Below are 57671 nucleotides of genomic sequence, written 5' to 3' on the forward strand. Positions count from 1 at the left end.
AAGGGCGCCAAGGCGAGCTTCGAGGACCTCGAAAGCCTGCCGACAGATCCCGAGGCGTTGAAGGCGTGGATCGCCGAGCGCAAGGGGCGCGAGAGCGACATGTCCCTCTCCGAACAGCGCGACGAACCGGTCTATCCCCTCATCGCGCTGATCACAGAGCTCCCGGTGCCGTCGAAGGTCCGTTCCGCGGCGTTCCAGGCGCTCGCCGCGCTGCCGGGAGTCCAGAACGCAGGCGCCGTCGAAGGCGGGCAGGAACTGCGGATCTCTGATCCTGACGGTCATCGGGAGATCAAGCTGGTCATCGATCCCGAGACCTCTCGTGTGACTCGCACCAACCTCCTCCTTGGCGACGACGGAAGCCTAGGGATGAGCAAGGGACTCATCTCAGTGACCACCGACTGGACGGACCAGGTTCCCCAGTAGCGTCCATCTCCGCACAGACGAGGTAGATCATGACTTTAGGCAAGTCGTTCCTCGCCGCTCTCCTGGCGGGGACGGTCGGCGTGACGCCGGCACCGGCACCACAGGCCCCAGCTCAGCACCTCAACGGCGTGACCCTGATCACCGGTGACCGGGTCGTGGTCATGGGCCGGGGGCACCGCGTCGAGCCCGGGCCGGGCAGGGAGGTGGAGTTCTCGAGCCAGGTGCGCGGAGGCCACCTGTACGTGATCCCTTCCGACGCCATGCCGCTGATCGCCCAGGGCGTGCTGGACCAGCGGTTGTTCGACGTCACCCAGCTGCTGGCCTGGCACTACGACGACGCCGACACTCCGGACATCCCCGTCATCTCGCAGGGGACCACCGGTCCGCAGGGCTACCGGCGGGTCCGGCAGCTGTCCAGCCTCGGGATGAACGCGGCACGCGTGCCCAAGGCCAGCGCCGCCCAGACATGGCGGGAGCTCACCGGGGCCCGCACGCTGGCGGCGGGCCGTACCAAGCTCTGGCTGGACGGCCGCAGGTCCTTCTCGCTGGACGAGAGCGTCAAGCAGATCGGCGCCCCGCAGGCGTGGCAGCAGGGCTTAACGGGCAAGGGCGTCACCGTCGCGGTCCTCGACTCCGGCTACGACCCCGACCACCCGGACCTCAAGGACGCGGTCGCGCAGGAGCGTAACTTCAGCGACGAACCCGATATCCGCGACGGCCTCGGCCACGGCACCCACGTCGCCTCGATCGTGGCGGGCCGGGGTGCGAAGTACCGAGGAGTGGCGCCGGAGGCGCGGCTGGCCATCGGCAAGGTGGGCGGTCCGCTGGGCCCGACGGACTCGGCCATCCTCGCCGGCATGGAATGGGCGGCCGTCGAGGTCAAGGCCAAGGTCGTCAACATGAGCTTCGGCGACACGGACAGCCCGGACCTGGACCCGCTGGAGCAGGCGGTCAACAAACTGTCCGAGCAGACCGGCACGCTGTTCGTCGCCGCGGCGGGCAACCAAGGCGGCGACCGTACGGTGGTCAGCCCCGGCAGCGCCGAGGCGGCGCTGACCGTCGGCGCGGTGGACAAGCAGGGCCGCATGGCGTACTTCTCCAGCCGAGGGCCACGCGTGAGCGATCACGCCATCAAACCGGATGTGACCGCGCCGGGCGTGAACATCGTGGCCGCCGCGGCGGCGGGCACCGCCGACGGTCTCTACCAGACGATGAGCGGCACCTCGATGGCCTCCCCGCACGTTGCGGGAGCGGCGGCGATCCTGGCTCAGCGCCGTCCCGACTGGACGGGCGCGCAGCTGAAGGCCGCGCTGATCGGCAGCGCCGCGTCGGCCCAGGACGTGCCGCTCTACCAGCAGGGGGCCGGGCTGATCGACTTGAAGCGCGTGCTCGCGCAGCCCATCACCGCCGATCAGGGCAACCTGTGGGCCGCCTTCCCCTGGAACGGCTCCGGCGAGCGGGTGGCGACCAAGACGATCACCTACTCCAACGACGGTGACGCTCCGGTCAGCCTCGATCTGACGGCCGACGGCGGGGTGCTGAAGCTGTCGGCCGCTCGGCTGGAGGTCCCGGCCAAGGGCAAGGCGTCGGTCACGCTCACCATCGACGCGGCCGGTAAGGCTCCGGGCGACTACCCGGGAACGGTCACGGCCAGGTCGGGCGAGACGGTGGTGCGCACGCTGGCCGGCGCCTACGTCGAGCCGGAGTCGTACGACGTCACCATCACCGCCCTGGGCAAGCAGGGCCAGCCGGTCAACCCCTGGGACAGCCAGATCTACGACGCCAAGACCGGGACCGTCCATGTCCCCGCCTTCCGCGACGGCGTGGCCAAGGTCCGGCTGCCCGAGGGTGACTGGAATGTCTACACCGAGATCATGGAGAAGGTCGACAGCACGTACGTCCGGACCCTCGCCGACTCCCCGCTGCTGGTCGACGGCGCCGACCAGCGGCTGACGGTGGACGCCCGTCAAGGCAGACAGGCCAAGGTCACCCTCGACGACCCGACCGCCACGCCCAGGCGCGGCTACGACTACAGACTGGCCCATGGCGCGTGGAACCGCTGGGTGCTCACCGGTGGCGACGTCAACTCCGGGCTCTTCGTCGTCCCCGTCCGCCGGGCCGGCCTGACCTGGACGCTGATGACCACGTGGCTCAGCAAGGACGTCACCCCCAGCCCGTACGTCTACAGCCTCGTCGACCAGCGCACCGACGGCCTCCCCGAAGACCCTGTCCACAGCGTGAGGCAGCGGGACCTGGCCAAGATCACCGCGACCTACCGGGCCTCCGGAGTGGCTGCCACGGGCTCCCCGCAGGCCGGGCCGGACTTCGCCGGCGAGTCCCCGGGCTTCGTCCTCGGACCGCTGGTCGACGACATTCCCCTGCCGGGCACGCTCATCCACTACCGGACCCCGGGATTGACCTACCAGAGCGGGCTCCAGGTCGGCACCTCGCTGATCTTCGACGGAGGCAGGCGCGCCGAGCGCGGCGAGACCAAGGAGGTCTGGAACGCGGCGGTCACCGGGCCGTCGTTCCTGCTGCCGGGCGGTAGCCGCACCGGGAACAAGCTGACCTTCTCCGCGGTGGGGCTGTTCTCCGACGGCGCTCCGGGGAGGTCGGGCTCGGACCTCGCCGCCAGCGGCGCCGCCACCCTGGCGAAGAACGGGCAGGTGCTGGCCACGGCCCAGCTCGCCGACTGCGACGTCTACCAGACGGAAGGGTGCGAGCTCCGCGCCGACCTGCCCGCCGGGGCCGGCGCGTACACGCTGACCGCGTCGATGCGCAGGCAGGTCCCGTACTCGGCGCTGTCCACCCGGGTGGAGTCGGTGTGGACGTTCCGCTCCGCGGCCACGGCCAAGGAGCAGCCGCTGCCGCTGATGGCGGTCCGCTACAGCCCCTCGGGCCTGGACGCGTCGAACCGCGCCGCACCGGGCAGCTTGACCCGCCTGCCCCTACGGGTCGAACGCAACCCCGGCTCCGCGCAGGTGGAGGTCACGGCGGTACGGCTGGAGATGTCCGTCGACGACGGCGCGAACTGGCGCGCGGTCGCGGTCGCCCGCACCGGCTCGGGCTGGACGGCGGTGCTGCCGAACCCGCGTACGGCCGGCTTCGTCTCCCTCCGTGCCGCGGTGGCCGACTCGGCGGGCGCCCGGCTGACCCAGACGATCGTCCGCGCGTACGCCGTTGGCGGACCTTGATGATCGTCGCCCATGGCTACCACGTCACCGGCAACCGGCGCACGCCGTAAATGGTCATGTCCGTGCGCATCGGCACCGTTCCCGACGGGGTGGCCAGCCGCAGGTCCGGGAACCGGTCGAACAGCGCCCGGTACGCCACGCGCAGCTCGATCCGGGCCAGCTGATGCCCCAGGCACTGGTGGATGCCGTGGCCGAAGGCGAGGTGCCCCGTGGGGGCGGGTCTGGTGACGTCGAGGGTCTCCGGGTCGGGGAAGCGTTCGGGGTCCCGGTTGGCAGCGGGGATCGACAGCGTGACCACGTCCCCCTTCCTGATGGTCCGCCCCTCGATCTCGACGTCCTCCAGCGCCGCCCGGAGCGGTCCGAGGTGGGCGACGGAGAGGTGGCGCAGGAGCTCTTCCACGGCGCCGTCCCACCGCGAGGGGTGCTCGCGGAGCGCGGCGAGCTGGCCCGGGTTCTCCAGCAGCACGTACGTGCCGAGGCCGAGCATGCTCGACGTGGTCTCGTGCCCGGCGACCAGGAGCAGCAGCCCGGCGCCCGCCACCTCCTCCAGGGTCAGGCCGCCGTCGGCGATCAGGCCGCTGAGCAGGTCGTCCGCCGGCTGTGCCTGCTTCCTTCCGGCCAGGTCGTACAGGTAGCCGAACAGGGAGGCCGTGGCCGTGGCAACCTCCTCCTGGGTCGATCCGATGCGCAGCGCCGTGGCGGAGTCGTGCTGGAAGCGTTCGCGCTCCGCGTACGGGACGCCCAGCAGCTCGCAGATCACGAGTGACGGCACGGGGAGGGCGAACTCGCGCACCAGGTCAGCGGGCGCGCCGCCGCGCTCCATGGCGTCCAGGACCTCCTCGGTGATCCGTTCGATCTCGGGCTCGAGCGCGTTCAGCCTGCGCACGGTGAACTGGGCGGCCAGCCGGCGGCGGAAGCGGGTGTGGTCGGGCGGATCCATCTGCAGGAAGAAGCCGGGCGGCTGGACGAAGCTCTCCGGGTTCAGCCCTTCCCAGGCGATCGGCCAGCGCAGCCGCCGGAGCTCGCTGCTGAACCGCGGGTCGGCCAGCACGGCCCGCACCGCCCGATAACCGGTCACGAGCCAGCCCCGATGGCCGCCCGGATAGCTCATGGGCCGGACGGGCGCCTCCTCGCGCCAGCGGCGCAGCGCCTCGGGCGGGTCGAACGGCGACGGGCGCTCCGTCGGAAAGGTCACCTCGGTCATGGATTTCTCCTCTACAGGCGTAGATGGCTCTACGTATGTAGAGTACCCGCGGCAAGCGCCGGTGCCGTCGGCGGGACGTGGGCAGGATCAGGCGAGGCCGGCGGCGGCCAGCAGGGTGCGGATCCGGGGCAGCAGGTCAGGGCCCTCGGCGGGCCGGTCGCCCTGGCGGAGGAGGTGATCGAGGACCAGGCCGTCGGCGTACGCGATGAGATCACCCGCCAGCCGCTCGGCATCGGCCACGCCCGAGTCGTCCAGCACGCGGATCACCATGTCACGCAGCCGGGCGCGCCCGGCCAGCAGCGCGTCCCGCAGCTCCGGGCGGCGCGTGGCCTCCAGGGACAGCTCGTAGCGGGCGAGCTGGCGTTCGCGGCCGGCGGTGAGCCACTGCCCGACCAGCTCGGCCGCGGCTTCCACCAGATCGTCCCGATCGGTCAGGGACGACTCCATCGCGGTGAGCTCGGCGGCGGTGTGGTCGGCCAGCCGTTCGACGGTCGCGAGCAGGAGCGCCTGGCGGGTCCTGAAGTAGTACGAGGTGGAGCCTTCCGGCAGGCCGGCCGCCCGGTCCACGGCGCGGTGGGTCAGGCCGCGCATGCCCTGCGCCGCGAGCAGCCCGATCGCCACGTCGGCGATCTCCTGTCTTCTGGACATCCGCCGAGTCTAGAGCCTGCCGGCGCGGGCGCTCGGGTGTGCCGCGACCAAGTCGCCGCCACCGTCGCGACCGTCACGGTGCTTCCATTGCACGAAGGCATTTATTTCCCGATGCCCTGTCCGCTAAATGTCCGGTCGCTGCCCTGGCCCCGCACCATCGGATGCCGGAACATTATGAGCAGCGGTGATCGGGGTCATCGCAAATCATTGCAATCCCAACCGGGTATCGCGCGGAGGTTTTATGAGAACGAGGTCGAATTCCCGCCGCTCCGTTCGCCGGAGCATCATCGGCGCAGCGCTTGGCGTGCTGTTCGCCGGCACTGTAGCCACCGTCGGCGCGCCGCCCGCATCGGCCGAAAGCGATGGCTGGATGTGGATCGGCGTAAGTGCGGATAATCGAGTCGACGTCCAGCAGAACGCCGGGGTCAACGGAACCTATCACATAGACATCTGGTACGCCGCAACCGGTGCGCGGTACGGCGGAACCGGTGACTACTATTACTCGGGCGGCACCAGGGGACAGAAGTTCGGCTCGCATGCGTCGGTCGCCGGGAAACGGCTCTGCGCCAAGCTCTGGTATTACAATCCTAATACCAGGGACTGGGAATCTCACGGCCTTCCCTGCCACACCTACTGATACCGGTGGCTGCACAGCACATGGGCTGATCCAGCATCGCGAAACGGCCTGCCCGCTTTCTGGGCGAGCACCGGCGGCTCGAGGTCGACGGCCACCGCGGCCCCGGGAGCATCCGCGTTACGCTCGCCGGGGCGACAATCCGGCCGCGCGATAGATGGCGTCGATGACCGACATGTTCGCGACGGAGTCGGCGGGCGGGGTGAGGTTGCCTGTTCCAGTGCGCACCGCCGACTCGAAGGCACGCAACTGGCAGGTGTAGGTGGCGTCGCCGGCGACCTTCTCGCGCCGGCTGACGCCGTCCACCGTGTACGCCACCCGGTGGAAGAACTGCGGCGCGACGAAGTTGCTCACCCGCATCTCTCCGCGCGTGCCGCGCACCCGTACACCGATCTTGAGCAGCATTCCCGACCACATCGACGAGTGCACCCGCCCGGAGGCTCCCGAGGGGAAGCGCAGGGCGGCGCTCATGGCGCGGTCGACGCCCGGCGAGCGCTCCAGCGCCCGCGCCTCGACGACCGCCGGCTCTCCACCGCCCAGCAGTCTGGCCACATGCACGGCGTACGACCCGGCGTCCATCATCGACCCGCCCGCCAGCTCCAGCGAGTAGCGAATGTCGGAGAAGCGCGGCAGCGGGAAGCACATCCACGCCTCCACCAGGCGCAGCTCGCCCAGCTCCGCCACGATCTCCCGCATGCGCTCGGCCAGCGGGTGGTAGCGGTAGTGGAACGCCTCCATCACCACCGTGCCGCTCTTCTCCGCGGCCTCGGCCACCTCGCGCGCCTCGGCCTCGTTCGAGGTGAACGGCTTCTCGCACAGGACGTGCTTGCCCGCCTCCAGCGCCCGGAGCGTCCAGGGGGCGTGCAGGGCGTTGGGCAGCGGGTTGTAGATCGCGTCGAGCGACTGGTCGGCGATCAGTTCGTCGTATGAGGCGTGGACCCTGGGGATGCCGTGCTTGGCGGCGAACGCCTCGGCCCTTGACCGGTCGCGGGCGGCGACGGCGGCGACCTCGACTCCCGGTACGAGGCGGCCGGGATTGACCAGGGCGGCCGGCGCGATCCGCGCGGCACCCAGAACTCCGATGCGCAGCATAGGCCGATCGTAAGTCGTCATCCGCCATCGTGATCGTGCTGCCCGGCCCTGGACAGGCGGGGGAATGCGACCCTGTTGTTCCTGTTTCAGGACAAATGACCAGAATGAGTGGATAGTTTTCCTTCCCGTCTTTCTCCCCATGCACTCCGTTCACTCGTGCGCTCCAAAGTGTCCGCCCGAGAGCACGCCGCCTTATCGGCTGCTTATGCACGACATGGAAGGGACTGCACCTGATGCAGCCAATGGCAGCACGAAACCTCTTGGGCGGCTTACGGAGCCGAGGACGTCTCGCCGCGGTCGTCGCGGCCGCGGCGCTGCTCGCCGGCAGCCTCGTGACCGCGGCGTACGCCGACCCGGGACAGGGCGAGCAGGACCGGGGACGGCCCACCCCGACGCCGACCGCCTCCCAGAGCCCTCCGACGCTCACCCCGGCCGGCGGCTCGTACCTCGAGGGCACGGTGAAGGTCGCGGCCGTCCCGACGGCGGCCGGTGACAGCGTCGCGAAACTCGCCGTCGACGACACCGCGCTCGACGCCACCCGGACGGTGGGCGTCTCCAAGCTCGGCTTCGACGTCGGCACGAACTCGACGGAGGCCCAGTACCACAGCTACGTGCTGGTCAACGGGGCGTACCGCAGCGACATCGGCGACCACGTGAACGAGCGGGTGACGATGGACATCCCGAACGAGCACCTCGTCAAGGGAGAGAACACCGTCGAGATCGTCGTCGGGACGATCCAGTCGTCGTGCGGCACCAACTACGACGACTTCGTGCTGTCCGACGTGGGCCTCGAGCTGCTCGGCGAGGTCGCGGACGGCGAGGACAACCCGTACACCTTCTCCTTCGGCGACGGCAGCTGCGGCACGAACACCACGCTGCTGAAGCGCGCCACGCTCAAGTTCTTCGTCCAGGGCGACCCGCAGGGCACCACCGGTCTCACCGCGGACGTGGACACCGCCAAGCTGGCCAACGGCGAGCACGCCATCACCGCCACGACCGCGGCCGGCGTGACCGTCAAGAACACCGTGACCGTGAACAACGCCGCGGCCGGGGCGCCGCGGCTGCTGCCCACGGACGGCACGCTCGTGGCAGGCACCAAGGCGGTCTTCGCCACGCTCCCGGCCGGCGGCGAGGGCGCCGTCAAGTCCCTCACCGTCGACGGCGCCGAACCCGCCACGAAGCCCACGCTCGGCAACGGCGCCGCCAAGCTCGCCTTCGACGTGGGCGCGGACCCGATCGAGGACAAGTTCGACAACTTCCTGCTGGTCAACGGCAAGCGCATCGACCTGGGCGGCTCCTGGGCGAACCAGCGGGTGACCGTCGCCGTCCCGGCCCGCTTCCTGGTGCCGGGCGACAACACGATCAAGGTCGTCACCGGGGACTACAAGGAGTCCTGCGGCAACAACCGCGACGACTTCACGATCGCCGGCCTCGGCCTCACCCTGGACGGCGCCACCGTGACCGGCCAGGACATCAAGCCGTCGTACGAGATGGGCGACGGCACCTGCGGCAGCGGCCAGACCCTCCTCCGCGAGGCCGAGCTGCGCTACACGATCGACGCCCCGGCGGCGCACGTCGTCGAGACGCTCGGCTCGGGCGACGCCACCCTCAGCTTCAACGTGGGCAGCAACTCGATCGAGGCGCGCTACCAGAACTTCGTGCTCGTCAACGGCCAGAAGGTCGTCCTCGACGGCGACTTCGTGAGCAGGCGCGTCGATCTCACGATCCCGGACGAGTTCCTGGTGCCCGGCTGGAACACGATCGACTTCGTGGCCGGCACGTTCCCGACGTCGTGCGGAAAGAACCGGGACGACTTCACGATCTCGAACATCGCCCTCACCCCGGCGAAGGGCACGGCGACCGGCCAGATGCTCAAGTCCTCGTACGGCATGGGCGACGGCAACTGCGGCGACAACGTGAACCCGCTCACCGAGATCGACCTCGAGTTCCTCGTGGACGCGCCGGCCCGCGGCCTGCGCGCCGACCTCGACACCACGGCCATCAAGGACGGCAAGCACACCCTGGCCGCCGCCGCGGCCACGGGCGAGGTCGCCACCCGCGTCCTGATCAGCGACAACTCGGCGCCGAAGGTCGCGAGGAGCGTCCCCGCCGCGGATGCGAAGATCACCGCCTCGGTCGTCCTGGACGTCAAGCTCGAGGACGCCTCGGGCGTCGTGTCCGGGCCGGACATCAAGCTCGACGGCCGGCCGATCCAGCTGGGCGCCCAGGTGGGTCCGGGGCTGCGCGCCGGCAAGCACACCCTGGCCGTGACCGGCGCCGACGGGCTCGGCAACACCGCGATCCGTGAGATCGTGTTCGAGTCCGCCGGCATCCCCGACGTCCCCGCCGAGCTGACCCCGGCGCTGGGGGCCGTCGACGTGTCGGACCCCGTCAAGCTCTCGGCGAAGGTGGCCGAGCCCGACGGCGGAGCGGTGACGGCGACGTTCTCGCAGGCCGAGATCCTCACCCCGAACGAGGTGTTCCAGGGCACGGCCGCATCCGTCCCGACGACCCTGCGGGTCCCGGGCGAGCAGCGCGTCAAGGCGGGCGCGCTCGAGCCCGCCGACGGCAAGACGCTCGACGCGCCCGCCGGCCAGGACCTCGTCTACCAGCGGTACGACGTCCGGGTCGAAGGGCACGTGGACTCCCCGGTCCTGCGCTGGGAGGGCGTCATCGACCCCGAGCGCCTGGCGTCGCTGCGCGTGTGGAACACCAGGACCAAGGCATGGGACCTCCTGACGAGCGCCCGCGGCGCCGCCCAGGGCAGGACCGTCCTCACGGCCGTCGTCGACCGGGGGTACGTCGACAAGCAGCAGGTCCACGTGATGGTGACGGGCGAGGACCCGTTCGCCGACGACATCGAGCCCGGCGACCCGAACGGCTTCGCCGACCCCGCGAGCTACGACTTCTCGATCGTCCACTACACCGACACGCAGTACCTCTCCGAGGGCGCGGTGGAGCAGGAGACCCCCGAGGAGCGCGGTGTGTGGGAGTCCGGCTACTCCAAGGTCATGGAGTGGATCAAGGAGAACAAGGACCAGCGCAAGATCTCGTACGTCGCCCACACCGGCGACATCATCGAGAACAACATCCGCAAGCCCGCCGACGAGGCCACGCAGAAGCAGGTCGCCGGCGAGTTCGAGCTCTCCTCGAAGCTGCAGAAGGTGCTGGACGACGCGGGCATCCCCAACGGCGTCATCGCCGGCAACCACGACAACCAGTCCGGCACCGAGGTCGGCCCCGGCGCGATCTACAACAAGTACTACGGCCCCAGCCGGTACCAGGACTCCTCCCAGGGCTGGCAGCACGCCAAGTACGGCGGGCCGTGGAAGGAGGGCGACAACCAGAACCACTACGATCTGTTCTCCGCGGGCGGCCTGGACTTCGTCGTGGTCGGCCTGTCGTACGGCGTGACGAGGGACGAGGCCGAATGGGCCGACTCCGTCTTCAAGAAGTACGCCAACCGCAACGGCATCCTGCTCTCCCACGACTACCTGGTGCCGAGCACCAACCCCGACGGGCGCGGCACCGGATTCTCCGCCCCCGACGGCTCGATGCTGTACAAGACGGTGGTCGAGAAGAACCCGAACGTCTTCCTCATCCTCGCCGGGCACGAGCACGGCGTGGGCACCAACGTGAAGCCGAAGGTCGGCCAGGTCGGCAACGGCGTGGTCGAGCTCCTGGCCGACTACCAGTTCTACACGGTGTCGGCCGACCGCCTGGGGCTCACCCAGATCGGCGGGTACAACCCGGAGGACCAGCTCCAGTTCGGCGCGAGCTTCTTCCGGCTGCTCCAGTTCGACGTCAAGCGGGCGGAGCTGAGCGTGGACACGTACTCGCCGCTGCTCGGCGACTTCGGCGCCACCGAGTTCGACCCGCTGCGCCGCTACGACGGGCGCGAGGACAACATGGTGCTGCCGGTCGATCTCACCTCCCGTACGACGACGTTCCAGAGTGACTCGCTGGCGCTCTACAAGCCCACGCGGACCATCGGCAGGAGCACGGTCGCCTCCGGCCAGGTCGCCTCGGTGACCTGGGACCGGCTGAAGGACGACACGGCCTACGCCTGGTTCGTCACGGCGAGGTCCGAGGGCGGCGGCGTGACCGCCTCCGAGCCGAGCGTCTTCGTCACCAAGGACGAGCACGGCAGGCCGGGCACGTGGGGGCCTGACTCACCCATGTACCACTGGTTCAACCGCTAGCCCGGCACCGCCGCCCCGGACCGGGTCCGGGGCGGCGTTCCCCCCTCTGATCTGGAGAAACAGACATGCCTCGCAGGCAGTGGCTGTTCGCCGTCGTCCTCGCCATCGTCGTGGGCGGCGTGCTGGCCGACCTCGTCCACCCCGCCCCGGCGGCGGCGCACGACGCGACCACGACCGCGCACGCCGAGGTGACCGGCTCGGGCGCGAACGTCAGGGTCGTGCTCGACCTCGAGTACGACCTGCTCATGAAGTCGGCCTGGCTCTACGCGGAGGCCTATGAGGCGAAGGAGCGGGCCGAGCAGCTCCGCCAGCTCAAGCTCAACCGGGACGCCGTCATCGACTATGTGACGCGCCGCTTCGACGTGGCGTACGACGACAAGTCGTGCGCCCCCACGACGGTGGGCGACGCGGACGTGCGCCCGCGCGGCAGGACCACCTTCGCGGTGCTGACCCTCGCCTACGCCTGCCAGGGCGAGGCGGGGGGAGTGCACGCGATCTCGAGCGCGCTCTTCCCCGACAACGAGAGCTTCGTCCACAGCACCAAGACCATGGTCCGGTACGACCTCGACGGCGAGACGAGCTCCGCGGTCCTCGACGCCGGGAACCCGACCGTGCGCGTCGGCGAGCGCCCGGCGTCGCACCAGGCCGGGGAGTTCTTCCTGCTCGGCGCCGAGCACCTGCTGTCCGGCCTCGACCACATCCTCTTCCTGGTCGCCCTGCTCATCGGCGCGCGGCGCCTGCGCGACGTCGTCGTCACGGCCTCCGCCTTCACGGTCGCCCACAGCATCACGTTCCTGCTGGCGGCGATGGGCGTCGTGGACGTACCGGGAGCGATCGTCGAGCCGGTCATCGCGGCGTCGATCATCGTCGTCGCGGTCGCCAACCTCCTGGGCCGCCAGGAGGACAAACTGGGCAGATGGCGGCTGCCGATCGTGTTCGCCTTCGGCCTGATCCACGGGCTGGGCTTCGCGGGCGCGCTGGACATCAAGGAGAGCGGGTCGTGGCAGCTGCTCCTGTCGCTCCTGAGCTTCAACGTCGGCATCGAGGTGACCCAGCTCGCCATCATCGCGCTGCTCTTCCCCCTACTGGTGCTGCTCCGCCGCACCTCCGCGGCCCGGTGGGCGGTGGCCGCGCTGTCGCTCCCCATCGTGGCGGTCAGCCTGTACTGGTTCTTCGACCGCATCCCGCTGCCACTCTGACGGCCCGGGGCGGGGCGGTGAGCCGGCGGTGAGCGGGCGGTGAGCGGGTGACGCCATCGTCATCCCATCGCCGGATCCGCCGAGGACCCGGCCGTCGAACGAGGAGTGGCAATGAACGTTCTGACCGGCAAGACCGCGCTGGTGACGGGTGGTTCCCGGGGCATCGGCCGGGCGGTCGCGCTGCGGCTGGCCGCCGACGGCGCCGAGGTCGCGGTCCACTACGGCGGCAACGAGGAGGCCGCCAAGGAGACCGTGGCGCGGATCGAGGAGGCGGGCGGCCGGGCGTTCGCCGTACGGGCGCGGTTCGGCGAGGTCGGTGCGATGGACGAGCTGTTCGAGGGCCTGACCGCCGGGCTGGCGGGACGCGGGCTGGACATCCTGGTCAACAACGCGGGCATCGCCTCGGTCAACCCGATCTCGCAGGTCACCCCCGAGGAGCTGGACCGCCTCCTGGCGGTCAACGTCACCACGCCGTTCTTCGTCATCCAGCGGGCCCTGTCGCTGCTGAACGACGGCGGCCGCATCATCAACATGGGCTCGACGGCCAGCAGGTTCGCCGTCACCATGCAGATCGGCTACACCATCACCAAGGCGGCCCTGGAGTCGATGGCCCCGACGCTGGCCAACGAGCTCGGCGGGCGCGGCATCACGGTGAACACCGTCGCGCCCGGCGCGGTGCGGACCGACATGACCGCCGGCTACAACTCCATCCCCGAGGTGGTGGCCGAACTGGAGGCGATCACCGCGCTCGGCCGGCTCGGCGAGCCGGAGGACGTGGCCGACGTCGTCGGCTTCCTGGCCGGCCCGCAGGGCCGGTGGGTGACCGGCCAGACCGTCGACGTGTCCGGCGGGACCTACCTGGGCCCGATCGCGAGGGCATGATCCTGGCCGGTGGATAATCACCGGCATGCGGTTCGCAATCCTGGGCGAGACTCGGGCGTGGCGCGACGACGGGACGGAAGTGCCGCTGGGCGGCCCGGCCCGCCGCGCGCTGCTGGCCCTGCTGCTGCTTCGGCCCCGCGAGGTCGTGTCGGCCGACCGGCTGGCCGACGAGATCGACCCGAACGGCGCGCTGTCGGCGCACGCGCTGCAGTCCCAGGTGTCCCGGCTGCGGACGGCGCTGGGCTCGGCGCCCCTGATCGAGCGGGCCGGGGCGGGCTACCGGATCGCGGTCGACGACGATGACGTGGACGCCTGCCGGTTCGAGCGGCTGGCGCAGGAGGGCCGGGCCGCGCTGGGCGACGGCGACGCCGCACGGGCGGTCACGCTGCTGCGCGAGGCGCTGGAGCTGTGGCAGGGGCCGGCGCTGGCCGGCCTGGCCGAGAGCCGTACCGCCCAGGCCGCCGCCGTACGGCTGGAGGAGCGCCGGCTCGGAGCGCTCGAGGACCGGATCGAGGGCGAGCTGCGGCTCGGCGAGCACCGCGCGGCCGTGGCGGAGCTCCGCGAGCTGGTCGGCCGGCATCCGCTCAGGGAACGGCTGGCGGGGCTGCTGATGCGGGCGCTGTTCGCCGAGGGCGGGCAGGCCGCGGCGCTGGTGGTGTTCGAGGAGACCAGGCGGCACCTGGCCGACGAGCTGGGCGCCGACCCTTCGGCCGAGCTGGTCGCGCTCCACCGGGAGCTGCTGAGCGCCGGCCCCTCCCCGTCGCCCGCAGCGCCGCCCGCCCAGCTGACGTCCTTCGTCGGCCGCGCCGGGGAGGTGGCCGAGGTCGCCGGGCTGCTGCGCGTGGCCCGGCTGGTCACGCTGGCCGGTCCCGGCGGGGTCGGCAAGACCCGGCTGTCGGTCGAGGTGGCCGCCGCCGCGGCGGACGACGTGTGCTTCGTGGAGCTGGCGCCGCTCCGTGACGGCGGCGCGCTGGCGCAGGTGCTGCTGGGCGCGCTGGGCCTGCGTGAGAACGGGCTCCACCTGGGCGACGGCGGGCAGCACCCGGTCGACCGCCTGATCGGGGCGCTGTCGGACCGGCTGCTCCTGCTCGTCCTGGACAACTGCGAGCACCTGGTCGAAGAGGCCGCCACGCTGGTGGCGCGGCTGCTGGCGGCCTGCCCCCGGCTGCGGGTCCTGGCGACGAGCAGGGAGCCGCTCGGCATCATCGGCGAGCACCTCTGGCAGGTGCGGCCGCTCGACGACGAGGCGGCCGCGCGGCTGTTCACCGATCGGGCCCAAGCCGTGCGGCGCGGCTTCGCGGGCGACCCCCGGACGGTACGGCGGATCTGCGCCGCCCTCGACAACCTGCCGCTGGCCATCGAGCTGGCGGCGGCGCGCCTGCGTTCGCTGCACATCGACGACCTCGCGGGACGGCTCGACGACCGGCTCGCCGTCGCGGCCCGCGGCAGCCGCACGGCCGACGAGCGGCATCGGACGCTGCGCTCGGTGGTCGCCTGGAGCTGGGAGCTGCTGTCCGAGCCCGAGCAGCGGGCCGCGCGGTGGTTCACGGTCTTCGCCGGGGGAGCGACGGCCGAGTCCGCGCGGCGGGTGTGCGGCACCGACGGCGAGACGCTGGAGTCGCTGGCCGACAAGTCGCTGCTGGAGGTCTCGGGCGGCCGCTACCGCATGCTGGAGACGATCCGCGCGTACGGCGCCGAACGGCTCGACGCGGCCGGCGAGCGCGAGCCGGCCCGCCGTGCCCACGCCCGGTACGTCCTGGAGCTGGTGCGGAGCGCGGACCCGCAGCTGCGGCAGGCCGGACAGCTGGAGTGGCTGGCGGTCCTGGCGGCCGAGCACGCCGACCTGCTGGCGGCCGTGCGTTGGGCGGTCGAGGCACGGGAGGTGGAGACGGCCCTGCGGCTGCTCGCGTCGGCCTCGACGTACCTGTGGATCCGCGGCGCGGCCGCCTCGGTGGCGCCACAGGCGATCGCGCTGCTGGACCACCTGGGCGCCGCGGATTCCGTGGGCACTGCGGGTTCCTTGGGCACTGCGGGTTCCGTGGGCACTGCGGATTCCGCAAGCGCCGCGCTCCCGGACGGGCTCGGCGAGGAGTACGTGGCGTGCGTCCTGCTCGCGGCGTCCGGCGAGGCCGGGCGGCCGGTGTGGCGGCGGCACCACGCGCAGGCCGAGAAGGCGCTGGCCGCCGCGTGGTCGGGTGCCGGGCCGGGCCGCTATCCGGCCGTCCTGCTGTCGTGGATGATGCGGGACGCGAGCGAGGCCGACCGGCACGGCGCGTTCGCGCTCGTCTCGTCGCAGCGCGACCGCCCAGAGCCGTGGGTACGTGCGGTCGCCGAGTACGTACGGGGATACGGGCTTCTCGGTGAGGGCGACGTCGTGGCGGCGGAGCGCGGCTTCGGCGCGGCCGCCGAGGGTTTCCGCTCGCTCGGAGACCGGTGGGGCACCGCGCTCGCGCTGGACACGCTGGCGAGTCTGGCGGGCGCGCGTGGTGATCGCGCGACGGCCATCGGGCTCACCGACGAGGCGCTCACTCTCACCGACCAGCTCGGCGCCCTCGAGGACAGCGCCGACCTGCTGGTCAACCGGGGCGATCACCGCGCCGGCGACGACGCGGCGGCGGCCCGCGCCGACTATGCGAAGGCCGCCGAGCTCGCCCGCCGCGCCGGCAGCGCCGCCGGCCTGGCGGCCGCGCTCCGCGGGCTCGGCGACATCGCCCTGCTGGAGCAGGACCTGGCCCAGGCGGAGCGGCTGTACGCGGAGGCCCTCGAACGGATGGACCCGTACTGGATCAGAAGCCTCGGCAACCGGGTGCGCGCGCTCGCCGGGCTCGGTCGCGTCGCCGAGGCGCGTGGCGACCGCGCGGCGGCCCGGTCGCGATACCAGGAGATCGCCGAGTCGGCGGCCATGATCGGAGCCGCCACCCCGGACGCGCTGCGTCTGATGGGCCTGCCGGAAAGCCTCGTCGAGGCGGTCATTCTGCTGCGGTGAGCTCCGCCGGGGCGGCGATCGTCTAGGTTTTGGTCATGAGCCAGCACGAGGAAGATCCGCACCCCGCCGGCTACACCCCCATGGTCGCTCCGGAGCAGGCCGAGCTCATCCGCCGCTGGCACGAGCGGGCCTACGAGGCCGCCAGGGCCGAGGCCGCCGGCGACCAGACGTTCGCCTATCTCGGCAGGACCGTGGTCGTCCCGCCGCAGGTGCAGCCGATCACGGGGATGTCGCACCTGCTGGGCGAGGCTGTCCTGGCCGAGGTACGGGCGGGGGACCGCGTCCTGGACATGGGCACCGGCAGCGGCGTCAACGCCGTACTGGCCGCCTCGACCGCCGAACAGGTGCTGGCGGTCGACATCAACCCCGTGGCCGTCGAGGCCGCACGTGCCAACGCCGAGCGCAACGGCGTCGCCGACCGGGTCGAGGTCCGGCTCAGCGACGTGTTCTCCGACGTCGACGGGCGGTTCGATCTGATCGTCTTCGATCCGCCGTTCCGCTGGTTCGCCCCGCGCGACCTGCTCGAGGCCGCCACGACCGACGAGAACTACCGGGCCATGACCACCTTCTTCCGTCAGGCCAGAGACCATCTCACCCCGACAGGCCGAATGCTGATCTCCTTCGGCAGCTCCGGAGACCTTCCGTACCTCAGGCATCTGATGGACGAGCAGGGCTTCGACGTGGAGATCGTCGCTCGGCAGGAGCTGACCAAGGACGGCCGGTCGGTCAGCTACTACACCTTCCGCGTGGCCTGAGCCATGACCATCAGTCCCCTCCCGAGATGGAAGCCCGCATGACCGTCACTCCCGCGCAATTGCGTGCCTTCGCGAGCCGCGCCGAGGCGCTCACCGCCGAGATCAGGGAACTCTGCGGCAGCGCCCCGGCCGAACCGGCCGAGCGCGAACACCTCCGGACCGCCCTGCACGCGGCGGACTGGCTGGCCAGAGGCGCCGAGGACCTGCAGCACGCGGCCGAGGACCTGGCCAGGCTCAGGTCCCAGCCGTTGTGCGGCTTCGGATGGGGCGTCTGCCCGGAGCACGGCAACACCCTCTCCTCCCGCGCCGGCGTCGCCACGTGCCGGGTGTGCCGCCGTACGTGGAACTACGACCGGCTCGGCCAGCCGTGCCGCGAGCCGGTGACGTGGAAGGTGACCGACCCGGCCGGGACGGAGACGAGGATGTGCGACGGGCACGTCCTCGGCGCCCGCGCGGCCATGGGGAACGCCACCTTCATACGTCTCGACGCGGGGGCCTTCGACGAGCAGATGTAGCCTCGTGCGGCGTAGTGCCCCCGCGACGGCCAGGCCGTCCGCGATCAGAACGTCGGTCGGAGGTCAGCCCTCCATGGCGATCGCGGCGGCCGGGCAGACGTCGGCCCTTGTGCACGGTCCGCAGCTCGGTGCGGGCCGGCGACCGGCCGAGGCAGGCATGCGGCCCCGAAGATCAGGTGCGGGTTGGAGGAGCGGGTCAGGTCCATCTCGGCGGCTTCTCGAACGCGTCCTCGTCCCGGTCGGCCGCCGGCAGGCTGCAGACGACGATGGTGCAGCCCCGACCCCTCGGCAGCGTGGTGTCGGCGACCGCGGCGGACGGCCCGCTACGGCAGGGACTGCGGTGCGGAGCTGGAAGCCGCCGGCGGGTATGGCGCGGTCCTCCCGTTCCATCTCCCGCCCGCCGCTTATCCCACCGCCGCGTGCGCTGCCCGGTCCGCTGCGGGCAACTGCCAGTCGGCCGTCCACAGCCGTGTGCCCGAGCGGCGGTCGAGGCGGCGCAGGAACGACAGGACGCCCGCGGTGCCGGTGCTCCAGGTGTAGGCCGCCTTGTCGAGGTCGTTACCGGGGAAGACCGGCTGCGCCGGCTCGCCGCCGGCCCGTACCAGCATCCGCTCGGCGATGTCCTCGGCGTGGCGCCAGTAGCCGTCATCGCCTGTGACCATCGCCAGATCGATCAGAGCTTCGCCGATGCCCGCCAGGCCGCAGCACTGAGAGACCACCCAGGCCTGCGGGGCGACGACCAGGCATGCCCGCGCGCCCCGCTCGGCCAGCTCCAGGTAGCGGTCAACGCCGAACGCGCGGGCCGCCCGGGCCAGCGTGCCGGTGATGCCCGACATGCCCTGGCACCAGGAGGCCCCCATGGCCCGGGCATCAGGGCCGTGCAACTCGCCGATCAGTGCCTCGGCCTGGTCGGCCAGCGCCGCCAGCCGCTCCTGAGCCGCCTCGCCGGCCGCTCGGTTGCCGGTTGCCTGGTGGTAGGAGAGCAGGAAGTCCGCGCAGCCCGCGTCGCCGTGGGCGTACGCCGTATCGACCGACACGCCGGAGCCGGGCTGGGCGGGTGCCACGGCGTCCTGCGACCGCGTGACCTCACCAGCGATCAGCAGCCGGGCGCACTCGGCGGCGATCCGTAGATGCCGGGCATCGCTGGGGTCGAGGGCGGCCAGGGCCAAATGGCCCGAGCCGATGCCTGCCACGCCGTGTGCCTGGTCGGCCCGCTGCGGACCGTCGAGGGTGACTGGTGCCGGCGCCGCCAGTTCCGGTGCGGCGCTCAGACGGGCCGCGGTCAGGAACAGCGCGGTGCCGGTACGGCCGAAGTACAGCGAGGGCGGGAGCTTGGCGGGCGGCATCACGCGGGCCGTCCACCGGGCCAGGTCGGCGGCCACGGCCTTGGTCTCCGGGTGGTGCAGCAGTTCCATGCCGACTCCGGCACTGCCGCCGTAGACGTTGGTCACAGGCGGGCTCTCCCTACGGGCGTCCTCGGGCGCGGTCATCAACTGCTCGGCGAAGGCCGCGCACTCGCGCACGGTGTGGTCGAGCGCCTTGGACAGCAGTTCGCCGGTGAGGCTGGGCGGGGAGGGCAGCTTCCACCGTCTCGCCTGCCGATGTTCGGTGGCGGGCCGCCCGTCGCCGAGGCCGGTCACGGCGGGCAGGGGGCGCGGCGGGTCGGCAGGAACCGGTCCGTGCGCGGATCTGAGCTCGGCGGCGGCGGCAGTGCGGTCGGTGGGGTCGAGGCTCAGCAGGCCGGGCAGCAGACCGAGGACGCCCGTCGTGACGTCCGGGAACATCCCCGCCAGGCACATGAGCGTGCGCTCGACGTTGCGGACCGGGTCCGGGCCGATCATGATCGGGTTCATCCCGGTGGCCGCGAAGAACAGGGTGGCGCCCAGCGAGAAGTAGTCGTCGGCGGGCACGGATTCACGGTCGGTGTGCTGGTCGGGAACGCTGTAGCCGCGGCTCCAGCCGGGCAGCTGCAGCCCGTCGTACCTGCTGTTGCCGAAGTCGATCAGGGTGCAGCGGCCGTCCTCGCCGAGCACGACGTTCTTGGGCGACAGGTCGCGAATGACGACGCCGTGCGCGTGCACCGCGTCGATCACCTCCAGCAGTCGGACGGCGAGTGTGCCGAGGTCGCGCTCGCCGGTGGCGGACTCCCTGGTGAACAGGCCGTTCTCCGCGACGAATCGGTTGAGGTCGCGGCTGCCCGCGTCGGTCATGACGAGGAACTCGTCCTCGCCGTGGCGGAAGTGGTCGATCGGCTGCGGTACGCCTGCCACGCCCCTGAGCGCCTGCAGGACGCGCAGCTCGTTGCGGAGGTACATCCGCAGGTCCCAGCCCTCGATGTTCTCCCCGACGTACGCGCGGGCCTCCTTGACCACGACCCGCCTTCCGGCGGCGTCGGTGGCGCGGTAGACGTTTCCGCGCGGGCCACGCACGACGCCGGACGTCACGCGGTACCGGCCGCCGATGAGCCGCCCGCTGCCGCCGTCGGCGGACTGCCCGGTGGTCTGCCCGGTGGTCTGCCCGGTGGTCTGCGCGGTGGTCTGCCCGGTGGTCTGCGCGGTGGTCTGCGCGGGCGGCAGTGTTCCCAGCGACGGCCGTTCTTCCGGCTCCGACGGGCCGGCCCCGGCAGGCTCCGTGGGGCGGAACGGGTCGGTGGCCCAGGGCGGACAGGTGAACTCGGGACCGGCCGCGCCCGGCAGTTGCTCGCCATCCGGCCCGATCACGATCAGCTCGAAGTCGCCGTTCTCGTCCACGCGGTACTGCGGGGCGAACGGGGCATACCTGTAGTACACCGGAGCATCGGGGCGGACCCGCCGATCGCTGACTATGCGCGGGGCCGACAGCCCGGACAGGGCGTCGGCGAGGGCGTGGCCCAGCTCTACCACCGCGTCCTGCTCTGGATAGATCGTCATGGCCTTGCCCACGGCTCCCGGGTCCACGTCGCCGGAGTTGAGCTCCATGAGCCTGTGGGTGGAGCGGGCGACCTTGAAGGCGCAGCCGGTGCCGGCCAAGATCGGCAACGCGCGGTCGAGGGTGTCGTTGAGGGTGCCGGGACGTGCGGAAATATGAATTTTCCAACCCTGCAACGGAATGTCGTGGCGAGGATCGTGAACACTGATCCAGGTGTCGTCCTCGTATATTTCCCTACCATTCGAATCTGCAAATTGGGTAAGGCGGTCGAGCACATTGAAGTCCACGGTCATCCCTCGTAACGGAGCGCATTTGCCTAATATGAGGAAAAGGCCATCAGAGCATCGTCGACGGCCTTTCCCAAGCACATCTCGTCACCACGCGTCACCGCGTGGGATCAGGCGCTTCACACAATGGACGGGCAGCAGGGGAAGCTGCTGCAGACCGTACGCTTGCAGGTGTTGACACAGGCCTGAGGGCCGTGGAGCAGCTTGTCCAGCTCGCCTTCGAAGTCGACGGCGAGGTCTTCGTACTCCAGGACTCCGGCGTCGCGGGGCTCCAGTGCGAGGACCGACATAAGGGCTCCTTCCTTGGCCGCCTTTGGGCGGCCGACGTTGGGATCCGAGCGTCGGGATGGCGCCGGTAGACGCCTTTCCCGTGCCCTGCCCGTGACGAGGAACCCGCTAGATGTCCCCCGACGCGAGCAAACGGAGGCATTATGTGCATATATCCGGAAGCCTGTCTAGAGGTAGCCGTAACGGCCGAAAATGTATTTACATGCACCTTTACACCGGGAGTTCGATCTTCTAGATTGACGTGCGTGATGGGGGGATCTTCGGCGTGCCGGTCTCGGAACAGCGCCCTCGCGTGAGGCTCTGGCGGCGCGGACGCAGGACGAGCGTCCCGGACGATCGGTCGGGGCTCGTGGCCCAGTACTGGGAGAGCCACGACGAACACCTGCTGACCGCCACCCTCGCTACGATCGCCCGCAGACTGCCGTCCTTGGTGGCCGCCGCGCTGCGGATGGCGTGGCAGGCCAGTCCTCGCGACACGGCCGTGGCCCTGGTGGGCAACCTCGCGGCCGGCGTCTTCACGGTCTTCGGCTTGGTGGCCACCTCCGACGTGCTGGCCTCGCTTCTGGCCGCCGGTCCCACACTCGATCGGGTATGGACCGCGCTGCCCTCGCTGCTGCTCGTGGCCGGTGCCACCGGGTTGCGCGGAGCGCTGCTGGCCGGTGCCGGATGGGCGCAGGCCCGGCTCAAGCCGCTGGTCGAACGGCTGGCTGAGACCCGCCTGTTCGAGCTGACCACCCGGGTGGAGCTGGCCGCGTTCGACGACCACGACTTCCACAACGCGATGCGGCGGGCCCGCGACAGCGGCGTCCCCGACACCGCCACCGTGGTGGAGACGACGATCGCCGTGGTCACCGGCGCGGTGGGCGTGCTGGCCTCGGCCGTGGCGCTCGGCCTGATGCACCCGATCCTCATGCCGTTGCTGCTGGTCGCCGCCGTGCCGGCGGGATGGGCCGCAGTACGCATGGCGCGGCTGGGCTATCAGGCGTTCTACCGGCTGTCCGCCGCGCGGCGGCGCAAGTTCATGCTCTCGGACCTGATGGCCGAGCGGCAGCCCGCCGCCGAAGTGCGGACGTTCACGCTCCGGGACTTCCTGCTTGGCCAGTACGCCAAGGTGGCCGACCTCGAGCAGGACGTTCAGCTCGACGTGGCACGGCGCCGGGCCGCGACCAAGGCGGGCGGCGACCTGCTGACCGGCGTGGCCACGGCGGGCGTGTACGTGGTGCTCGGCGTGCTGCTGGCCGTCGGCGTCATCCCCCTGTCAGTGGCCGGCGCGGCCGTGCTGGCGATCAGGACCGGACAGGTCTCGCTCACCGCCCTGATCCAGACCATGAACCGGCTCTATGAGGCAGGCCTCTACTTCGGCGACTACCTGGCCTTCTGCGAGTCCGCCCGGGAGCGCGTCCCCCCGCCGCCGGCAACCCCTGCCGAGTCGGCGCCGTTCCGCCTGCTGACGGCCGAGAACGTCACGTTCACCTACCCCGGCGCCGACCGGCCCGCACTGTCGGGCGTCAGCGTGACGGTCGGCCAGGGCGAGGTCATCGCCCTGGTCGGCGAGAACGGCTCGGGCAAGACGACTCTGGCCAAGCTGCTGGCCGGACTGTACCAACCGCAGGAGGGCACGATCCGCTGGGACGGCGTGGACCTCGACGCGTTCGACGGTGACGCGTTGCGGCAGCGGATCTCCGTGATCGCTCAGGATCACACGCGCTGGCCGCTCACCGTCCGCGAGAACATCGTCATGGGGCGCCCCCTGGAGGAGGACCGGCTTGCCGCCGCCTCCGCCGCGGCGGGCGCCGACGAGGTGGTGGCGCGGCTGCCCGACGGCTACGACGCGCTGCTCGACCGCCGCTTCCGAGGCGGCCACGACCTGTCGGGCGGCCAGTGGCAGCGCATCGCCGCGGCACGCGGTTTCTACCGCGACGATGCCGCGCTGGTCATCTTCGACGAGCCGACTTCGGCCCTGGACGCCCGTGCCGAGCACGTGCTGTTCGAGCGGATCCGCGGCCACGCCCCCGGCCGCACCATCGTGCTCATCACCCACCGGCTGGCCAGCGTCCGCTACGCCGACCGCATCTACGTGCTGGACGGCGGCGCGATCGCTGAACAGGGCACGCACGCAGAACTGATGGAACGTGGCGGCCTGTACGCCGGCCTGTACGAGCTGCAGGCCTCGGCCTACCACCAGACGGTGCCATGATCGTCGCGGAGTCGGCGTACCTCGCCGTGACCGCGGCGCTGCTGGTCGCGGCGCTGGGCAAGCTGCGGGACGTGTCCGGCTTCGCCCGGTCGGTGGCGGGCTATCAGGTGCTGCCGGGCACCCTGGTCAGGCCGGCCGCGGTGGGCGTGCTCGTGGCCGAGCTGGCCGCCGGCGGGCTGCTGCTCGCTACGGGCGGCCGGCGGTGGGGCGCCGTGGTGGCGGCGGTCCTGTTCGCCGCGTTCCTGGCGGCCATGGCCTCTGTGATGTGGCGCCGGATGGCCGTGGACTGCGGGTGCTTCGGCGGCAGCGACCTCGTCGGGACCGGCACGCTGCTGCGTACCGGCCTGCTGCTGGTCCTCGCGGTAACGGCGGCTCTGACCGGGCCTGTCGCGTTCGCGCCCGTCCAGCTTCCGGTGGCGGCGGTCCTGTTCGGGCTGGCCTACCTGCCCGCGCGGCTGCTACGCGCGGAGAGAGCCTCGTACGGACCGCGTCCCGGCACGCGCTTCGCTCTCAACGGCAAGCCGGAGCCGGCCGGCGACCGGACGATGTACGCGTTGGTCTCGCCGGCGTGCGGACTGTGCAAGGCGATGCTGCCGGAGTTCGTCGCGACAGCTGACCGTCTGGATGTCCTGCTGGTCAGCGCGGTCGAGGGATACGGTGGTGCCGGGCTGCCCGTGGTCGTGGACCCGGATGTCTTCGACCGCAACGACATCCCGTGGCCGCCGTACGTGGTGGTGGCCGACCGCGCCGGCACCGTCCTGTCGGCGGGCGGCGCGGCCGATCCGGCACAACTGGAGCAGGTTCTGTCTCGCGCCGAAGCGGTCGCTCCTCGAGACGGGCGTTGACGCGAGGGGACGCCTGTCGTGCTTGGGAGGTGTGCAGCGGATCTGCCACCGCGCAGGTCGTCGGGCGTGAAACCTTCACCGGAGCTCGCGGAGGGTTATTTCACGGGGGCGGTTGAAGGGAGCCTGTGACAACGCGGTTCCCGCTATCCGCAGTGGGTCCGCAGCGCCGAGAAGGTGCTGTGGGTGGCGTAGAAGGTCGCGATGCCGGATAGGTCGCGACATATGGCCCTATGGGAGGTGTTCGGGTGGAGGGGGTCAGACGGGAGCCGAGGTCAGGACGGTGGCTGGTGTCCGGGCGTGCCCGCGAGGCGTGATCGGGTGCGGGCGGGGGTCGACGGCGGCAGGGAGTCGAGGATGTCGGCGAGCGAGACGCCCGCCAGGCTGCTCCGCCACGCGTCGTGCGCCTCGGCCATCTTCTCGGCGAGGACGCAGGTGTTCCGGCAGTCCTCGGGTGGCAGGGCGCCGCGTCCCCGCCGGCGGATCTCGCGGCACTCGTACGGTGACGACGTGCCGTCGACGGCCTCGACGATCTGCAGGAGCGTGATCTCGGAGGCGGGCCGCGCGAGCCGGAACCCGCCTCGCGGGCCGGTCGTCGCGGCCAGCGCGCCGGCCTTGACCAGCGCCTGCAACTGCTTGGCGAGGTAGGGCGCCGGAAGGTCGTAGTACTGCGCGAGCTGTGCCGTCGACGCGGTGGCTCCCGGCTCGAGCTGCGCCAGCGTCGTGGCGCAGTGCAACACCCATTCGGTGCTCACAGGCAGCTTCACGAACCCGAGCTTATCGCAGATATTGTGGACCTATATAGTCCTTGATGCGTCCGTCCGTCACCGAGACGGCGCCAACGAGAATGGGGAGATCATCATGCGGATCGCAGTCGCCGGCGCCACCGGGAACATCGGGGCTCTCACTGTCGCCGCGCTCGAACGGGGCGGGCACGACGTCGTGCGCGTCAGCCGTTCGCTTGGCGTGGACCTGGTGACCGGTGACGGGCTCGACAGCGCCCTCACCGGCGTCGAGGCGGTCATCGACGTCACCAACGGGCCGGCCACCGATCCGGCGGAGGTGGTGGCGTACTTCGGCGCGGCCACGCGGAACCTGCTCGCCGCCGAGGAGCGGGCCGGGGTCCGTCACCACGTGCTGCTGTCGATCGTCGGGATCGATCGGGTCGAGGGCAACGCGCACTACGCCGGCAAGCGGGAGCAGGAGCGCCTGGTGGCCGCCGGTCCGGTGCCGTGGACGATCGTCCCGGCCACCCAGTTCCACGACTTCGCCGCGATGGTCGCGAGCTGGACCGAGCAGGACGGCGTGGCCACGATCGCGCCGCTGCTCGTGCAGCCGATCGCGCCCGCGGACGTGGCCGACGTCCTCGCCGAGGTCGCCGCAGGCGACCCGAAGGGGCGCTACGCCGACGTGGCCGGGCCCGAGCCGCAGGACCTGGTCGACATGGCGCGGCGCACCAACCAGGCGCTCGGCCGTGAGGTGAAGCTCGTGCCGACGTGGTCGGGGTTGTTCGGCCCGTCGATGGCCGGGAACGTGCTGCTGCCCGGCGAGGGCGCCCGCATCACGCCGACCACGTTCGACGAGTGGCTCGCCGCTCAGCAGCGATAGGTGGCCGCGGCCGCCGTGGGTGCGCGCCGCGACCGCCGCATTGCTTCAGGAGCTCGGTCCGGCCGAGCTGGCGACCGTCCCCAAGGTCGCCGACGATCTGGCCAGGGCCATCAGGGCCATCAGGGCCATTGCGCCGCGCGAGGTCCAGTGGCCGTCCTGATCGCGTGGCGCCTCTTCAGGGCCGTTGGGACGCGCCACATCTCATGGCCGTCCCAACCGCACGGCCACGTCATCGGAACCATCGCGACACCGTGACACCCAGTCGCCGCCCTGACCGGGCTGCGCGCCGTCATGAGTCGCGGGTCACGGGCGCCAGCCACAGCCCCACCAGCGCGTCGATCAGGCCGGTTGCCGCGTCGTGCCAGCTGGCCCGCGGCGTGGGGGTGCCTTCGGCGAGAGCGCGTTCGCGTTCGGCGCACATGTGCGTGATCAGCTGGCGGGCCATGTCGCCGCGCTCGGCACGCACTTCGGCGGGCAGCTCGGGCAGGCACCGGTGAAACCCCTCGAGAGTGCGCCGCAGCGAGGGGGAGGAGCGGGTCTCCTCGGCGACGACCGCGCGTAGCGAGGGGTCGGTGACCACCTGCGCGATGAAGCGGGCGTGCCAGGTGGGGGAGTCCAGGGCGGCCAGATGCTCGGTGACCGGGCGGACGAGGCAGGCGGCCCAGCCGCGCACGTCCGCGGAGTCGCCCATGTCGGCCAGCATCCGCTCGCGTATCGCCTCGACCGGCTCGGCGTGTTTGCGGATGATCGCACGTACCAGGTGGGTCTTCGTCCCGAAGTGGTAGCCGACCGCGGCGTTGTTGCCCTGCCCGGCGGCCTCGCTGACCTGACGGTTGGACACGGCGAACACGCCGTGCTCGGCGAACAGCCGCTCCGCCGCCGTCAGGATCCGCTCGCGGGTCACGCTGACCCGATCGGCCCGCTCGGTCTTGCCTGTCATCGTCACCACCGTACCGGAATCTGCCGCGTCCTCCGGCGATCCTGGTTCACGAGGAACCCCCTCCTTCGGATCTGACCGCTGAATCCGTGCTGTTAGGCTTAAGTCAAGCGACTGATTTACCGTATACTTCATCACTCGCCTCCCCAGCCCCCGTAACGGAGTCCCCGCATGGCCAACAGCTCCGCCCGCGCCGCACACGCGGCCGGGCCTCCGCGATCGAGCACCTTCGTGGTGGTGCTCGCCTTCGCCGGCATCGTGGTGTCGTTGATGCAGACCCTGGTGATCCCGCTGATCCCCGAACTTCCCAAGCTTCTGCGGGCCTCGGCGTCCGACGCCACCTGGGCGGTCACCGCGACGCTGCTCGCGAGCGCGGTCGCCACGCCGGTGTGGGGACGGCTGGGGGACATGTACGGCAAACGGCGCATGCTCCTGGTCAACCTGGTCCTGCTGGTCATCGGATCGGCCGTGTGCGCCTTCAGCGACACCCTGACGCCCCTGATCGTCGGGCGGGGCCTGCAGGGCCTGGCGTCCGGCGTCATCCCGCTCGGCATCAGCATCATGCGCGACGAACTGCCCGCCGAGCGGCTCGGCTCCGCCACCGCGCTCATGAGCGCCTCGCTCGGCGTGGGCGGCGCCCTGGGCCTGCCGGCCGCCGCCCTCATCGCCGAGAACGCCGACTGGCACGTGCTGTTCTGGACGGCGGCCGGTCTCGGCGCGGTGGCCCTCATCTTCGTGATCACGCTCGTGCCCGAATCGCCGGTCCGCAGCGGCGGGCGGTTCGACGTGGTCGGAGCCGCCGGGCTGTCGGCCGCGCTGGTGTGCCTGCTGCTGGCCATCTCCAAGGGCGCCGACTGGGGCTGGGGCGACCCTCTCACGATCGGCCTGTTCGTCGCGGCGGTCGTGGTGCTGCTGCTGTGGGGCTGGTGGGAGCTGAGCACCCAGGAGCCGATGGTGGACCTGCGTACCACCGCGCGGCGTCAGGTGCTGTTCACCAACCTCGCCTCCACCATGATGGGCTTCTCGATGTTCGCGATGTCCCTGGTGCTGCCGCAGGTGCTGCAGCTGCCCGCGGCCACCGGTTACGGGCTGGGACAGTCGATGCTGGCCGCGGGCCTGGTGATGGCACCGTCCGGCCTGGTGATGATGGTCATGGCGCCCCTGTCCGCACGGGTCTCCGCGACCATGGGGCCCAAGGTGACCTTGATGATCGGCGCCGTGATCGTCGCCACCGGTTACGGCCTCAACGTCGGGCTGATGTCCGAGATCTGGCATCTCGTCCTCGTCTCCTGCGTCATCGGGGCCGGCATCGGATTCGCGTACGCCTCCATGCCCGCGCTCGTCATGGGGGCCGTGCCGGTGACCGAGACGGCCGCCGCCAACAGCCTCAACACCCTCATGCGCGCCGTCGGCACCTCGGTCTCCAGCGCCGTGGCGGGTGTCGTCCTGGCCCAGCTGACCTTCCGGTTCGGCCCCGTCGACCTGCCCTCCCAGGACGGGTTCCGCGTCGTCATGGGCATCGGCGCGGGCGCGGCCCTGCTCGCCTTCGTGCTCGCCTCCTTCCTCCCGCGCCGAAGCGCCGCCGCAACAGCGAGCCCGCACGGCGCCGCGGCCGGTCCCCACTACGCCGCGGCCGGTGCGAACGCCGCCGCGAGCCCGCACGCCGCCTTTCCCGCCGCGGCGACCGCCGCCACCAGCTTCGAGGCCGAGTCCGCGTACGCGCCGGCGGGCGGCGTGCGGACGGACGGGCTGAACGACGGCGTCGAGATCCGCGGCCTCGTCCGGGGCGATGACGGCCACGCGGTCGGTCACGCCACGCTGACGCTGGTCGACGTGCGTGGTCACCAGCTCGGCCGCTCCGTGGCCGGGGCCGACGGCGGCTACCGCATCTGGACGCCCGGCATGGGGACCTATGTCCTGATCGCGTCGGCCGCCGACCGCGACCCCCAGGTGGCCACTCTCGTGGTGGGGGACCAGCCGGTCGACTACAACCTGGTGCTCACCGGCTCCAGCAAGCTGACCGGTGTCGTACGCGACCTCGAGGGCAAGCCGGTCCCCGGGGCGGTGGCCGTGCTGACCGACGTCCGCGGCGAGGTCGTCACCACGGGCACGACCGACGCGGAGGGCTCCTACGCCTTCTCCGGGGTGCTCCCCGGCGGCTACACGCTCGCGGTCAGCGCGGACTCCTACCGCCCGGCCGCCGTTCCCGCCGAGGTCGTCGGCACCGGCCAGACCAGGCAGGACGTCGAGCTGCGGCCCGGCGCCCGGCTACGGGGCACCGTACGGGTGCGCCACGGCGGCCCGCTGACCGACGCGCGGGTGACGCTGCTGGACGCGGCCGGGAACGTGGTCGGCACGACGACCACCGGCGAGGACGGCGCGTACGCCTTCGCCGACCTGACCGGCGGCCAGTACACCCTCATCGCCACCGGATACCCGCCCGTGGCCGACACCGTAACCGTCAACGGCCGGGACGAGGACGACCGGGACCTGTGGCTGGCCCACACCGAGTGACGCCGCGGCACCACCGCGAGGAAGCGACGAGCAGAGCAGGAGCACCATGTACACCAGCCACGAGGCCGCCCACACCAGCCGGCCGGCCGAGCCGGGCGGCCCGGCCGGTCGCCGGGGGCTGCGCGCCCTGATCCGGACGAAGGACGGATGGCCCGTGCGCCAGGCCGTCGTCACGGTGACCGACCTGACCGGGCAGCAGGTCGTACGGGCCGAGGCGGACGCCGACGGCGTCGGGTCGACCGGCCCGCTGGCGCCCGGCACGTACACGGTCGTGGTCACCGCGGCCGGGTACGCCCCCGCCGCCATGACGGCCATCGCCACCGCAAGCGGCGCCGCCGAGCTGGGCACGGTGGTGCTGGCCCGGCAGGGCGGCACCGACCTCCCCCCTCCCGGCGTCTGGACGCTCGACCCCGCCCACTGCACGATCGCGGCGACCGCCCAGCACCTGGGGCTCAGCACGGTCCGTGGGCGCTTCACCGAGTTCGGCGGGCGGATCGAGATCGGCCCGAGCCCGGAGACCTCCGCGGTGGCCGCCGACATCGTGGCCGCGTCCATCGACACGGGGAACGGCATGCGGGACGACCACCTGCGCTCGCCCGACTTCCTGAACGCCGCCGCGTACCGGATGATCTCCTACCGCAGCACCGGGCTCACCCCCGCGGGCACCGACCGGTGGATCGTGCACGGGACGCTGACGCTCGCCGGGGTGGCGCGGCCGGTCGATCTCGACCTGGCGTACCTGGGGACCGGGCCGGACCCGTGGGGCGGCCTGCGGGCGGCGTTCCGGGCCGAGACGGAGCTGCGTCGCGAGGACTTCGCGATGACGTACAACCAGGTCGTGCGGGCCGGGGTCAATCTGATCGGCGCGACGCTCAAGGTGCAGCTGGACATCCAGGCCGTACAGGGTGTGTCGCTGCCCTAGCGGCACATAGTCGGTGGCCGACTACCGATTGCTACGCTTTGCCCGTGACCATCGGCAGTACCCGGGGGCTGCGCGCCGACGCGGCCCGCAACTCCGAAAGGATCCTGCGCGCCGCCCGGCAGGTCTGGGCCGAGCACGGCCCCGACGCGCACCTCGAAGAGATCGCCCGCCGCGCCGGCGTGGGCATCGCCACGCTCTACCGCCGCTTCCCGGACAAGGCGGAGCTGGTACGCGCCGCCCTCGACCAGAGCATCTCCGAGGACATCGCTCCCGCCATCGATCAGGCGCTGGACGACGACGACCCGCGACGTGGCCTGGTCACCGTGCTGGAGGCGGCCCTGTCCATGGCGGCCCGCGAACACAACACCCTGGCCGCCGCCCGCAACTCCGGCGCCATGACCGCGCAGGCCGGCACCCCGTTCTTCGACTCGCTGACCCTGCTCGCCCGCCGGGCGCAGGAGGCCGGACTCATCCGCGCCGACCTCGTCCCCGACGACATGCCCAGGATCATGGTCATGCTCGTGGGCGTGCTGTGGACCATGGACCCCAGCAGCGACGGCTGGCGGCGCTACCTCACGTTCGTCCTCGACGCGCTCTCTCCCGAAGCGGCCACTCCGCTGCCGCCCGTGGTGCCGCTCCGGCAGCCGGGCGACTGTCCCGTGCGGCGATGAAGGGGCGCCCGTCCGGGGACGGGCGCCCCTTGCCGGTTACGGCTGTACGGCGGGTAGCTTCCCGAAGCCGACCTGGTCGGCCTCCTGGGCGCCGCTGCGGTCGTCCAGGGTGACGACCAGCCAGCCCTTCGCCGGCGTGGTGGCCAGCCTCGCCCGGTCGACGGTGAGCCGGACGGTGGCGGACGCGCCCGGCTCGAGCTGGGCGTACGCCCCCGTGGAGATCGCCGGGGCGAAGGCGTCGAACGCCGCCGCCTCGGTCTCGTCCACGAGCCCGTCGGGCACCTTCGAGAAACCGGTCGCCGAGTACGTGAAGCGCGACGCGCCCTCGGCCAGCCCCACCTCAGAGGCGAGCACCGGCATCAGCAGCGTGCCGCCGTTCATGGGAGCCGTGGCGACCCACGCGTCCACCAGGGACCCGTCGGCCTTGAAGACGAACGTGGCGAACCGCCCGTCGAGGTCGCCCGTGGTGACCAGACCGTAGTCCGCGCCGACCAGGAAGTAGTCGGGCGTTCCGTCGTTGGTGGTGTCGATCGACACGTCGAACTCGTTGGCCGCGGCGTTGGACCACCGGCCGGAGGTGTTGACCGCGAAGACCAGCGCCCGGTCGGTGTCGGCGCCGCCGAGCGCCGAGCCCGGGAGCGTCTGCACCCCGACCGTGCGGATGTCCATCGAGTCCTCGGCGCCCTTGACGTCGTCGGCGTCCGTGATGCCCCAGGCGTAGACGTCCGCGGCGCCGGGGTGCGCGCCGTCGTTGCGGACGTCGACGGAGGTCACGAGCCCGCCGTCGCCGGGCGTGTACGTACCCGTCCTGGACGGGCGCACCCGGGACTCGGCGTCGGGCACGAGCAGGAACGCGGAGCGCAGCGGGTAGACGCCCTCGGCGGCCTTCCGCGGCGTGGCGGTCACCGCGCCCTGGATGTGCACGACCGTGCCGAAGTTGGACGTCTCGGCGGCGGGCAGCGCGGCCACGGCCTGGGCGCTGAGCGACAGCGTGACCTGGACGGTACGGCTGCTCTCCCGGCCCACGGTCACGGTCGCGGGCGAGACCGTGACCTTCGCGCCGTAGGACTGACCGGTGAAGGCGGCGGCCAGGTCGTAGGTGACCGGGGTCTTGCCCTTGTTGTGGAGGGTGAGGCTCTCGCTCTGCCGGTAGGGGCCGTTCAGCGCCTTCAGGCCGAACGACAGGTTGGGCGAGCCGTCCTTCGCCTCGCTGATCACCGAGGCGCCGACCGCCTGCCGCGCGGCCACCACGCCGGAGCCGGCGACCCTGGCGGTGTAGCCCTTGATCTTGGACGTGGCGTCGGCGGTGCTGACGATCGCGGCCTTGATCTGGCCGGGGCGCCAGCGCGGATGCGCCTGCTTCACCAGCGCCGCCACGCCGGCGACCATCGGCGAGGCCATCGACGTGCCCGAGATCGTCGCGGGGCCGGAGCCGGTGCCCACCCCGGTCGAGACGACGGCGACGCCGGGCGCGGTGACGTCCGGCTTCAGGAAGCTGCTGACGTTCGCCGGGCCGCCGGAGGAGAACGAGGCGAGCGCGGCGTAGCTGGGGTTGGGCACGGTCAGCGCCGCCAGCGTGGTGGTCTTGCCGTCCAGCGCCGCGGCCGCGGCGCCGTCGGTGCTCTTGATCCCGAGGAACGGGATGGTCACCGTGTACGGCGCACCGGTGTCCGGGTCGGACGTGATCGGTCCTTCCAGGGGCGGGAACGCGGCATCGGTGTTGATCATCGCGACCGCGGCGGCACCGGCCTGCTGGCCCAGGATGGCCCGCTTCACCCGCGCGCAGGAACCGCGCAGGGTGATCACGAGCTTGCCGGTCACGCCGCCCGGATAGGCCGCGTAGTCGGCGGGGTCGCAGCCCAGCGAGAGTGCCCCGGACGGGTAACTCGTGCGGAGCACCGCGATCGGCAGGGCGGCCGAGGGCAGGGCCGCCTCGTTGGAGTTCTGCGCGATGATCTCGGTGCCGTTCGCCGAGATCTTCGCCGCGGGCAGCTGCGCGCGTGCCGCGTCGAGGGCGGCGACGGCGATGGCCGTGGGGGCGACGGCGGGCGCCCCGACCAGGTACGCGTTCTGCCCCGAGTTGCCGGCGGAGGTGACCACGGTCACGCCCGCGCGGGTCAGCGTCCGGACGGCCTGCGCCGAGGGCTCCTCGATGCGGCCGTAGGGCGAGCCGAGCGACATGTTGACGACGTCGGCGCCGTCCTTCAGTGCCCGTTCCATGGCCGAGACGATGACGTCCTCGCTGGCCGAGCCCTCACAGCCGAAGACGCGGTAGGCCAGCAGCGAGGCGGCCGGCGCCACACCCGGTCCGACCTTGAAGGCCCTGGTGTGCGTGGTGCTGTCGTACGGGCCGGTGTAGGTCTTGCCGTCCGCGGTCACCCCGAGGCCGGCCGAGCTGCCCGCCACGTGGGAGCCGTGGCCGTTGCAGTCAAGCGGGTCGGGGTCGGGCTTGGGCGTCGAGGCGGGGTCGTTGGCGTCGTAGTCGTCGCCCACGAAGTCGTAACCGCCGATCACCTTGGCGGTCGGGAACGTGCCCGGCTCGATCACGGCGCCGTTGTTGCTCTTGAAGTCGGCCGGGTCGCCGGAGCCGCCGAAGTTGGCGTGCGTGTAGTCGATCCCGGTGTCGATGACCGCCACCTTCACGCCGGCGCCGGTCTTCCCCAGCTCCTGCCAGGTCTGCGGGGCCCCGATGTAGGGAATGGCCGCGGTGTTGTCCGGCCTGAACGTACGCACCGGGTGCACGGAGAGCACTCCGGGGGCCTCCTGGATCGCCGGCAGGCTGCGGCGCGGGATCGAGGCGGCGATGCCGTTGAAGGTGTCGGTATAGGTGGTGAGGACCTTTCCGCCCTCGGCCTTCACCTTCTCCTCGACGCTCTGCTGTTTGTCGTGGAGCGCGGCACGTAAGGTCGGCCGGTCGACCGTCTTGCCGGCCTCGGCGGCGTCGGCGGCGGCGTCGCCGACCGGCGTGCCGTCGACCTGGATGAGGACCTTGACCTGACGGGCCTGGTCGAGCGCGGCCGGCTTGAAACCGGCGTAGCCGAACGCGCCGTCCAGATGCTGGAAGCGGTCAGGACGGGCGGGTTCGGCGTTCGCCGTTGACGGCATCACGGTCAGCGGAAGCGCAATGCCCGTGGACGCGAGGACTGCGAGCAGCAGACGCCTCTTCAATGATCACCTCGGGGGTGCATGGGGACAGGGCTGATCAAAGAGTGAACCCGGCACAAACGCTTCAGATCGCACTTAGGTAACAAAAGGAACACAGGATCTACGAAGCGATCAGCAGCTCAGATTCGGGCAGCTCAGCGCCAGCACCAGGCGGTCGCTCCCGTACGCGCCGGCATAGTCCCCGCGGAACTCGTTGACCAGCCACACCTCGCCGCTCGCCGGCCAGTACGAGACGTTCTGGGCGTTGGCGGGAACGGTCGTCATGTAGTGGACGTCGAGGGTGCGGCGGTCGGCGGAGATCGTGACGCGGTGCAGGCAGGACTTGCGGTAGTCGCCCGAGATGTTCGCCGTCCCGCCCGGCATGTAGCTCACCGCGGGCGCGCCGTCGGGGCACAGTCCCACGAGGATGCCGTTGGCGCCGGTGAACACGCCGCCCTGGAGTTCCCAGACCGGGCTGGTCCAGCCCTCGGTGGGGTGCACGAGCCCGTCGGAGCCGGTCTTGAGCAGAGCGGTGAGCGAGTCCAGGGGCCAGCGAAGGATCTTCCCGCCGGAGGCGCCCCTCTTGTACTCGACGGTGGTGAGGTGGTCGGCGCCGCTCCGGTCGAGCGAGACGCCGTTGAAGCAGGGCCTCGCCAGGTCGAGGCTGACGCACACCGACGGCGGGTCGAGCCGGTAGTAGCCGATCTGCGGCAGGGCGAAGCCCGAGTACGCCGCCGAGCAGACGCCGCCGACGCAGCCGACGTTCCCCGACGTGGTGGAGTTCATCCTCCAGAAATGGGTGAGGTCGAAGACCCGTATCAGCCGGTCGCCGCCGGACACGTCCGGGTCGCCGCCGGTGACGACGAAGAGCTTGTTGCCGTACCACGAGATGCCGTCGGCGTGGGTGGCGATCTCGTGGAAGCCCTCGGCACCGCCGTCGGGCTCGACCAGCACGACATGCCGGTACGGCGCCCCCGCCGTTCCGTCGGTGACGTCGACGAAGGTGACCCTGGCCAGGCGGTTGGCCCCGTACTCGTGGGAGGCGCCGCTGCGCCAGCTCACCGCCACGACTTTCCGGCCCGCGCAGCCGTCGCAGGGCGGGTAGAGCGCCGAGCCGTTCATGCCGTCGCCGCTGCCCGTGATGCCTTGCGGGAACCAGTTCGCGGTCGTGTCGTCCGTACTGTTCCAGCAGAATCCGCTGACCTGGACCGAGACATGGAGGTCGGTGGGGTGGCAGATCGCGCGGGTGGCGTACCCGCCGGCCAGGACGGCGTCCATTCGCACCTTGGTCACCGGCAGGGTGGCGGCCGTCGCGTCCCGCTCCGGCATGGTCGAGGTGAAGGCCAGCGGCCGGACCTGGGCCAGTTGCGAGGCCGTCAACGCCTGGCCGGTGGCGGCGGCTGCGGGAAGAGGGACGGTCAGTGAGGCGGCGAGGAGCAGGACCAGGGAGGCTAAGCGCAGGATCAAGTGGTTCTCCCGGCGTCATTATGAAGGTCTCCTTCATTAGTTATCTCAGGCGAGCCGAGAGATCAACTGGTTCATTCCATGTGCTTGCAGTCCTAGGACAGAGCTTGTCCTAGGCCTTTCATAGGGTGGCTGTTCGTGAGCGAAGCGATGATCGGATTTCCAATCCATGTTCCCAGGACCGCCTTGACGCCCCTGCGCCACCGGACGGGTGCGTCGCCTGGCGCGGTGGCGGAGCTGTCCTGGCCCGACATATGGGGCCGGCGGCTCGAACGGCACGGGCTGTCCGCCCCGATCCACGACGGCCGGCCGGCCGATGCCGTTGCCGCCATGTGCGGGGCGCACGCCCAGGTGCTCTCCGCCGCCGAGCTCTCCATCGGGCTGCGCGTCGCCGGCGCCACCCGCAACGACGTCCGGCACGCGCTGTGGGAGGAACGTAGCCTGGTCAAGACGTTCGGCCCGCGCGGCACCGTCCACCTGCTACCGGCGCACGAGCTGCCCCTGTGGACCGGCGCGCTCGGCGCGTTGCCGGCGCCTCCGAACAGCCTGCCCGCCGACGCGCGGCTGACCCCGGACCAGACTCACGAGGTCGTCACGGCCATCGCAGAAGCACTGACCGGCACGGAACTGACCGCCGACGAACTCAACGCGGCGGTGGCCACCCGCACCGGCCCCTGGGCCACCGACCCGGTGGTGCCGGGGTTCGGGAGCATGCGGCCACGCTGGCAACAGGCGATCCATCTCGCCGCACACCGCGGTGTCCTGTGCTTCGGCCCGAACCGCGGGCGAAAGGTCACCTACACCAGCCCGCAGCGATGGCTCCCAGGATTCCGGCCCGCCCCGGCGCCCGGCGCCCTCGCCGGGCTGGTCCGGCGCTACCTGCACGCGTACGGCCCGGCCAAGCCGCAGCAGTTCGCGCAGTGGCTGTCCGCCCCCCGCCGCTGGGCGTCCGAACTGTTCGGCTCCCTCGCCGATCAACTGCACCAGGTCGACGTCGCCGGCACTGCTGCCTGGGTCCTGGCCGGTGACACCGCGCCGGCGCCCGTGCCCCCACACGGGGTGAGGCTCCTGCCGTACTTCGACGCCTACACCGTTGGCTGCCACCCACGTGACCGGCTCTTCCCCGCGACTGCCGCACAGCGCGCGCTCTCCGGCGGCCAAGCCGGCAACTTTCCCGTACTGCTCGTCGACGGCACGGTCGCCGGGATCTGGCACCACCGTCGCTCCGGCCGCAAACTGGACATCACGGTCGAACTGTTGACCACACTCACCACCGACGGGCACCGCGAACTCGCCGCCCAGGTGACGCGCATCGGGGAGATCCTGGAGAGCGAACCACGGCTGACCATGGGCAAGGTCGCCGTACGCGGCCACCTGTAGGCCGCCGCGCCTCGACGAGCCGCAGGTCAGGCTCCTTCGCGCGCGAACGGGAGGTCTGTCCATGAAAGGACCGGCAGGACGGCGGGCAACGGTTGAGAGTTCCTCGTTGCGCGCTGTCGCAAGCGCTGACGTCGTGGGCGCCGGCGGCGCGGACCGCCCCGGGTGTGGTCAGTGGTGTGGTCCGTGGCGTTGGCGTAGTTCTTCGTTGATGCGCAGCGCCTCGGCGAGCTGGTCTTCCAAGATGATGATGCGGCAGGCCGCCTCCAGTGCGGTGCCGGCGTCGACGAGTTCGCGGGCGCGGGCGGCCAGGCGCAACTGGTAACGGGAGAAGCGGCGATGGCCGCCCTCCGAGCGCAGCGGCTCGATCAGCTTGGCGGCGCCGAGACTGCGCAGGAACGCCGGGGTGACACCGAGAATCTCAGCGGCCCGACCCATACTGTAGGCGGGGTAGTCCTCATCATCGAGCCGGAGCTCGGGACTGTCACCCGAGGCGCCGACCGGCTCCTGGCTCTGGCGGGACCGGTCGCGCCTGGAGCTGGTGGCCGATGCCTGGTGTGTTTGATCCATTCAACCTTCCTGAATGCGGACAGGGGCCCCGGCGCCATGATGCGCCGGGGCCCGAATGAGGTTTAACACCATCGACCGGCCCTGAGGCCGGTTCACCTGTTCCGCACCAGCCGCCCGATGCGGCGGGGGTGCGGGGATCGCGTAAGCGTGACCGTAGACCACCGTCCTGTTCGTGGAGCTGCGGTACCCGTGCGGCGCCTTGGGGCCGGCGACGGGCGATCCTGATGGCGTTCAACACTCCTTTCCGGTTTATCCGTACCTCGACACGTCTACCGCTGTGTCGACTTCCTGTGACGGCAGCGCGTCCACCGCCCCGGCCCTTCTTTCGACTGCACTGGCCGCGGCGATCCGACCTTCTGCCTTCTCTTCGTTGCGAACTTGCTGTCCACGTCGTCCGGGCAGTTCATCGTGGTGCGTCCTGCGCTGCCCTCGTGGATTCATCCCTTGCGATGTCAGAAACTCTACCTCCATCTGGCGCAAATGTCTATCGTGACGGATGCAGATTTTCTTGCTCGCGAACGGCAGGAAACAGCCTCCTGCGCCACATGATCGACGGGAGAGCTCGGGCTGCCTCCCGCTTCGCCCACCGCTACGACAGCCGGGCGGCGGTGGCCCTTCACCCCCGTTCGGACAGCCGACGTTCATCGGCGGCGTGCCGCGACGACGACCGTCGGCACGATGGCCAGTGCCAGGAGGCCGCCGCCGACGGCCAGGAGGGGATAGCCGGCAGCGGCGACGACCACGCCCGAGGCCATGCCGCCGGCGGCGCCTGCGATGGCGATGGAGACGTCGACCATGCCCTGGGTTCTGGCGCGGGTGGCCGGCGGGACGGCGTCGGTGATGATCGCGGTGCCGGCGACAAGGCCCAGGTTCCAGCCCATGCCGAGCAGCGTGAGAGCGACCGCGAACGGGGCGACGGAGTCGCCAGGGGCATGGGCGGCAACCGTTCCGGCGGCCAGCAGAGCCAACGCGGAGGCGGCGGCGATCGTGAGGGGGCCGAAGCGATCGACGAGCCAGCCAGTCAGCGGCGAAGGCAGGTACATCGCGCCGATGTGTATGGCGATGACGAGGCCGGAGACGGCGGTGCCGTGGCCGTGGTCGTGCATGTGGACGGGCGTCATGGTCATGATCGCGACCATGACCGCCTGGGTGAACACCATGACCAGCGCGCCGACCAGTACGCCGGAGGGGCGCCGTTCGGCTCCCGGGCCCGGCCGGCCGCCGGCATCGCCCGGCTGCGCGTGCGCCGCGGCGGTGCGTTCGGCCTCCAGCGTGCGGGCGAGGAGCAGCGGGTCGGGGCGCAGCCAGATGGTCAGGATCAAGGCGGCCATCGCGTAGGCCGCGCCGGCGAAGAGGAACGGCCCGGCCAGGTGGGGGATGCCGAGGGCGTGAGCGAGGTCGCCGGTGGGCGCCGCGAGGTTGGGGCCGACCACGCCGCCCAGAGTGGTGGCGACCAACACCGTGGACACGGCGCGGGCGCGGCGCGCAGGGGCTGCCAGGTCGGCTCCGGCGTAGCGGGCCTGCAGGTTGGTGGCTGTGCCGGCTCCGTAGACGAACATCGCGACGAACAGCAGGACGGCGTTGTCGGCGACGGCGGCGGCTATGACGCCCGCGCTGCCGACGGCGCCGGCCAGGTACCCGGTGGCGAGGCCGGGGCGGCGGCCGCGCGCTTGAGAGAGGCGCCCGACGGCGACGGCCGCCAGCGCGGAACCGATGGTGGACAGGGCACTGAGCAGACCGGCCAGGCTGGTGGAGCCGAGCATGTCCTGCGCGAGCAGGGCACCCACGGTCACGCCGGCCGCCAGTCCGGTGCCGCTGAGGACCTGAGCGGCGACCAGGACGATCACGGTACGGCGCTGCGCCCGAAAGCGCGGGAGGGCTTCGATCCGGGCAGGCACGGTGGTTCTCACAAGAGAGTTCTTTCGATAGGCGGGACCCGGCTGGAAGGCGCGACCAGCGCGGTCCGAAGGGTGGGGCCGACGAGAGGTGACGGGCGGCCCGGGGGAGAAGCGCCCCACGGGCCGGCGACAGCGCGGCGCCGTCAGCGCGCGGTCAGTGTCAGGTCCATGGCGGACGAACGCCGGAGAAGGCGTGCGGGTGCCGCTGTGGCGGGCTGAGCCGCCGGGCGGGGCAGACCTGGTGCCGGTCAGCCCAGATGGCCGAGGTCCAGGCGGTCGACCAGCCCGGCGGCGGTGAAAGCGGCTATCAGTTCGGCACGGCCCTCGGTGAAGTGCGCCCAGCCGTCGTAGTGGATGGGGACCACCTGACGCGCGCCGAGGATCGCGGCGGCCTCGGCGGCCTGCGCGCTGTCGAGAACGATCAGTGCGCCGTCGAAGAGGACGGCGAAACGGGGAGCCCCGGCGAAGAGGATGGCGGTGTCCACCGGGCCGAAGCGTTCGGCGATCTCCTTGACCGCCTGGAGCGAGGCGTTGTCGCCGCTGACGTAGACCGTGGGCAGGCCCTCCCCGGTCAGGACGAATCCGACGACGTGCCCGGTGATCGGTTCGACCTCCTCGCGTGCGCCGGGCCCGTGGATGGCGGGCACGCCCGTGACGGTGATCACGCCGCCGCCGGGGCGGTCCAGCTCGATCGACTCCCAGTCGGCCAGTCCCCTGGCCCCATTCCCAAGGCGCCGGCTGCCCCCGGGCGTGGTGAGGGTGAGCGGGACGTCGGCCAGCAGTGCCCGGCCGGAGTGGTCGAGGTGGTCGGGGTGCTCGTCATGGGAGAGCAGGACCACGTCGATACGGCCGAGATCGGCCGGCGCGGCGGCGGAGGGCGCCGTCTTGGTCAGCTTCCCGCCCGGCACGTGATAGTCGCCGGGAGCGTCGAAGGTCGGATCGGTCAAGAACCGCAGGCCACCGTATTCGAAAAGGGCGGTCGGGCCGCCGAAGACGCGGACGGGGAGCTGCTCAGGGGTCGTGCTGGTTCCAGCCATCAAAGATTCCTCACGGATGGGAAGCGGTTTATCCGTGAAGGACGGTAGCGGTGTTTCACGGATGGATGCAAGCCGTACCATGAGAGCCATGAGCGAGACCCTGACCGTCGAGGCTGTGCTGCCGCCCGCGCCGGGGGCGGAGGACTACCTCGCCCTCGACTTCGTCAACAGCGCCATCGCGCTGCCCGGAGGGCAGTTCATCGATCTCCTCGGCACCCCTGAGGCGACGAATCGGTGGCTCACCGAACGCGGCCTCGCTCCGGCCGACGCCGGCGTGCAGGAGATGTGCACGACGCAGCTGCGCTCACTGCGTGAACACCTGAGGGCATTGTTCGCCGCCCGTGTCGCAGGGCTGCCCGCCCTGCCCGCGGCTCTGTCCGCCGTCAATGACGCGCTGAGCAAGGCGCCCACAGCGGCCCTGCTGCACTGGGACGAGAAGGCCGGCCCCTACCGCGCGGCGCCGTGCCCCACCAACGAGATCCTCGACCGCGCTCTCGCGACCCTTGCCGCCAACGCGGCCGACCTCCTCACCAGCCCCGACGCCGACCGTCTCATCGCCTGCGGTTCCGCCCCTTGCAACCGCTACCTGCTGCGTCACGGCCGCCGCCACTGGTGCTCCACCCGCTGCGGCGACCGCGCCCGCGCCGCCCGCGCCTACGCCCGGCGCACCCAGCCGAAGCCGGACTGACGAACCCGCCCCCGGGAGTGGTGTACGAGTTTGGCTCGGTCACAGGCGTGGCGTCTGGCGTTTGAGCTGGTGGCGGTGGTGCGGAGTCGTCATGCCCGCTCCTGGTGGGTGTGCAGGAAGTCCAGGACGATCGCGGCGGTCTCGTCGGGACGCTCGTAGTGCGGCAGGTGGCCCACGCCGTCGAGCAGGCGCAGGTCGGCGCGGGAGAACACGGCGCGCAGCACATCTTGCGGCGGCATCGGGGTCACCGGGTCCTGGCGCCCCCACACCACCTGGACGGGTATGTCGCGGGTGTCGAGGAACCGGTACAGGTACTCGGCGGCGTGGACGGGGACGTTGCCGAGCGCGGACAGCAGGCTGCGCTTGAAGCCTTGGTAGCGCAGTTCCGGTGACAGGCGGGCTTGGATACGGGCCACCACGCGGGGGTCGCGCGAGTAGCCGGGCAGGCGGGACTTCAACGCCCGGTCGCCGACGAGGTGGAAGAAGGGCAGGCCGACGCCGGGCAGCATGGCCAGGCGCACCCCGAGGTTGAGCGGAGTGGCGAAGCCGTCGGGGGACATCAGGCACAGGCGGGAGACGCGTTCGGGGTGGTGCACGGCGAACTCGGCCGCGATCGGGCCGCCGAAGGCCAAGGCGACGAGCGTGACCGGTCGGTCGATGCCGAGCGCGTCCAGCAGGTCGGCGATCTGGTCTTCGAACAGGTGCTGGTTGTAGTCGACTTCGGGGCGGTCGCTGAAGCCCATGCCATAGCGGTCGTAGCGGATGGTGCGGTAGCCGGCCTTGGCCAGCCGTTCGAACAGGCCGTCCCACACCCACTGCGACAGCGTCGCCCCAGGGATGAACAAGATGGGCTCTCCCGTTTCGGGTCCGTCGGTCACGACGTGGGTGATGCCGTGGCGAAGCCGGACGAACGAGCCGGGCGCGTCCTGCCGGGCTCGGGCGTCCATCGGGATGGTCTCGCGGGTGCGGTTCAGCAGGACGGGCAGGGCGATCGCCGTGGCGGCCAGTGCGAGTCCGGTGCGCAGGCTCATTGGTCGTCACTCCTTTGCAGAGGGGAACCGGTAAGCTAATGACCGTTGGTCATTCTTATGACCGCCGGTCATTCTGCAGGAATGACCGGCGGTCAGTCAACCGGGCGGGAGGGCATGACCTGTGAGCGGAGGCTCGGAGGCGACGCGGAAACGCGTGATCAAACCGGCGGGCGAGCGCCGTGCCGAACTACTGGACGCTGCCTGGGACGTCTTCGCCGAGCGAGGGGTGGCCGACGCCACCGTGAGCGACATCGCCGCGCGGGCGGAGGTCGCCAAGGGCAGCTTCTACCTGCACTTCTCCGCCAAAGAGCAGGTCGTGGCGGCCTTGTGGGAACGCTACGTGGCCGGCTATCTCCGGCTCGCCGAAGACGTCCTCGGCGACCGGACACCGCAGGACGACTGGATCGGCGTGCTCACCGGGCTGCTCGACAATCTGATCGATCACTCCATGGAGCATGCCGACTTGCATCGCATCATCTACGGTTCCGCCGACGCCAAGGCGCTCGCTCTGTGCGAGGAGACCAACCAGCAGGTCATCGCCCTGCTCGCTGAGGCGATCCAGCGCGGAATGGATGCCGGGGTGCTGCGGCCAGGGTCCGCTGAGGTCTTCGCCCGTGTCCTGTATCACGGAGTCCACGGCGCCCTGCACGACATGATCTCCGGCACCGTGCCCTACGGCAAGGACGAGGTCGTCGCGACCGTCCGCAACATCGCCGGCCGCGTCCTGCGCCCCGGCCCGGCCGCTGGTCGAGAGCAGCGGCGAGAATGACATCTTCCGCTAGGATTCCGTCGCGACATCGGGACCTGACCGGCCGTCACTCGAACGGGGGAGCCGGACGTCCACCCGGCGAGAGCGGTGACGACCGCCGTCGTCGGCGCGCAACCAGCGCAACGGCTGATTCTGGCCCGCCGAGCCGAACCTGATCCACGTTCAGCTTGAGGCGTCTTAGTTGTCGTTCTGGTCATCGCGCTGGGCGGGCTGCGGGGCCTCGAAGCAGGCGAGCCAGGTGGTGAGCAGCGACTCCAGTTGGGCGGCCTGCTCGGGCGACAGTCCATCGAGGAGGCGGCGTTCGTTCGCCATGTGATCGGTGAACGCCTGGTCGATCACCTCCCTGCCGGCTCGGGTGAGCGCGACGAGCCGGCCGCGGCCGTCGTTCGCGCTGCGCCGGCGGGTGACCAGGCCGGCGCGTTCGAGCCGGTCGATGCGCTTGGTCATGGCGCCCGTGGTGACCATGGTGTGCGCGGCCAGTTCGCCGGGCGCGCGTTCGTAGGGCGCTCCGGCACGCCGGAGGGCGGCGAGCACGTCGAACTCGCCCTCGCCCAGCCCGTACTGCTGATAGACCACGCACAGCCGCTCGGTCAGGTGGCCGGCGAGGCGGTGCAGCCGGCCGATCACGCCCTGGGGGCTCACGTCCACGTCGGGCCGCTCGCGCGCCCATGCCTGCTGGATGCGGGCGACGTGGTCCAAGTTGTCCGTCACGGCACCAATATACCTTCCGAGGAAGCTATATTGCTTCCATGGAAGGTACTTTCCGGTGGGCGGCCGTGACCGCGCTCGCGCCCATCGCCTGGGGCTCCACCTATCTGGTCACCCACCGGTTCCTGCCGCCCGATCACCCGTTGTACGGGGCCGTGATCCGGGCACTGCCGGCCGGGCTGCTCCTCCTGCTCCTCGCCCGGAAGCTCCCCCGCGGAGCGTGGTGGTGGCGCTCGCTGGTGCTCGGCACGCTCAACATGGGGGCGTTCTTCGCGCTGGTCTACCTGGCCGCGCAGAAGCTGCCGACGAGCGTGGCATCGACGATCATGGCGACCTCCCCGGTGGTGATGATGCTGTTCGCCTGGGCGGCGCTGGCCGAGCGCCCGAGGGTGGCGCACGTGGCCGGGGCCGGGATCGGGATCGGGGGCGTGTGCCTGCTGCTGCTCGACGGTACGGCGTCGGTCGACGCGTCCGGCGTGCTGGCCTCCGTCCTGGCCATGGTCATGTCGTCGTTCGGCTATGTGCTGGCCAAACGGTGGAGCGAGGACGTCGACGTCTTCTCGCTGACCTCCTGGCAGCTCGTCGCCGGAGGGATCGTCCTGCTACCGGTAGCCGTCGCGGTGGAGGGTGCGCCGCCGTCCCTGGACGGTCCGGCGCTGCTCGGCTTCGGCTACGTCACGGTCGTCGCGACCGCGCTGGCGTTCGCCGCCTGGTTCACGGGGCTGCGACACCTGACCGCCGCGACGGTGGGCCTGATCGGACTGCTCAACCCGATAACCGGCGTCCTGCTCGGCACGGCGCTCGCCGGCGAGACGCTCACCGCGCAGCAGTTCGGCGGGCTGATCCTGGTTCTGGCCGGCATCATGCTGGGCCAGCCGGCCACGGCGCGCCTCCGCACGCTGATCATGGCGAGAGCAGGACGTGGCCGGCGCGCCCGGGTGGTGGCAGAGCCTCATGAGGGCGTTCGGGTGTGACCCTCCACCAGGGCGGCGAAACCGTCGAGATGGCGGGCCAGGCTGTACTCGAAGAGTCCGTCCAGGTCCGACACCACCTCCTCGGGAACCGTGGCCAGGAGCGGGAAACGTCCGCTGTCGAGAAGCTCGCCGGCCCGTTGCCGCTGTTCGAGCCGCCATCCGGTGAGTGTCACCCCGGTCTCCTGCTCCGCCTCGACCTCGCTGGCCATGGACAGGGCGACGGTGACGACCAGCGCGTGCAGCGTGAGCGCCTCTCGAATCCGTAGTGTCATGGGCAGGCCGAGCCCGTCGAGCGCGCGCAGGGTCCACTCGGTGTCGGCCATCATGCTGGGCACGGGCAACGGGCGGGTGAACGAGATCGCCCTGGGCAGCCAGAGGTGCCGCCGGGCCAGCTCCCATTGCCGGCGGGCGACCAGTTCGAGCTTGGCCCTCCAGCCCTCCGGCCCAGGGTCGGGTAGCTCTTGCGCGCCGAAGACCTCGTCGACCATCTGTGTCACCAGCTCGTCCTTGTTCGCCACGTGCCGGTACAGCGACATCGGGCCGACGCCCAGCTCGGTCGCGAGCCGCCGCATGGACACGGCGCCGAGTCCCTCGGCGTCGGCGATCGCGATGGCGGTCCGGAGAACTTGTTCGCGGTTCAGCCCCTGCTTCGGGGCGCCGGTTTCCCGCCCTCCCCGGGACGTGGCCGGGGCGACCGGCTGCTGCTGGCTCGCACGTGCGCTGACCACCGTGCCGGCGCCGACCCTCGCCTCGACCAGCCCCTCGTCGCGCAGAGCCGCTATCACCTTGGTCGCGGTAGCGACCGCGACACCCCGTCGCTGGGCGATCTGCCGGATGGACGGCATCCGATCGCCTGGCCGCAGGTCCCCGGCCAGAATCCGGGCACGGAATTCCGCGACGATGCGCAGGTAGGGCGGATCCGGCCGGTGCGTTGACGACTGCATGGGACTCCCAGCTCATCGGGGGTATCGAGTGTGCCTGGCGGACAAGTGTACTAGTTCAATTTCTACAGCACTAGTTCACTTTCTCCGTCGAGCTGCTGATATTAGTCGTACTTCTGTGCATACGATGTACGCATGACACTCAATACACCGTACGCATCCGAATGGCGGGCGTCCTGCGTGGAGCAATCGGAGCGGCTCGCTCCAACGGTGCTCAGCACGGCGGCCACCAGTGTGGACGGCGCAGGATCGGAGATCGGATGAGCCAGTTAGAGGGCCAGTTGTCCTACTCGTATCCCGACGTGCGGACGTGGCACCGACCATTGATGATCATGGTGTCATCGATGTCCGCGCTCGTCGTCTTCTCGGCCATCGGTATGGTCGTGGACGATCGTGAGCTCCTGCAGGCGTCGATCTGGGCGAAGCCGTTCAAGTTCGGGGTGTCGTTCGTCACGTACGGGGCGACGCTCGCCTGGCTGCTGCCGCAGCTTCGCAAGGCGAGGCGCACGATGTGGACCCTCGGAACGGTCTTCGCCGTCACCGGGATGATCGACGTCGGTTTCATCGTGATCCAGGCCGCCCGCGGCACCTATAGTCACTTCAACATCAACACCGATAAGTTCAATGAAATCGGACAGATCGTCTTCTCTGCCGGTGTGGTCGGATTGTTCGGGGCGAGCCTGCTCATCGCTGTCATGCTGCTGTTCCAGCGGGTCGGCGACACGGCGCTCACCTGGGCATTGCGCGCCGGGATCGGGCTGTCCGTCATCGGCATGGCGCTGGCGTCGTTCATCCGCGGATGGGCGTCGACCGGACAACCGCGGACGGTGAAGGACGCTTACGGAAACCCGGTCTCGCTCCTGGGGCAGCACGGGGTGGGCGTGCCGGACGGCGAAGGCATGCCGATCACGAACTGGAGCGCCGTGGGCGGCGACCTGCGCGTCCCGCACTTCATCGGCTTGCACTCCATCCAGGTGTTCGTGCTCGCCGTGGTGGTTCTCACCGCCCTCGCGGCCCGGGTCACCTGGCTGCGCGGCGAACGCGTACGCACCCAGCTGACCGGGGTCGTCATCCTGGGCTACACCGGGGTGTTCGTCATCACGGTGTGGCAGGCGATGCGCGGTCAGTCGCTGATCCACCCCGACGCGGCCACATGGATTGCGCTCGTGGTGACTGTCGCCGTAACCATGCTGCCGGCGGCCCTGGTCATCGTGTCGGCCCACCGCGCCGCCGAGAACCGGCACCCGTCCGACGTGCTGCGGGCGCGTGAGCCCGCGGGGTCCTTCGGGCGGGACGGTACCGCGGTCCGGTGAGCGGTCGTGGCGTCGGCCTGGGGCGGTCGGTCACGCCGACGTCAGTTCCCGGCCGATCAGGGGGCCACACCTTTTCTTGAGTCTACTGACCAATGGCAGGGGCCGGCTTATCTGTGCTGGACAGATAAGCCGGACCCCGCGGAAGCCGTGATGAAGGTGTCAGGCGGCGGTGCAGGTTGGCGCAGGGGCGTTGTTGGTGCCGTTCCACGACCCGAGGAATCCGAAGGTCGTGCTCGCTCCGGCGGCGAGGCCGCCGTTGTAGCTCATGTTGCGGGCGGTCACGCCGGACCCGCTGCTGCTGACCGTGGCGTTCCAGGCGTTGGTGACGGTCTGGCCGTTGGCGAAGGTCCACGTCACCGTCCAGCCCTTGATCGCCGAGCTGCCCGCGGTGACCTTGACCTCGCCTTGGAAGCCGCCGCCCCACTGACCGACCACCTTGTAGGTGGCCGAGCATCCGCCGGGCTGAGGCGTCGGCGTAGGCGTAGGAGTGGGAGTCGGCGTGGGAGTGGGCGTGGGGGTCGGGGTGCCGGTTCCGCCGTAGATCGTGGCCTCCGTGGCGGTCGCCTTGAGGCCGTTGGCGCCGGTGGAGATCCTCGTGCCCCAGGTGGTGAGCTGGTTCGGGTCGAAGTTGACCGTCATGTCCAGGATCGGATCGTTGTTGCCGCTCCAGGACCAGGCGAGCCAGCCCAGGCCACGCGACTGCGCCTCGGCCAGGATCGTCTCGTGATCGACCTCATTGGAGTTGAACCGCCAGCCGAACTCGCCGATGACCAGCGGCCATCCCTTCGACTGGAACCGGTTGAGGTAGTCGACGATGCTCGCGGCGGTGTTGAAGACGCTGTACATGTGGATCGACAGCACGGTGTTGTGCCGGCTGTCGGCGTCCAGGATCGTCTGCGCGTTGTCCCGCATGACGTACTGCCAGTCCTGGCCCCAGTTGGGTGCGTCGACCATGATCAGGTGCTCGAAGCCGTTGCTGCGCAGCTTCTTGATCGCGTTCGTGGTGGCGTCGATCCACTGGGCGGCGTCGGTGTTGCCGATCGGCTCGTTGCCGATGTTGATGACGACGTAGTTCTCCTGCCCGACCAGGGCGCTCTTCTGGCTGATCCAGTAGTCGGCCGCCTCGTCGAGTGAGGCGGCGGCGCCTTCCTCGCCGTACCCGGTGGTGTCGTGCACCTCCAGCACGCAGATCAGCCGGTTCTGCTTGCACAGGGAGATCACGTTGGGGACGTCGGTGGACGGGCCCCACCGCTTGCCGCTGCCGAGCACGACGCGGACGGTGTTGGCGCCGGCCGCCTTGATGTTGGCGAAGGAGCTGGTCTGGCCGGTGAACCAGACATGGGGGTGGTTGATGCCCCGCATGACGAACTGCCGGCCGTTCGCCTCGACGATCTTCGTACCGCTGATGTGCAGGCCCGTGGCCGCGGACGAGGGCTGGCCGTACAGCATGGTGGAGGCGATGGCCGCGAGTAAGGCGGCGGAGAGGGCGAGAAGTGTTCTCCTCATGACCTACCTCGTGGTGGGGGGAGGCGGCGTTCCTGCCGACCGTGGCGGCGCCACGGTGGCAGTCAAGAAGTGCGGTGAACGGACGGCCCGAACGCTACAAACGATCGGCACGCAGGGAAAGACGTGAACGTTCACCACCGACTCGACCGGCGGCAACCGCTCCCTCGATCCTGCCTTCACCTGCGGCAACGCCATCTGCCGACAATCGGGCCCGCCGATCGGTCCGTGGAAGTTTCATCCGCGGGCGCGCTCTGATCATGACAGTGGCGGATGGATAATCTGGTCAGCACCGCTCAGAAGGCCGACCACAGGAGCCGGAGACATCGATGGCCAAGCGGGTGACGATCCATGACGTGGCAGCACTCGCAGGGGTCTCCCGTCAGACCGTGACCAGGGCGCTCAACGACATGGACGGCATCAACGACGAGACGAAGCAGCGCGTCCTGGAGGCGACCAAGAGGCTGGGTTACCGCCCGAGCAGATTCGCTCGCAGCCTGGTCGCGCGGGAGAAGACACGCACGCTCGGCCTCGTGGTCAGCTCCTTCCGCAACCCGTACTACACCGAGATTGCCGGCGAACTACTCGACTGCGCCGCCTCCCGGAACTGGCAGGTCGTCATGGCGTCCAGCGAGTCCGCCGGCGAGGCCGCGGCGCTGCACACGCTGATCCCCCAGGTGGACGTCGTCATCGGGCACTTCTGGACGTCCGAGAAGCAGATCGAGCAGGCGCGGAACGGTATCCCCCTGGTGGTGCTGGACCGCGTCAAGCCCATGCCGGGCACCCACTCGGTGGCGCTCGATCTCCGCTCGGGAATCGAGGAGGCCCTGCACGCACTACGGGCCAAAGGCGCCCGCACCATCGGAATGATCGATTCGACCAACCACGTACTCCGGTCATCCGTCTATGCTCCCTCCACCAGGCGCCGCGACTTCGAAGAGCTCATCGGTACCGGCCGGCCGAAGGCGGTGGTCGCCGGGGAGGAGTCGATCAGGGGAGGCTCGCGCGCCTTCGTCGAGCTCATGCGCGCCCACCCTCAGGTTGACGCGGTGCTGGTGTTCAACGATCTGATGGCCATCGGTGCGCTCCACGCCGCGGACATCCTCAACATCAAGGTTCCCGACCGCGTGAGGGTCCTCGGCATCGACGGGCTGAGCTTGGGGGAGGCGGTGCATCCCCCGCTGAGCACGATCTCGATCGACCGCAAGGCGCTCGCGGCCCGTGCGCTGGACGTGGTGGACGCCCTGGCCGCGATCGACTTCGTCGAGACGATCCCCATCCGGCACGTCGTACGACCACGCCTCCTGTGGCGCGAATCAGCATGACGTGAGTGCGGCCACCGCCTGGAGCGGGACCGTTCGCACGGTTCCGTTGCAGGCGGTGGCCGGGTACCGAGGCGGCGCGCGAAGATCGTACAGTCCCGTATGTGGAGGTGTGATGATGCCGCAATGGCTTGAGGCGGGGCTGTGGGGGCTGCTGGCCGGTGGGGCCCTGGTCCTGGGGGCCGGGTTCGCCTGGCTGGAGCGGGTTCCGGAGCGGGCGATCGCCATGATCATGGCTTTCGGGGCCGGTGTCCTGATCTCGGCGCTCTCGTTCGAGCTGATGGACGAGGCCGAGCGCTCCGGCGGGCTCCTGCCGACCGCCGCCGGCTTCCTCGCCGGCGCCTGCGTCTACGTGGCGGCCAACGCCCTGCTGGCCCGGCGCGGCGCCCGCCACCGCAAGCGCTCGGGCGATCAGCAGCCGAGCGAGGCCGACGTCCAGGGGAGCGGCGCGGCGATCGCCGTCGGCGCCCTGCTCGACGGCGTGCCCGAGTCCGTGGTGCTCGGCGTGTCCCTCGTGGGCGGCGGGGAGATCGGGCTCGCCGTCGTCGCCGCGGTGTTCATCTCGAACGTCCCCGAAGGGCTCTCCAGCGCCGCCGGGATGAAGCGCGCGGGCCGTAGCGCCCGCTACGTGTTCGGCATCTGGGGAGGCATCGCGCTGGCCAGCGGCGTGGCGGCGCTCCTCGGCAACCTGGCCATGCAGTCCGCCTCGCCGGCGGTCACCTCGGTCATCATGGGCGTCGCGGCGGGCGCGATCCTCGCCATGGTGGCCGACACGATGATCCCCGAGGCCTTCGAGCGCGCGCACACCCTCACGGGGCTCATCGCCACCATCGGCTTCCTGTCGGCCTTCGCCATCGAGCGCCTGGCCGAGTGATCTCGTACTGAGGAAGGAGCCCCGGCCCCGGGCGTCAGTGCGCAGGCCCGCCCCTTGATCTACCGCCGTGCGCGCACCAGCATGGTCAACGGCAGCCGATGACAAGGGAGACATGCCGGCGTGAACGACCACAGCGGGGACGCGCGCAAGGTCCGGCGCCCGACCGCGCACGAGACCTGCCCGGTCAGGCACGCCGGCGACGGCACGTGGGAGGTCCGCGGTTACGCCCAGGCCCGCGCCGTGCTGCGCGGCGACGGCACCGTCCAGGCCGGGCTGGGCGTCGAGACCGTGGAGAAGCTGCCCGCCAGGATCCGCCGTCCCGTCCTCTACCGGGACGGGCCCGAGCACCGCGAGCACCGCCGGCAGACCGCGAAGTACTTCACCCCCCGCCGCGTGGACGAGCGCTATCGCGCTCTGATGGCGGAGACCGCCGAAAGGCAGCTCGCCACGTTGCGGGAAGCGGGCGAGGCACAGCTCTCCGAGCTGAGCTTCGGCATGGCGATCGAGGTGGCGAGCGCGATCATCGGCCTCACGTCGAGCAGGCCCGGCATCCGTGGCAGGCTGGAACGCTTCTTTCCGGAGAAGTTCGGCAGGCCCGGCCTGACCAGCCCGCGCGGGATCTACTGGCTGGTCCGGCAGAACGTCAACTGGCTGCGCGTCTACCTGGCCGACGTCCGCCCGGCGATCCGCGACCACCGCCGCGAGCCGCGCGACGACCTCATCTCGCACCTGCTCTCCGAGGGCTGCACGGCCGCCGAGATCCTCGGCGAGTGCCTGACCTTCGCCGCGGCCGGCATGGTGACCACGCGCGAGTTCATCTGCGTCGCGGCCTGGCACCTGTTCACCGATGACGGGCTGCTGGAGCGCTATCGCGCGGCGGACGAGCCCGGCCGCCTCGCCGTCCTGCACGAGATCCTGCGGCTCGAACCCGTCGTGGCGCGGCTGCGCCGGCGCACCACGGCCCCGCTCGACCTGCCCGGCGACGACGGGCCGGTCACGGTGCCCGCGGGCGCGCTGATCGACGTGTTCGTCGACGCGGCGAACACCGATCCCCGAGCCGTGGGCTCGCAGCCGCTGTCGATGTGCCCCGGCCGCGCCATCGACGGCGGCGGTACGGGCGCCGCGGCCCTGTCCTTCGGCGACGGCCCGCACCGGTGTCCCGGAGCGGGCATCGCCGTCCTGGAGGCCGACGTCTTCCTCAGCCGCCTCTTCGCCATGGACGGCGTCCGGATGGCGTCGGCGCCCCAGGTGAGCTTCAACAACGACATCGGCGGATACGAGCTCCGCAGGCTGACCGTCAGAACGGGGCCGTGAGCGCCGTCCGCCTAGTTCCAGATCCCCGGGGCCTGGTACGGCACGTCGTCCGCGACCTGCTCCCGGTCGATCACCTCTCCCCGCAGAGGCAGGAGAACGGTGACCTGACGGCCCCAGTCCGCGTACCGGCTGCTCGACTCGATCGTGACGGAGCCCTTGGCGCGGGGCAGGACGGCCTTGGCGGACAGGCGCTCGACCAGGCCGGCCGGGCCGAGCCACAGGGTGTAGGAGATCTTGCCGTCGCGGCCCTTCTTGAAGCGCGTCCCGAAGCGCGAGGCGAAGGAGGAGGAGACCGCGGCGAGCTTGGTGGCCTTGATCGATCCCTTCACCACCCCGTCGCGGTAGGAGGTCCGGTGGGCCAGGAGCGTCTTGAGCGTGGCAGGCTCCAGGATCTCGAGCAGCAGATTGCTCGCCGGCAGCTCCGTCCGCCGGTAGCGCACCCAGCTCGTGCCCTCGGGCAGCGCGTCGTCGACCACCGGACCGGAGACGTAGCTCGCGTCCCCGGAGGAAATCATTCTGATCGGCCCTTCCTGCAGGGCCTCGGTCTCCTCCGGGCTCGCCTTCATCATGCTGCGGCGCAGCTTCTCGCTGTACCGCAGGGTCTGGGCCACATCGGACGCGGTCGCGCCCCGAGGGCCGAATCCGATCGTGCCCTCCAGGTCGGAGGTGGTGACGAGGTCGCGCGCGAAGGTCACCTTCACCGTGGACCGGACGTTGACGGCCCTGCCGGCGGCCAACTCGGACGTGAGCGCCTTGACCGGGTCTATCTTGGTTGCTGCCTGCGCGGGCGTGGTGGCGAGCTGCACCATGCCCGCGACCACGACGACACCGACGATGCTTCGCTTCATGGGTTTCCTTGGGAACGGTCCTGAAAGACGCGAACAATCTGGTGCATCGAAGATCATCCGTCAAGCCGTTCCCCCGGAGTCGTCCCAGGGCCGCTCCCGCCCGGAGGCGGGTCAGCGCAGGTGAGCCGCCGTCCAGCAGTCCACCGCGCCGGGCTTGCCGCAACTCACGAGAGCGGCCAGGGCCTTGCTCAGGCCGGCCGTTCTGGCGTTGCGCGGGTCGTTGGACTCCTCCCGTGGATCGGTGACGGTGTTGTAGTACTCGGGCGTCGGATCGCCCTTGTACTCGACGTACAGGTCCCCGGCGGTCCGCACGGCGTTGTAGGTGGGCGGACGGGAGTTGCCCTTCTTGAGGGCGTCCGCGTCGGGGTCCTGCTGGCCGGGCGCGTTCGGGGTCGGCTTGACGTGCTCGATCAGTGCCGCGTCGCGCCAGCCGGTCACCTTCTGGCCCTGGATGAGGGGGAGCAGGCTGCGGCCGTCGCGGCTGTCACGCGTCGCCCTGTCGACGCCGGCCATGTCGAGGAAGGTCGCGAACAGGTCCACGTTCTGGGCGATGGCGCTGGTCGCGAAGTCGCCGCGCGGCCCGGCGGCCGGGCGCCGTACCAGGAGCGGCACCCGTACGTCGTGGTCGTAGGCGGTGGCCTTGCCGCGCACCAGGCGGTGCTGCCCGAGGTGGAAGCCGTTGTCGCTGGTGAAGACGATGTACGTGTTCTGCTTCTCCTGCTCGGTCAGCGCGGACAGGACGTGCCCCACCATGTCGTCGATCGACTGCACCATGCGGATCCGGTCGCGGAAGTCCTCACGGAGCTGGTTGACGATCTTCGGGCCGAGCGGCGCCCGCCGTACCCAGGAGGGCTTGTCGGCGGTGTCCTCGTTGAACGAGGGCAGGGACGCCACGTCGATGCTGTCGCAGTCGGGACCCCCGCAGTCGCCGTGGGGGAACTCCCCGCCGGGGAAGCGGTCCTTCGGCCGGTCACGTTCCGCCGGCGGGAAGCGCGGCTCCGTGTCGCCGGGCTTGACGTTGACCCGGTTGTGCGGCGAGAAGGGGGAGACCTGGAGGAAGAACGGCTCGCCCGGGGCGTACCTGCGGGAGCGCTCGATGAAGCCGACCGCCCGCTGCCCCAGCTCGTCCACCAGGTACTTGCCGCCAGAGGGATCGGTCTTCCGCCTGTTGCCCGACTCCTCCCTGATGTAGTGGGTGAGCCGGTACTTGAACTCGTTGTAGCCGCCGGCCGCGCTCACATGCCACTCGTCCCAGCCCGGCGGCACCTTGTAGCCGCGTCCCGCGGGGTACTCGTTGATGTACTTGCCGAGGTAGCCCGTGCGGTATCCGGCCTGGTGCAGGGAGACGGCGTACGTCCTGCTCTCATGCTTCTGGAACGCCGAATAGCCGCCGTGATCGTAGCCCTGGTTGGTGCGCACGCCGGTGTTGTGCGGGAACTCGCCGGTGAACATGGTCGCCCGGGACGGGCAGCAGAGCGAGTCGGCCACGTAGTAGTCGCTGAACGTGGTGCCGTCGTGGGCGAGGCTCTTGACCGTGTCCATGTACTGGAGCAGCTCGGCCGACATGTCGTCGACGAGGAAGAAGATGATGTTCGGCCGCTTGGGCGCGGACGCGGTGGCGGCGGACGCCGGGGACGCCATGGCCAAGGCGAGGACGATGGCGACCACCACCGCCCAGCTTTTCCTGATATTTCGGGACATAGCCATGACCAGCCTCTTTGGGACGCATAGGAGGATTCGGGGGGTGCCGCTGTACAGTAATTCATGACAAACCGCCCAAACAACTCGATACCTCCTAAAGAGGTGTATTTCGCTGGATGTGCGGGTTGGTGCCCAGGAGAGCAGGCTCGGCGTAGCCGGACGCTGAGGGGCGCCGGCGCCTCCGGTGAGACGCGGGCGTAGCGGGCCAGCGAGGCGACCGAGGTGTGGCCTGAGCAGGCCGGCGGCGTGGAGGTGTCGGCGCCCTCTCCGGCAGCGTGGGTCAGCGCGCTGTCACGCGGTTGGTGCAGCCTGCACGAGCCGCCAGGCAGATCAGTGGTTGCTTGCTCGAACAGCTCGGCGGCCCAGCGCCAGGACAGCCGGGCCCGGCCGGAGGCGGGCTCGAGGTCGGCCGGCGGCAGCGCCAGGCAGGCGCGCCGGTCGGTGCGGAACACCGGCCCGGCCCGGCGGCCGTCCAGCAAGCGCGGCAGCAGCCGGGGCGTCGGCGCTTGCCAGACGATGATGTCGAGCGCGCCGCCCTTGCGCCGTACGCGAGCGCGTCGGTTGCGCTGGTCGAGGCCGGCGACGCCGAGTGCCCAGACCTCTTCCGCGCGGGCCGCGCTCTCGTACGGCAGGCGGAACAGGGTGCGCTCTCACCGGTCCGGTGCGGCCACACCGCGGCGGACGCCTCGTAGGTTCCCGCCATTCCGACCGACATCTTGTCGACCCACCTCAAGCAACTCGAGGAGGCGGGCCTGGCTACCCGCCGCGCGCTGGCCCACCCCGAGCGCGCGATCGTCTACGAGCTCACCGACCACGGACGCGATCTGGAATCGGCACTGACCGAGCTCGGCCGCTGGGGCGCCCGCACGATGACCGAGCCCTGCCCCGGCGAACCCTGCCCCGGCGAACCCTGCCCCGGTGAGCCCTGCCCTGGTGAGCCCTGCCCGGCGAACCCTGCCCCGGCGAACCCTGCCCCGGCGAACCCTGCCCCGGTGAGCCCTGCCCTGGTGAGCCCTGCCCGGCGAGGTCGTCACCGCCGAATCGGTGGCCATGGCCTTCCGCGCCACCTGCCACCCGGAGGTGGCCCGGGATGCCACCGTCGGCTTTGAGGTGCGCATGGGCGAGTTCGCCCTCCGCCTACAGATCACCGTCAGAGCCCTGACGGTCGGCATCGGTCCGCATCCGGCCCCGGACGTGGAGGGCCCACGGGCGCACCCGGCATCAGCCACCAGACGAAGGAAGCGGCGTGAGCTTGGATGTGGTGTCCCTTGTTCGGTCAGTCGGAGAGGCGCGGGAGCGGGTCGCGGCGCCAACCCTGCCGGACGGGCCCACCAGGATTTTCGCAGACGTACGGGGGCGCAGGCGATGAAAGTTTCCATCACAGGCATCCTCGGATAGTGGGATGCCGGCTCCATAGAGGCAGATGAGGCTCTGCGTGCGGCGTAAGGGCCCGCGGGAAGGGCGGCTGGGCCTTGACGGATCCGGTCGCCTCGTATTGGCTCTGCGGTACCACCGTCCATGACTCCTTCAAGGAGTGGAGCTTCGGTTCGCCCATACTTTGTTAGCGTTAACAAGTGCACTGAAGTCAACCTGCCGGGCTGGCCTCGCGTTGGGGACTGAGTGATTCTGGCACCCCGGCGAGAGCGCCCGTCATTCTTGCCGGCAGCGACCCGTCCTGGTCTGTTCGCGCCAACAGCAACCGTGTCCTTGAGACGCCCAGGAGGCCATGTGTCGTCCTCATCGTTCAGCCGCCGCCGGTTGCTCCAGGCCGCCGGCATCTCCGTCGCCGCCTCCGCCATCGGGCAGGTCGGCGTCTCCGCGGCCAGGGCCGCGGTCGCCCCGGCTCGACCGGACATCGGTGTATCGGCGTATGCGTTCGAACTCGGTCAGGTGCGGCTGACCGCCAGTCGCTGGCTGGACAACCAGAACCGTACGCTGAACTATCTGCGGTTCGTCGATGTCAATCGGTTGCTGTACAACTTCCGGGCCAACCACCGGTTGTCCACCAACGGTGCCGCCTCCAACGGCGGTTGGGACGCGCGCGACTTCCCGTTCCGCACCCATGTGCAGGGGCACTTCCTCGCGGCATGGGCGCAGGCCTATGCGGTGACAGGGGACACCACCTGCCGGGACAAGGCCAACTCCATGGTGGCGGAGCTGGCCAAGTGCCAAGCCAACAACGGCGCCGCCGGGTTCAACACCGGGTATCTGTCCGGCTTCCCGGAGTCCGACTTCAGCGCTCTCGAGGCAGGCACTTTGTCCAACGGCAACGTGCCGTACTACTGCATCCACAAGACCCTGGCGGGCCTGCTGGAGGTCTGGCGCCATTTGGGCAGTACCCAGGCCCGAGACGTGCTGTTGAGCCTGGCTGGGTGGGTCGACTGGCGCACAGGTCGGCTGAGCGGCCAACAGATGCAGTCCATGTTGCGGACCGAGTTCGGTGGCATGAACGCCGTGCTGACGGACATCTACCAGCAGACCGGCGACGCGCGCTGGCTGACCGCCGCGCAACGGTTCGACCACGCCGCGGTGTTCAACCCGCTCGCGGCCAACCAGGACCAGCTCAACGGACTGCACGCTAACACCCAGGTTCCCAAGTGGATCGGCGCAGCCCGGGAGTACAAGGCCACCGGCACCACACGCTACCGCGACATCGCCACCAACGCCTGGAACATGTGCGTCAACGCGCACACCTACATCATCGGCGGCAACAGCCAGGCCGAGCACTTCCGGCCGCCCAACGCCATCGCCGCCTACCTGAACCAGGACACGTGCGAAAGCTGCAACACCTTCAACATGCTGACGCTCACCCGGGAGCTGTTCTCGCTGGATCCGAACCGGGCCGCGCTGTTCGACTACTACGAGCGGGCGTGGCTGAACCAGATGATCGGCCAGCAGAATCCCGCCGACAGCCACGGGCACGTCACCTACTTCACCCCGCTCAAGCCGGGAGGCCGCCGTGGTGTGGGACCGGCGTGGGGCGGCGGCACCTGGAGCACCGACTATGACAGCTTCTGGTGCTGCCAGGGCACCGGCCTGGAAATGCACACCAGGCTGATGGACTCCATCTACTTCTACAGCGACAGCACGCTGATCGTGAACATGTTCCTGCCGTCGGTGCTGACCTGGTCACAGCGCGGGATCACGGTCACCCAGACCACCTCCTACCCCGTCGGCGACACCACGACTCTGGAGGTCACCGGCGACGTGAGCGGGTCATGGTCGATGCGTATCCGTATCCCCTCCTGGACCAGCGGGGCCACTGTCAGCGTCAACGGCACCGCACAG

The 57671-nt window shown here is 70.7% G+C and carries 45 protein-coding genes and 1 pseudogene (2 of these 46 cut by a window edge); 28 read left to right on the top strand and 18 right to left on the bottom strand.

All coding sequences use genetic code 11. The annotated features are described in order from the left end of the window. Positions 1 to 423, top strand: partial view of a CU044_5270 family protein gene (locus tag AB0H84_RS28150; protein ID WP_357610302.1) — the 3' portion only. It extends 459 nt beyond the left edge of the window; only the last 423 of its 882 coding nucleotides appear in the window; the start codon falls outside the window, past its left edge; it ends in the stop codon at positions 421 to 423. Between the two features lie 29 nt (positions 424 to 452). Continuing rightward, a complete protein-coding gene (locus AB0H84_RS28155) occupies positions 453 to 3617 on the top strand; it encodes a S8 family serine peptidase (protein ID WP_357610305.1) in 3165 nt (1054 codons plus the stop codon). 16 nt (positions 3618 to 3633) lie between these two features. On the opposite strand, the gene AB0H84_RS28160 is transcribed toward AB0H84_RS28155, so the two are convergent. Together AB0H84_RS28160 and AB0H84_RS28165 are read right to left on the bottom strand one after the other, a co-directional pair. Continuing rightward, the gene (locus AB0H84_RS28160) at positions 3634 to 4821 is read right to left on the bottom strand and encodes a cytochrome P450 (protein WP_357610308.1); all 1188 of its coding nucleotides are present in this window, start codon (positions 4819 to 4821) and stop codon (positions 3634 to 3636) included. Between the two features lie 87 nt (positions 4822 to 4908). Further along, positions 4909 to 5469 carry a TetR family transcriptional regulator gene (locus AB0H84_RS28165; RefSeq protein WP_357610311.1) on the bottom strand — a complete coding sequence of 187 codons (561 nt, stop codon included), beginning with the start codon at positions 5467 to 5469 and terminating at the stop codon, positions 4909 to 4911. A gap of 184 nt (positions 5470 to 5653) precedes the next feature. On the opposite strand from AB0H84_RS28165, the gene AB0H84_RS28170 reads away from it, so the two are divergent. Beyond that, positions 5654 to 6106: a hypothetical protein gene (locus AB0H84_RS28170; protein ID WP_357610314.1), complete on the top strand. Its 453-nt coding sequence runs from the start codon at positions 5654 to 5656 to the stop codon at positions 6104 to 6106. 117 nt (positions 6107 to 6223) lie between these two features. Here AB0H84_RS28170 and AB0H84_RS28175 read toward each other — a convergent pair whose 3' ends face one another. After that, complete coding sequence (locus tag AB0H84_RS28175; protein WP_357610317.1) at positions 6224 to 7195, bottom strand: Gfo/Idh/MocA family oxidoreductase; 972 nt, start codon at positions 7193 to 7195, stop codon at positions 6224 to 6226. A 260-nt stretch (positions 7196 to 7455) separates the two neighbouring features. On the opposite strand from AB0H84_RS28175, the gene AB0H84_RS28180 reads away from it, so the two are divergent. The 6 genes from AB0H84_RS28180 to AB0H84_RS28205 all read left to right on the top strand — a co-directional run bounded on the left by AB0H84_RS28180 (position 7456) and on the right by AB0H84_RS28205 (position 17734). Continuing rightward, positions 7456 to 11397: a metallophosphoesterase gene (locus tag AB0H84_RS28180; RefSeq protein ID WP_357610320.1), complete on the top strand. Its 3942-nt coding sequence runs from the start codon at positions 7456 to 7458 to the stop codon at positions 11395 to 11397. 65 nt (positions 11398 to 11462) lie between these two features. Continuing rightward, positions 11463 to 12596, top strand: coding sequence for a HupE/UreJ family protein (locus AB0H84_RS28185; RefSeq protein ID WP_357610323.1), 1134 nt, complete (start codon positions 11463 to 11465; stop codon positions 12594 to 12596). Positions 12597 to 12707: 111 nt separating this feature from the next. Continuing rightward, entirely contained in the window at positions 12708 to 13478 is a 771-nt protein-coding gene (locus AB0H84_RS28190; protein ID WP_357610324.1) for an SDR family oxidoreductase, read from the top strand. 25 nt (positions 13479 to 13503) lie between these two features. After that, entirely contained in the window at positions 13504 to 16464 is a 2961-nt protein-coding gene (locus tag AB0H84_RS28195; RefSeq protein ID WP_357610327.1) for a BTAD domain-containing putative transcriptional regulator, read from the top strand. 35 nt (positions 16465 to 16499) lie between these two features. Next, a complete protein-coding gene (locus AB0H84_RS28200; RefSeq protein WP_357610330.1) occupies positions 16500 to 17219 on the top strand; it encodes a methyltransferase in 720 nt (239 codons plus the stop codon). A 38-nt stretch (positions 17220 to 17257) separates the two neighbouring features. Continuing rightward, positions 17258 to 17734, top strand: a complete 477-nt coding sequence (locus AB0H84_RS28205) for a hypothetical protein (RefSeq protein WP_357610333.1) — start codon at positions 17258 to 17260, stop codon at positions 17732 to 17734. A gap of 404 nt (positions 17735 to 18138) precedes the next feature. Here AB0H84_RS28205 and lanL read toward each other — a convergent pair whose 3' ends face one another. Both lanL and AB0H84_RS28215 read right to left on the bottom strand, forming a co-directional pair. Further along, positions 18139 to 20934: a class IV lanthionine synthetase LanL gene (lanL, locus tag AB0H84_RS28210; RefSeq protein ID WP_357610336.1), complete on the bottom strand. Its 2796-nt coding sequence runs from the start codon at positions 20932 to 20934 to the stop codon at positions 18139 to 18141. A 113-nt stretch (positions 20935 to 21047) separates the two neighbouring features. Continuing rightward, positions 21048 to 21218 carry an SflA family class IV lanthipeptide gene (locus AB0H84_RS28215; protein ID WP_357610339.1) on the bottom strand — a complete coding sequence of 57 codons (171 nt, stop codon included), beginning with the start codon at positions 21216 to 21218 and terminating at the stop codon, positions 21048 to 21050. 290 nt (positions 21219 to 21508) lie between these two features. On the opposite strand from AB0H84_RS28215, the gene AB0H84_RS28220 reads away from it, so the two are divergent. Next, complete coding sequence (locus AB0H84_RS28220; RefSeq protein ID WP_357610342.1) at positions 21509 to 23413, top strand: ABC transporter ATP-binding protein; 1905 nt, start codon at positions 21509 to 21511, stop codon at positions 23411 to 23413. Next, positions 23410 to 24258, top strand: coding sequence for a MauE/DoxX family redox-associated membrane protein (locus AB0H84_RS28225; protein ID WP_357610345.1), 849 nt, complete (start codon positions 23410 to 23412; stop codon positions 24256 to 24258). The genes AB0H84_RS28220 and AB0H84_RS28225 overlap by 4 nt, the downstream gene beginning before the upstream one ends. Positions 24259 to 24530: 272 nt before the next feature. On the opposite strand, the gene AB0H84_RS28230 is transcribed toward AB0H84_RS28225, so the two are convergent. Then, entirely contained in the window at positions 24531 to 25022 is a 492-nt protein-coding gene (locus AB0H84_RS28230) for an Rrf2 family transcriptional regulator (protein WP_357610348.1), read from the bottom strand. Positions 25023 to 25116: 94 nt separating this feature from the next. Here AB0H84_RS28230 and AB0H84_RS28235 point away from each other — a divergent pair, with 94 nt between their 5' ends. Together AB0H84_RS28235 and AB0H84_RS28240 are read left to right on the top strand one after the other, a co-directional pair. After that, entirely contained in the window at positions 25117 to 25863 is a 747-nt protein-coding gene (locus AB0H84_RS28235) for an NAD(P)H-binding protein (RefSeq protein WP_357610350.1), read from the top strand. Positions 25864 to 25882: 19 nt separating this feature from the next. Next, positions 25883 to 26023 carry a hypothetical protein gene (locus AB0H84_RS28240; RefSeq protein ID WP_357610352.1) on the top strand — a complete coding sequence of 47 codons (141 nt, stop codon included), beginning with the start codon at positions 25883 to 25885 and terminating at the stop codon, positions 26021 to 26023. A gap of 129 nt (positions 26024 to 26152) precedes the next feature. On the opposite strand, the gene AB0H84_RS28245 is transcribed toward AB0H84_RS28240, so the two are convergent. Beyond that, positions 26153 to 26803: a TetR family transcriptional regulator gene (locus tag AB0H84_RS28245; protein WP_357610355.1), complete on the bottom strand. Its 651-nt coding sequence runs from the start codon at positions 26801 to 26803 to the stop codon at positions 26153 to 26155. A gap of 168 nt (positions 26804 to 26971) precedes the next feature. On the opposite strand from AB0H84_RS28245, the pseudogene AB0H84_RS28250 reads away from it, so the two are divergent. From AB0H84_RS28250 to AB0H84_RS28265, 4 genes and pseudogenes are all read left to right on the top strand, one after another. Continuing rightward, positions 26972 to 28486, top strand: a pseudogene (locus tag AB0H84_RS28250) (MFS transporter); the annotation flags it as partial. A gap of 216 nt (positions 28487 to 28702) precedes the next feature. Next, a complete protein-coding gene (locus AB0H84_RS28255; protein ID WP_357610678.1) occupies positions 28703 to 29314 on the top strand; it encodes a carboxypeptidase regulatory-like domain-containing protein in 612 nt (203 codons plus the stop codon). 46 nt (positions 29315 to 29360) lie between these two features. Next, positions 29361 to 30236, top strand: coding sequence for a YceI family protein (locus AB0H84_RS28260; RefSeq protein WP_357610358.1), 876 nt, complete (start codon positions 29361 to 29363; stop codon positions 30234 to 30236). Between the two features lie 44 nt (positions 30237 to 30280). Beyond that, positions 30281 to 30907, top strand: a complete 627-nt coding sequence (locus AB0H84_RS28265) for a helix-turn-helix domain-containing protein (protein WP_357610361.1) — start codon at positions 30281 to 30283, stop codon at positions 30905 to 30907. A 36-nt stretch (positions 30908 to 30943) separates the two neighbouring features. Here the strand turns inward: AB0H84_RS28265 and AB0H84_RS28270 are convergent, their stop codons facing one another. Together AB0H84_RS28270 and AB0H84_RS28275 are read right to left on the bottom strand one after the other, a co-directional pair. Then, on the bottom strand, positions 30944 to 34075 hold the full coding sequence (locus tag AB0H84_RS28270; RefSeq protein WP_357610364.1) for a S8 family serine peptidase: 3132 nt from the start codon (positions 34073 to 34075) through the stop codon (positions 30944 to 30946). 108 nt (positions 34076 to 34183) lie between these two features. Continuing rightward, entirely contained in the window at positions 34184 to 35518 is a 1335-nt protein-coding gene (locus tag AB0H84_RS28275) for a hypothetical protein (RefSeq protein ID WP_357610367.1), read from the bottom strand. A 225-nt stretch (positions 35519 to 35743) separates the two neighbouring features. On the opposite strand from AB0H84_RS28275, the gene AB0H84_RS28280 reads away from it, so the two are divergent. Next, complete coding sequence (locus AB0H84_RS28280) at positions 35744 to 36895, top strand: winged helix DNA-binding domain-containing protein (protein WP_357610370.1); 1152 nt, start codon at positions 35744 to 35746, stop codon at positions 36893 to 36895. A 168-nt stretch (positions 36896 to 37063) separates the two neighbouring features. On the opposite strand, the gene AB0H84_RS28285 is transcribed toward AB0H84_RS28280, so the two are convergent. The 3 genes from AB0H84_RS28285 to AB0H84_RS28295 all read right to left on the bottom strand — a co-directional run bounded on the left by AB0H84_RS28285 (position 37064) and on the right by AB0H84_RS28295 (position 40397). After that, complete coding sequence (locus AB0H84_RS28285; RefSeq protein ID WP_357610681.1) at positions 37064 to 37330, bottom strand: MerR family transcriptional regulator; 267 nt, start codon at positions 37328 to 37330, stop codon at positions 37064 to 37066. Between the two features lie 773 nt (positions 37331 to 38103). After that, on the bottom strand, positions 38104 to 39372 hold the full coding sequence (locus AB0H84_RS28290) for an MFS transporter (protein ID WP_357610373.1): 1269 nt from the start codon (positions 39370 to 39372) through the stop codon (positions 38104 to 38106). 236 nt (positions 39373 to 39608) lie between these two features. Next, positions 39609 to 40397 carry an MBL fold metallo-hydrolase gene (locus AB0H84_RS28295; RefSeq protein ID WP_357610376.1) on the bottom strand — a complete coding sequence of 263 codons (789 nt, stop codon included), beginning with the start codon at positions 40395 to 40397 and terminating at the stop codon, positions 39609 to 39611. 88 nt (positions 40398 to 40485) lie between these two features. On the opposite strand from AB0H84_RS28295, the gene AB0H84_RS28300 reads away from it, so the two are divergent. Beyond that, on the top strand, positions 40486 to 41085 hold the full coding sequence (locus tag AB0H84_RS28300; RefSeq protein ID WP_357610379.1) for an ABATE domain-containing protein: 600 nt from the start codon (positions 40486 to 40488) through the stop codon (positions 41083 to 41085). Positions 41086 to 41174: 89 nt separating this feature from the next. On the opposite strand, the gene AB0H84_RS28305 is transcribed toward AB0H84_RS28300, so the two are convergent. Further along, positions 41175 to 42116: an alpha/beta hydrolase gene (locus tag AB0H84_RS28305; RefSeq protein WP_357610382.1), complete on the bottom strand. Its 942-nt coding sequence runs from the start codon at positions 42114 to 42116 to the stop codon at positions 41175 to 41177. Positions 42117 to 42237: 121 nt separating this feature from the next. On the opposite strand from AB0H84_RS28305, the gene AB0H84_RS28310 reads away from it, so the two are divergent. Beyond that, a complete protein-coding gene (locus AB0H84_RS28310; protein ID WP_357610385.1) occupies positions 42238 to 42885 on the top strand; it encodes a TetR/AcrR family transcriptional regulator in 648 nt (215 codons plus the stop codon). Positions 42886 to 43062: 177 nt separating this feature from the next. Here the strand turns inward: AB0H84_RS28310 and AB0H84_RS28315 are convergent, their stop codons facing one another. Further along, positions 43063 to 43596: a MarR family transcriptional regulator gene (locus tag AB0H84_RS28315; protein WP_357610388.1), complete on the bottom strand. Its 534-nt coding sequence runs from the start codon at positions 43594 to 43596 to the stop codon at positions 43063 to 43065. 38 nt (positions 43597 to 43634) lie between these two features. Between AB0H84_RS28315 and AB0H84_RS28320 the strand changes: the two genes are divergently transcribed. Then, positions 43635 to 44567: an EamA family transporter gene (locus tag AB0H84_RS28320; RefSeq protein ID WP_357610390.1), complete on the top strand. Its 933-nt coding sequence runs from the start codon at positions 43635 to 43637 to the stop codon at positions 44565 to 44567. Here AB0H84_RS28320 and AB0H84_RS28325 read toward each other — a convergent pair. Continuing rightward, the gene (locus tag AB0H84_RS28325; protein WP_357610393.1) at positions 44546 to 45511 is read right to left on the bottom strand and encodes a GntR family transcriptional regulator; all 966 of its coding nucleotides are present in this window, start codon (positions 45509 to 45511) and stop codon (positions 44546 to 44548) included. The genes AB0H84_RS28320 and AB0H84_RS28325 overlap by 22 nt on opposite strands. A gap of 161 nt (positions 45512 to 45672) precedes the next feature. Between AB0H84_RS28325 and AB0H84_RS28330 the strand changes: the two genes are divergently transcribed. Continuing rightward, positions 45673 to 46821 carry a hypothetical protein gene (locus AB0H84_RS28330; protein WP_357610396.1) on the top strand — a complete coding sequence of 383 codons (1149 nt, stop codon included), beginning with the start codon at positions 45673 to 45675 and terminating at the stop codon, positions 46819 to 46821. Positions 46822 to 46980: 159 nt separating this feature from the next. Here AB0H84_RS28330 and AB0H84_RS28335 read toward each other — a convergent pair whose 3' ends face one another. Next, on the bottom strand, positions 46981 to 48327 hold the full coding sequence (locus AB0H84_RS28335; protein WP_357610398.1) for a cellulase family glycosylhydrolase: 1347 nt from the start codon (positions 48325 to 48327) through the stop codon (positions 46981 to 46983). A 353-nt stretch (positions 48328 to 48680) separates the two neighbouring features. On the opposite strand from AB0H84_RS28335, the gene AB0H84_RS28340 reads away from it, so the two are divergent. From AB0H84_RS28340 to AB0H84_RS28350, 3 genes are all read left to right on the top strand, one after another. Next, positions 48681 to 49649, top strand: a complete 969-nt coding sequence (locus AB0H84_RS28340) for a LacI family DNA-binding transcriptional regulator (RefSeq protein WP_357610401.1) — start codon at positions 48681 to 48683, stop codon at positions 49647 to 49649. 115 nt (positions 49650 to 49764) lie between these two features. Then, positions 49765 to 50520, top strand: a complete 756-nt coding sequence (locus tag AB0H84_RS28345) for a ZIP family zinc transporter (RefSeq protein WP_357610404.1) — start codon at positions 49765 to 49767, stop codon at positions 50518 to 50520. Positions 50521 to 50640: 120 nt separating this feature from the next. Beyond that, positions 50641 to 51834 carry a cytochrome P450 gene (locus tag AB0H84_RS28350; protein WP_357610407.1) on the top strand — a complete coding sequence of 398 codons (1194 nt, stop codon included), beginning with the start codon at positions 50641 to 50643 and terminating at the stop codon, positions 51832 to 51834. Between the two features lie 11 nt (positions 51835 to 51845). Here the strand turns inward: AB0H84_RS28350 and AB0H84_RS28355 are convergent, their stop codons facing one another. Both AB0H84_RS28355 and AB0H84_RS28360 read right to left on the bottom strand, forming a co-directional pair. Further along, positions 51846 to 52682, bottom strand: a complete 837-nt coding sequence (locus tag AB0H84_RS28355) for a hypothetical protein (protein WP_357610409.1) — start codon at positions 52680 to 52682, stop codon at positions 51846 to 51848. Positions 52683 to 52793: 111 nt separating this feature from the next. Further along, the gene (locus AB0H84_RS28360; protein ID WP_357610412.1) at positions 52794 to 54389 is read right to left on the bottom strand and encodes a sulfatase; all 1596 of its coding nucleotides are present in this window, start codon (positions 54387 to 54389) and stop codon (positions 52794 to 52796) included. 500 nt (positions 54390 to 54889) lie between these two features. Between AB0H84_RS28360 and AB0H84_RS28365 the strand changes: the two genes are divergently transcribed. The 3 genes from AB0H84_RS28365 to AB0H84_RS28375 form a co-directional block, all read left to right on the top strand. Continuing rightward, on the top strand, positions 54890 to 55075 hold the full coding sequence (locus tag AB0H84_RS28365; RefSeq protein WP_357610415.1) for a hypothetical protein: 186 nt from the start codon (positions 54890 to 54892) through the stop codon (positions 55073 to 55075). Positions 55076 to 55084: 9 nt separating this feature from the next. Beyond that, positions 55085 to 55492, top strand: coding sequence for a winged helix-turn-helix transcriptional regulator (locus tag AB0H84_RS28370; protein ID WP_357610684.1), 408 nt, complete (start codon positions 55085 to 55087; stop codon positions 55490 to 55492). Between the two features lie 619 nt (positions 55493 to 56111). Then, positions 56112 to 57671, top strand: partial view of a beta-L-arabinofuranosidase domain-containing protein gene (locus AB0H84_RS28375; protein WP_357610418.1) — the 5' portion only. It continues 762 nt past the right edge of the window; 1560 of the gene's 2322 nt are visible here — the first part of the coding sequence; its start codon is at positions 56112 to 56114; its stop codon lies off the right edge, out of view.

Source organism: Nonomuraea sp. NPDC050786, from assembly GCF_040654115.1.
Lineage (GTDB): Bacteria > Actinomycetota > Actinomycetes > Streptosporangiales > Streptosporangiaceae > Nonomuraea.

Excerpts from the sequence above, each read along its gene's own strand:
- AB0H84_RS28155 (WP_357610305.1), top strand. The coding sequence starts at position 453 with ATGACTTTAGGCAAGTCGTTCCTCGCCGCTCTCCTGGCGGGGACGGTC.
- AB0H84_RS28160 (WP_357610308.1), bottom strand. The coding sequence starts at position 4,821 with ATGACCGAGGTGACCTTTCCGACGGAGCGCCCGTCGCCGTTCGACCCG.
- AB0H84_RS28165 (WP_357610311.1), bottom strand. The coding sequence starts at position 5,469 with ATGTCCAGAAGACAGGAGATCGCCGACGTGGCGATCGGGCTGCTCGCG.
- AB0H84_RS28175 (WP_357610317.1), bottom strand. The coding sequence starts at position 7,195 with ATGCTGCGCATCGGAGTTCTGGGTGCCGCGCGGATCGCGCCGGCCGCC.
- AB0H84_RS28185 (WP_357610323.1), top strand. The coding sequence starts at position 11,463 with ATGCCTCGCAGGCAGTGGCTGTTCGCCGTCGTCCTCGCCATCGTCGTG.
- AB0H84_RS28190 (WP_357610324.1), top strand. The coding sequence starts at position 12,708 with ATGAACGTTCTGACCGGCAAGACCGCGCTGGTGACGGGTGGTTCCCGG.
- AB0H84_RS28195 (WP_357610327.1), top strand. The coding sequence starts at position 13,504 with ATGCGGTTCGCAATCCTGGGCGAGACTCGGGCGTGGCGCGACGACGGG.
- AB0H84_RS28200 (WP_357610330.1), top strand. The coding sequence starts at position 16,500 with ATGAGCCAGCACGAGGAAGATCCGCACCCCGCCGGCTACACCCCCATG.
- AB0H84_RS28205 (WP_357610333.1), top strand. The coding sequence starts at position 17,258 with ATGACCGTCACTCCCGCGCAATTGCGTGCCTTCGCGAGCCGCGCCGAG.
- lanL (WP_357610336.1), bottom strand. The coding sequence starts at position 20,934 with ATGACCGTGGACTTCAATGTGCTCGACCGCCTTACCCAATTTGCAGAT.
- AB0H84_RS28215 (WP_357610339.1), bottom strand. The coding sequence starts at position 21,218 with ATGTCGGTCCTCGCACTGGAGCCCCGCGACGCCGGAGTCCTGGAGTAC.
- AB0H84_RS28225 (WP_357610345.1), top strand. The coding sequence starts at position 23,410 with ATGATCGTCGCGGAGTCGGCGTACCTCGCCGTGACCGCGGCGCTGCTG.
- AB0H84_RS28235 (WP_357610350.1), top strand. The coding sequence starts at position 25,117 with ATGCGGATCGCAGTCGCCGGCGCCACCGGGAACATCGGGGCTCTCACT.
- AB0H84_RS28245 (WP_357610355.1), bottom strand. The coding sequence starts at position 26,803 with ATGACAGGCAAGACCGAGCGGGCCGATCGGGTCAGCGTGACCCGCGAG.
- AB0H84_RS28255 (WP_357610678.1), top strand. The coding sequence starts at position 28,703 with ATGGGGACCTATGTCCTGATCGCGTCGGCCGCCGACCGCGACCCCCAG.
- AB0H84_RS28260 (WP_357610358.1), top strand. The coding sequence starts at position 29,361 with ATGTACACCAGCCACGAGGCCGCCCACACCAGCCGGCCGGCCGAGCCG.
- AB0H84_RS28285 (WP_357610681.1), bottom strand. The coding sequence starts at position 37,330 with ATGGGTCGGGCCGCTGAGATTCTCGGTGTCACCCCGGCGTTCCTGCGC.
- AB0H84_RS28295 (WP_357610376.1), bottom strand. The coding sequence starts at position 40,397 with ATGGCTGGAACCAGCACGACCCCTGAGCAGCTCCCCGTCCGCGTCTTC.
- AB0H84_RS28300 (WP_357610379.1), top strand. The coding sequence starts at position 40,486 with ATGAGCGAGACCCTGACCGTCGAGGCTGTGCTGCCGCCCGCGCCGGGG.
- AB0H84_RS28305 (WP_357610382.1), bottom strand. The coding sequence starts at position 42,116 with ATGAGCCTGCGCACCGGACTCGCACTGGCCGCCACGGCGATCGCCCTG.
- AB0H84_RS28320 (WP_357610390.1), top strand. The coding sequence starts at position 43,635 with ATGGAAGGTACTTTCCGGTGGGCGGCCGTGACCGCGCTCGCGCCCATC.
- AB0H84_RS28325 (WP_357610393.1), bottom strand. The coding sequence starts at position 45,511 with ATGCAGTCGTCAACGCACCGGCCGGATCCGCCCTACCTGCGCATCGTC.
- AB0H84_RS28330 (WP_357610396.1), top strand. The coding sequence starts at position 45,673 with ATGGCGGGCGTCCTGCGTGGAGCAATCGGAGCGGCTCGCTCCAACGGT.
- AB0H84_RS28335 (WP_357610398.1), bottom strand. The coding sequence starts at position 48,327 with ATGAGGAGAACACTTCTCGCCCTCTCCGCCGCCTTACTCGCGGCCATC.
- AB0H84_RS28345 (WP_357610404.1), top strand. The coding sequence starts at position 49,765 with ATGCCGCAATGGCTTGAGGCGGGGCTGTGGGGGCTGCTGGCCGGTGGG.
- AB0H84_RS28355 (WP_357610409.1), bottom strand. The coding sequence starts at position 52,682 with ATGAAGCGAAGCATCGTCGGTGTCGTCGTGGTCGCGGGCATGGTGCAG.
- AB0H84_RS28360 (WP_357610412.1), bottom strand. The coding sequence starts at position 54,389 with ATGGCTATGTCCCGAAATATCAGGAAAAGCTGGGCGGTGGTGGTCGCC.